The sequence below is a fragment of the Paenibacillus sp. WLX2291 genome (assembly GCF_046603665.1).
Classification (GTDB): domain Bacteria; phylum Bacillota; class Bacilli; order Paenibacillales; family Paenibacillaceae; genus Saccharibacillus.
Window position 1 is genome coordinate 1,082,843 of sequence record NZ_CP176755.1, and the last position, 57,671, is coordinate 1,140,513.

The 57,671-nt window shown below is 48.0% G+C and carries 54 protein-coding genes and 1 riboswitch (2 of these 55 running past the window's edge); of the genes, 33 read left to right on the forward strand and 21 right to left on the reverse strand.

The features are described 5' to 3' along the window. From ACDE64_RS04725 to ACDE64_RS04750, 6 genes are all read right to left on the reverse strand, one after another. On the reverse strand, positions 1–184 hold the 5' end (the start) of the coding sequence (locus ACDE64_RS04725; protein ID WP_411349157.1) for a carbohydrate ABC transporter permease. Its footprint begins 722 nt before the window's first position; 184 of the gene's 906 nt are visible here — the first part of the coding sequence; it begins with the start codon at positions 182–184; its stop codon lies off the left edge, out of view. Positions 185–352: 168 nt separating this feature from the next. Continuing rightward, positions 353–2,077: an extracellular solute-binding protein gene (locus ACDE64_RS04730; protein WP_411349158.1), complete on the reverse strand. Its 1,725-nt coding sequence runs from the start codon at positions 2,075–2,077 to the stop codon at positions 353–355. Positions 2,078–2,124: 47 nt separating this feature from the next. Beyond that, positions 2,125–3,075 carry an ABC transporter permease gene (locus ACDE64_RS04735; protein WP_411346695.1) on the reverse strand — a complete coding sequence of 317 codons (951 nt, stop codon included), beginning with the start codon at positions 3,073–3,075 and terminating at the stop codon, positions 2,125–2,127. A gap of 145 nt (positions 3,076–3,220) precedes the next feature. Next, complete coding sequence (locus ACDE64_RS04740) at positions 3,221–3,985, reverse strand: sugar phosphate isomerase/epimerase family protein (RefSeq protein WP_411349159.1); 765 nt, start codon at positions 3,983–3,985, stop codon at positions 3,221–3,223. Then, entirely contained in the window at positions 3,982–4,908 is a 927-nt protein-coding gene (locus ACDE64_RS04745) for an aldo/keto reductase (protein WP_411349160.1), read from the reverse strand. Before ACDE64_RS04745 ends, ACDE64_RS04740 begins: the two co-directional genes overlap by 4 nt. Before the next feature lie 603 nt (positions 4,909–5,511). Next, positions 5,512–6,537, reverse strand: coding sequence for a LacI family DNA-binding transcriptional regulator (locus ACDE64_RS04750; protein WP_411349161.1), 1,026 nt, complete (start codon positions 6,535–6,537; stop codon positions 5,512–5,514). A 309-nt stretch (positions 6,538–6,846) separates the two neighbouring features. On the opposite strand from ACDE64_RS04750, the gene ACDE64_RS04755 reads away from it, so the two are divergent. After that, positions 6,847–7,764: a RecB family exonuclease gene (locus tag ACDE64_RS04755; RefSeq protein ID WP_411349162.1), complete on the forward strand. Its 918-nt coding sequence runs from the start codon at positions 6,847–6,849 to the stop codon at positions 7,762–7,764. Between the two features lie 92 nt (positions 7,765–7,856). Continuing rightward, positions 7,857–11,312 carry a PAS domain S-box protein gene (locus tag ACDE64_RS04760; RefSeq protein ID WP_411349163.1) on the forward strand — a complete coding sequence of 1,152 codons (3,456 nt, stop codon included), beginning with the start codon at positions 7,857–7,859 and terminating at the stop codon, positions 11,310–11,312. Between the two features lie 136 nt (positions 11,313–11,448). On the opposite strand, the gene infC is transcribed toward ACDE64_RS04760, so the two are convergent. After that, on the reverse strand, positions 11,449–11,928 hold the full coding sequence (infC, locus tag ACDE64_RS04765; protein WP_411345343.1) for a translation initiation factor IF-3: 480 nt from the start codon (positions 11,926–11,928) through the stop codon (positions 11,449–11,451). A gap of 317 nt (positions 11,929–12,245) precedes the next feature. Between infC and ACDE64_RS04770 the strand changes: the two genes are divergently transcribed. The 16 genes from ACDE64_RS04770 (at position 12,246) to ACDE64_RS04845 (ending at position 28,973) form a co-directional block, all read left to right on the forward strand. Next, positions 12,246–13,631: an FxLYD domain-containing protein gene (locus ACDE64_RS04770; RefSeq protein ID WP_411349164.1), complete on the forward strand. Its 1,386-nt coding sequence runs from the start codon at positions 12,246–12,248 to the stop codon at positions 13,629–13,631. 13 nt (positions 13,632–13,644) lie between these two features. After that, a complete protein-coding gene (locus ACDE64_RS04775; RefSeq protein ID WP_411349165.1) occupies positions 13,645–14,790 on the forward strand; it encodes a S1C family serine protease in 1,146 nt (381 codons plus the stop codon). A gap of 156 nt (positions 14,791–14,946) precedes the next feature. Further along, positions 14,947–16,455 carry a copper amine oxidase N-terminal domain-containing protein gene (locus tag ACDE64_RS04780; RefSeq protein WP_411349166.1) on the forward strand — a complete coding sequence of 503 codons (1,509 nt, stop codon included), beginning with the start codon at positions 14,947–14,949 and terminating at the stop codon, positions 16,453–16,455. Positions 16,456–17,142: 687 nt separating this feature from the next. Beyond that, the gene (locus ACDE64_RS04785) at positions 17,143–18,111 is read left to right on the forward strand and encodes a hypothetical protein (RefSeq protein ID WP_411349167.1); all 969 of its coding nucleotides are present in this window, start codon (positions 17,143–17,145) and stop codon (positions 18,109–18,111) included. A 321-nt stretch (positions 18,112–18,432) separates the two neighbouring features. Further along, positions 18,433–19,413: an aldo/keto reductase family oxidoreductase gene (locus ACDE64_RS04790; protein WP_411350230.1), complete on the forward strand. Its 981-nt coding sequence runs from the start codon at positions 18,433–18,435 to the stop codon at positions 19,411–19,413. 1,057 nt (positions 19,414–20,470) lie between these two features. Next, entirely contained in the window at positions 20,471–20,833 is a 363-nt protein-coding gene (locus ACDE64_RS04795; RefSeq protein WP_411345348.1) for a hypothetical protein, read from the forward strand. A gap of 139 nt (positions 20,834–20,972) precedes the next feature. Next, a complete protein-coding gene (locus tag ACDE64_RS04800; protein ID WP_411349168.1) occupies positions 20,973–22,922 on the forward strand; it encodes an asparagine synthase-related protein in 1,950 nt (649 codons plus the stop codon). A gap of 36 nt (positions 22,923–22,958) precedes the next feature. Beyond that, positions 22,959–23,087: a paeninodin family lasso peptide gene (locus ACDE64_RS04805; protein WP_411345350.1), complete on the forward strand. Its 129-nt coding sequence runs from the start codon at positions 22,959–22,961 to the stop codon at positions 23,085–23,087. A 64-nt stretch (positions 23,088–23,151) separates the two neighbouring features. Continuing rightward, positions 23,152–23,286, forward strand: a complete 135-nt coding sequence (locus tag ACDE64_RS04810) for a paeninodin family lasso peptide (RefSeq protein ID WP_411345351.1) — start codon at positions 23,152–23,154, stop codon at positions 23,284–23,286. A gap of 45 nt (positions 23,287–23,331) precedes the next feature. Further along, a complete protein-coding gene (locus ACDE64_RS04815) occupies positions 23,332–23,469 on the forward strand; it encodes a paeninodin family lasso peptide (RefSeq protein ID WP_411349169.1) in 138 nt (45 codons plus the stop codon). 60 nt (positions 23,470–23,529) lie between these two features. Beyond that, positions 23,530–23,658: a paeninodin family lasso peptide gene (locus tag ACDE64_RS04820; RefSeq protein WP_367054040.1), complete on the forward strand. Its 129-nt coding sequence runs from the start codon at positions 23,530–23,532 to the stop codon at positions 23,656–23,658. A 286-nt stretch (positions 23,659–23,944) separates the two neighbouring features. After that, positions 23,945–24,877, forward strand: a complete 933-nt coding sequence (locus ACDE64_RS04825) for an aldolase (RefSeq protein ID WP_411349170.1) — start codon at positions 23,945–23,947, stop codon at positions 24,875–24,877. Between the two features lie 290 nt (positions 24,878–25,167). Next, on the forward strand, positions 25,168–25,479 hold the full coding sequence (locus ACDE64_RS04830) for a lasso peptide biosynthesis PqqD family chaperone (RefSeq protein ID WP_411345354.1): 312 nt from the start codon (positions 25,168–25,170) through the stop codon (positions 25,477–25,479). Then, a complete protein-coding gene (locus tag ACDE64_RS04835) occupies positions 25,454–25,918 on the forward strand; it encodes a lasso peptide biosynthesis B2 protein (protein WP_411345355.1) in 465 nt (154 codons plus the stop codon). Before ACDE64_RS04830 ends, ACDE64_RS04835 begins: the two co-directional genes overlap by 26 nt. A 65-nt stretch (positions 25,919–25,983) precedes the next feature. Further along, positions 25,984–27,183, forward strand: coding sequence for a nucleotidyltransferase family protein (locus ACDE64_RS04840; protein ID WP_411349171.1), 1,200 nt, complete (start codon positions 25,984–25,986; stop codon positions 27,181–27,183). Then, positions 27,180–28,973 (forward strand): ABC transporter ATP-binding protein, encoded by a 1,794-nt coding sequence (locus ACDE64_RS04845; protein WP_411349172.1) that lies wholly within the window; start codon positions 27,180–27,182, stop codon positions 28,971–28,973. The genes ACDE64_RS04840 and ACDE64_RS04845 overlap by 4 nt, the downstream gene beginning before the upstream one ends. 165 nt (positions 28,974–29,138) lie before the next feature. On the opposite strand, the gene ACDE64_RS04850 is transcribed toward ACDE64_RS04845, so the two are convergent. The 4 genes from ACDE64_RS04850 to ACDE64_RS04865 form a co-directional block, all read right to left on the reverse strand. Further along, complete coding sequence (locus ACDE64_RS04850) at positions 29,139–29,633, reverse strand: type II toxin-antitoxin system PemK/MazF family toxin (protein ID WP_411349173.1); 495 nt, start codon at positions 29,631–29,633, stop codon at positions 29,139–29,141. A gap of 52 nt (positions 29,634–29,685) precedes the next feature. Further along, on the reverse strand, positions 29,686–29,886 hold the full coding sequence (locus ACDE64_RS04855) for a hypothetical protein (RefSeq protein WP_411349174.1): 201 nt from the start codon (positions 29,884–29,886) through the stop codon (positions 29,686–29,688). Between the two features lie 235 nt (positions 29,887–30,121). Continuing rightward, on the reverse strand, positions 30,122–31,054 hold the full coding sequence (locus ACDE64_RS04860) for an aldo/keto reductase (protein ID WP_411349175.1): 933 nt from the start codon (positions 31,052–31,054) through the stop codon (positions 30,122–30,124). Between the two features lie 104 nt (positions 31,055–31,158). After that, positions 31,159–32,163 (reverse strand): Gfo/Idh/MocA family protein, encoded by a 1,005-nt coding sequence (locus ACDE64_RS04865; RefSeq protein WP_411349176.1) that lies wholly within the window; start codon positions 32,161–32,163, stop codon positions 31,159–31,161. 126 nt (positions 32,164–32,289) lie between these two features. Here ACDE64_RS04865 and ACDE64_RS04870 point away from each other — a divergent pair, with 126 nt between their 5' ends. Next, positions 32,290–33,123: an AraC family transcriptional regulator gene (locus tag ACDE64_RS04870; RefSeq protein ID WP_411349177.1), complete on the forward strand. Its 834-nt coding sequence runs from the start codon at positions 32,290–32,292 to the stop codon at positions 33,121–33,123. Between the two features lie 159 nt (positions 33,124–33,282). Further along, on the forward strand, positions 33,283–33,927 hold the full coding sequence (locus ACDE64_RS04875) for a hypothetical protein (protein WP_411349178.1): 645 nt from the start codon (positions 33,283–33,285) through the stop codon (positions 33,925–33,927). 191 nt (positions 33,928–34,118) lie between these two features. On the opposite strand, the gene cysC is transcribed toward ACDE64_RS04875, so the two are convergent. Next, a complete protein-coding gene (gene cysC / locus ACDE64_RS04880) occupies positions 34,119–34,739 on the reverse strand; it encodes an adenylyl-sulfate kinase (RefSeq protein WP_411349179.1) in 621 nt (206 codons plus the stop codon). Positions 34,740–34,895: 156 nt separating this feature from the next. Between cysC and ACDE64_RS04885 the strand changes: the two genes are divergently transcribed. Continuing rightward, positions 34,896–35,204, forward strand: a complete 309-nt coding sequence (locus ACDE64_RS04885; RefSeq protein ID WP_411349180.1) for a hypothetical protein — start codon at positions 34,896–34,898, stop codon at positions 35,202–35,204. A gap of 219 nt (positions 35,205–35,423) precedes the next feature. Here the strand turns inward: ACDE64_RS04885 and ACDE64_RS04890 are convergent, their stop codons facing one another. From ACDE64_RS04890 to ACDE64_RS04910, 5 genes are all read right to left on the reverse strand, one after another. Then, the gene (locus tag ACDE64_RS04890) at positions 35,424–36,338 is read right to left on the reverse strand and encodes an EamA family transporter (RefSeq protein WP_411345366.1); all 915 of its coding nucleotides are present in this window, start codon (positions 36,336–36,338) and stop codon (positions 35,424–35,426) included. 265 nt (positions 36,339–36,603) lie between these two features. Beyond that, positions 36,604–37,341: a polysaccharide deacetylase family protein gene (locus ACDE64_RS04895; protein WP_411345367.1), complete on the reverse strand. Its 738-nt coding sequence runs from the start codon at positions 37,339–37,341 to the stop codon at positions 36,604–36,606. A gap of 343 nt (positions 37,342–37,684) precedes the next feature. Then, the gene (locus ACDE64_RS04900; RefSeq protein ID WP_411349181.1) at positions 37,685–38,578 is read right to left on the reverse strand and encodes a hypothetical protein; all 894 of its coding nucleotides are present in this window, start codon (positions 38,576–38,578) and stop codon (positions 37,685–37,687) included. Positions 38,579–38,619: 41 nt separating this feature from the next. Next, positions 38,620–38,714: riboswitch (cyclic di-GMP riboswitch) on the reverse strand. Positions 38,715–39,111: 397 nt separating this feature from the next. Then, the gene (locus tag ACDE64_RS04905; protein WP_411345369.1) at positions 39,112–39,867 is read right to left on the reverse strand and encodes a peptidylprolyl isomerase; all 756 of its coding nucleotides are present in this window, start codon (positions 39,865–39,867) and stop codon (positions 39,112–39,114) included. Between the two features lie 161 nt (positions 39,868–40,028). Further along, positions 40,029–40,952 carry an AEC family transporter gene (locus ACDE64_RS04910; RefSeq protein ID WP_411349182.1) on the reverse strand — a complete coding sequence of 308 codons (924 nt, stop codon included), beginning with the start codon at positions 40,950–40,952 and terminating at the stop codon, positions 40,029–40,031. A gap of 442 nt (positions 40,953–41,394) precedes the next feature. Here ACDE64_RS04910 and ACDE64_RS04915 point away from each other — a divergent pair, with 442 nt between their 5' ends. The 5 genes from ACDE64_RS04915 to ACDE64_RS04935 all read left to right on the forward strand — a co-directional run bounded on the left by ACDE64_RS04915 (position 41,395) and on the right by ACDE64_RS04935 (position 47,507). Continuing rightward, the gene (locus ACDE64_RS04915; RefSeq protein ID WP_411345371.1) at positions 41,395–42,105 is read left to right on the forward strand and encodes a M50 family metallopeptidase; all 711 of its coding nucleotides are present in this window, start codon (positions 41,395–41,397) and stop codon (positions 42,103–42,105) included. After that, on the forward strand, positions 42,102–43,472 hold the full coding sequence (locus tag ACDE64_RS04920; protein WP_411349183.1) for an N-acyl-D-glucosamine 2-epimerase: 1,371 nt from the start codon (positions 42,102–42,104) through the stop codon (positions 43,470–43,472). The genes ACDE64_RS04915 and ACDE64_RS04920 overlap by 4 nt, the downstream gene beginning before the upstream one ends. A gap of 56 nt (positions 43,473–43,528) precedes the next feature. Further along, the gene (locus ACDE64_RS04925) at positions 43,529–44,698 is read left to right on the forward strand and encodes a pectin acetylesterase-family hydrolase (RefSeq protein ID WP_411345373.1); all 1,170 of its coding nucleotides are present in this window, start codon (positions 43,529–43,531) and stop codon (positions 44,696–44,698) included. 61 nt (positions 44,699–44,759) lie between these two features. After that, on the forward strand, positions 44,760–46,829 hold the full coding sequence (locus tag ACDE64_RS04930; protein ID WP_411349184.1) for a class I SAM-dependent methyltransferase: 2,070 nt from the start codon (positions 44,760–44,762) through the stop codon (positions 46,827–46,829). A gap of 120 nt (positions 46,830–46,949) precedes the next feature. Next, on the forward strand, positions 46,950–47,507 hold the full coding sequence (locus ACDE64_RS04935) for a hypothetical protein (RefSeq protein ID WP_411349185.1): 558 nt from the start codon (positions 46,950–46,952) through the stop codon (positions 47,505–47,507). Positions 47,508–47,800: 293 nt separating this feature from the next. Here the strand turns inward: ACDE64_RS04935 and ACDE64_RS04940 are convergent, their stop codons facing one another. Both ACDE64_RS04940 and ACDE64_RS04945 read right to left on the reverse strand, forming a co-directional pair. Beyond that, positions 47,801–48,013, reverse strand: coding sequence for a hypothetical protein (locus ACDE64_RS04940; RefSeq protein WP_411349186.1), 213 nt, complete (start codon positions 48,011–48,013; stop codon positions 47,801–47,803). Between the two features lie 108 nt (positions 48,014–48,121). After that, positions 48,122–48,646, reverse strand: a complete 525-nt coding sequence (locus ACDE64_RS04945) for a hypothetical protein (RefSeq protein WP_411349187.1) — start codon at positions 48,644–48,646, stop codon at positions 48,122–48,124. A gap of 341 nt (positions 48,647–48,987) precedes the next feature. Here ACDE64_RS04945 and ACDE64_RS04950 point away from each other — a divergent pair, with 341 nt between their 5' ends. Together ACDE64_RS04950 and rnhA are read left to right on the forward strand one after the other, a co-directional pair. Beyond that, on the forward strand, positions 48,988–50,217 hold the full coding sequence (locus tag ACDE64_RS04950; RefSeq protein WP_411345377.1) for an MFS transporter: 1,230 nt from the start codon (positions 48,988–48,990) through the stop codon (positions 50,215–50,217). A gap of 33 nt (positions 50,218–50,250) precedes the next feature. Then, positions 50,251–50,931 carry a ribonuclease H gene (gene rnhA, locus ACDE64_RS04955; protein ID WP_411349188.1) on the forward strand — a complete coding sequence of 227 codons (681 nt, stop codon included), beginning with the start codon at positions 50,251–50,253 and terminating at the stop codon, positions 50,929–50,931. Between the two features lie 62 nt (positions 50,932–50,993). On the opposite strand, the gene ACDE64_RS04960 is transcribed toward rnhA, so the two are convergent. Next, complete coding sequence (locus ACDE64_RS04960) at positions 50,994–51,266, reverse strand: hypothetical protein (RefSeq protein ID WP_411345379.1); 273 nt, start codon at positions 51,264–51,266, stop codon at positions 50,994–50,996. A 63-nt stretch (positions 51,267–51,329) separates the two neighbouring features. Between ACDE64_RS04960 and ACDE64_RS04965 the strand changes: the two genes are divergently transcribed. The 5 genes from ACDE64_RS04965 to ACDE64_RS04985 all read left to right on the forward strand — a co-directional run bounded on the left by ACDE64_RS04965 (position 51,330) and on the right by ACDE64_RS04985 (position 57,192). Continuing rightward, positions 51,330–51,455, forward strand: coding sequence for a hypothetical protein (locus ACDE64_RS04965; protein ID WP_411349189.1), 126 nt, complete (start codon positions 51,330–51,332; stop codon positions 51,453–51,455). Positions 51,456–51,567: 112 nt separating this feature from the next. Continuing rightward, positions 51,568–53,451, forward strand: coding sequence for an ATP-binding protein (locus ACDE64_RS04970; RefSeq protein WP_411349190.1), 1,884 nt, complete (start codon positions 51,568–51,570; stop codon positions 53,449–53,451). Positions 53,452–53,752: 301 nt separating this feature from the next. After that, positions 53,753–54,622: an ABC transporter permease gene (locus ACDE64_RS04975; RefSeq protein ID WP_411346699.1), complete on the forward strand. Its 870-nt coding sequence runs from the start codon at positions 53,753–53,755 to the stop codon at positions 54,620–54,622. 81 nt (positions 54,623–54,703) lie between these two features. After that, entirely contained in the window at positions 54,704–55,576 is an 873-nt protein-coding gene (locus tag ACDE64_RS04980; protein ID WP_411346700.1) for a carbohydrate ABC transporter permease, read from the forward strand. Between the two features lie 65 nt (positions 55,577–55,641). After that, the gene (locus ACDE64_RS04985; RefSeq protein ID WP_411349191.1) at positions 55,642–57,192 is read left to right on the forward strand and encodes an ABC transporter substrate-binding protein; all 1,551 of its coding nucleotides are present in this window, start codon (positions 55,642–55,644) and stop codon (positions 57,190–57,192) included. A 247-nt stretch (positions 57,193–57,439) separates the two neighbouring features. Here ACDE64_RS04985 and ACDE64_RS04990 read toward each other — a convergent pair whose 3' ends face one another. Beyond that, a protein-coding gene (locus tag ACDE64_RS04990; RefSeq protein ID WP_411349192.1) for a LacI family DNA-binding transcriptional regulator crosses the window boundary here: on the reverse strand, positions 57,440–57,671 show its 3' end. It continues 833 nt past the right edge of the window; 232 of the gene's 1,065 nt are visible here — the last part of the coding sequence; its start codon lies off the right edge, out of view; it ends in the stop codon at positions 57,440–57,442.

Below are 57,671 nucleotides of genomic sequence, written 5' to 3' on the forward strand. Positions count from 1 at the left end.
CGCGTGGCCAAAAAGCGATCCCGCCGAGCGAAGCATCCTTGCCGTCATTGAGCGACAACGCCAGAATGTTAACCAGCGGCAGCAGAATGATCAGCGACAGCAGGGCAAGCAGCATATAGTTGACGATATTGGCAATGCGCTCGTTGATGGGCGTTTTGCCGACAGCGTGAGCCTGTTGATCCATATTCAATACCTCCGCTTCAAAATAAGGATGGGGGATGGTATGCATCCCCCGATGATTGCCTGTCAAAGGTACATGTTGCACACATGGGTTCATTCCATCAAGTAAACGATAGATGATCGAGCCTTGTATCCGAAACGTACTGGATACCAGAATGCTGAGCAATGTCGATTAGAAGAATGCGTCGATATAGAACACAACAGATGATGGGTCCTGATCGTATTTTTGCTGCAAATATTGCTCGAATTGGTCGACACCGGCGGCTTTGAGCTGGGCGCGGTAATCGTCGAGAATCTTCTGCGCTTCGGTCATATCGCTGGCGAAGAAAGCTTGAACGAGCACGTCTTTGTACGAATCAAGAACCGGCTTCAGCGATGCTTCGATATCCGGCACTTCAGACAGATACGAAGCGGCGGTGTAGCCATCCCAATATTTGTACTTCGGATTGCCATCATTCATCAATTCAAAATACAGTTTGTAACGATCTGGTTGGGAATTGGCACCACGGATCAATTCGCCAAAGTCTTTGTTGTTATTCACATCCGTTTTGCCGAGCAGTCCGCCCCAGAAGTAAGGGATCGTATTGCGCTCATCCTGCGGGCTATTGTCGAGGATCGATTTTACTTTGTCAGTGTAAATATATTGACCTTTGTCATTGATCGTATAGTCGTCGCCTTCGATACCGTAGTTCCACAGTGCTTTGCCTTCTTTGCTGGCAAGGTAGTCAGCGAATTGTACGATTTGCTCTGGATTCTCGGTCGTGGATGGAATTGCCCATACTTGGTTACCGTATTTGCCTTTTTCGTAAATCTCGTCTTCGCCTTTGTAGTTGTACATTTGATCCATTGGCAAGTACTTCGTTTTCTCGAACATGGTCAATGCGTCTGGGGCGATATTCATGTAGGAGGAGATGGCGTAGGAACCGTTATTGTAGGCTTCTTCCGCACGCACGCCGTCCATATTGAATGCTTCTTTGTCGAGCAAACCAGCTTTCAGCAGCTTTTGGACAAATTCGATACTTTTCAGTGCATAGTCAGTTTCGGCAACGTGTTTGACTTTGCCATCCAGCACGTCGAATTGGGTGCCGTTACCGAAGTCGTAGTTTTTGAACAGGGTGCTGGTTACTTGACCGCCCCATTTACGTGGACCGATAACGGTGATTGGCTTGCCATTGTTGTCTTTGAAATTACCAGCTTTGATCTTGAGCGCCAGATTGTACAGATCGTCCTCGGTTTTGATAGAGGAAGGATCAACGTTCAGCGCTTTGGCAATATCAGCTCTGATCCACAGACCAGCACGGTAATGCAGACGATCCTGATCAGTTGTATCTTTGGATGGGATATTCATATGGATAAAGTACACTTTGCCGTCAAAGTCCGGGCGGAACATAATGTTCTCACGCGTATCGCGTGGCAGGAAGTCGGGATCGAGATAGTTTTTGAGTACTTTGGTATTTTTTAGATAAGGGCTGAGATCGGTGAACATGCCTTCGCGTGCAGCCTTGAGCAGGACTGGCATTTCCGGGCGTCCGCCGTGATCCAGATACGCTTCGATCACATCGGGCAAGTCGCCAGTAGCGAGCGCTACGGTCAGTTCTTGCAAGCCATCGGCAGCGCCACTGGATTGCCAGTTGATCGTCATACCGGTTTTTTCTTTGATTTTCTGAGCGACCGGGTTGTTCACCTGATCATCCGGCAATTGCGCACCGTCACCTTCTAGGAAAATTCGACCGGTCAGATCGCGGTTGGCGATAAAGCCGCCTTCACCCGCTTTGCGACCATCAGCGGCAACCGTACTGGCACCATCATTACTGTCGGACGAACAGGCGGACAGCACAACAACCATCATCAGCAGCAGGGACAACGTAAGGGACAAGCGACGCGTAATCTTTTTCAATGAAATCACCCCAATGAATTATTGAAATTGCAGGTGTGCAGAGAATCCTACCAGAGGCTGGATTCGTTTTTGCTGAAACGCTTGACCAGATAGTTGGTCACGATAACGAGGATCAATCCAACCAGACCTTGCAGCAGTCCGACAGCGGCACCATAGCCGTATTGTCCCTGCATCATACCGACACGCAGTACATACGTATCCAGAATATCGGAGAAATCGGAGTTGCCTGCTGTCCGCAGCAGCCAGTTCTGTTCATACCCCGTTGTCAGCAGACTACCAATATCAAGAATAAACAAGATGGCGATAGTCGGACGAATCGAAGGAAGCGTAATATGCCAGATTTTGCGCCATTTGCTGGCGCCGTCCATCTCGGCAGCTTCGTACAGCGTCGGATCAATACTTGCCATAGACGCGAGGTAGATAATCGAGCCCCAGCCGATATTTTTCCATACATACGTCACGAACATGATCAGATAGAAATAATGACCGTCCATCATATAAAAGGTACTGCTATCTCCGCCAAGCGCCGCCATAAACTGGTTGAAGATACCGTCATCCGGTGCCAGTACTTTGGTCGTGAACGCTGCGACTACGACCCATGAGAGGAAGTAAGGCAGATAGGAGATCGTCTGGGTTAACGATTTGAACCATTTGGTGCGTAGCTCGTTCAGCATAAGCGCCAGCAGAATCGGGAATGGGAAGTAGACGATGATTTTCAAAAAGCCGACGATAAAGGTGTTCAAAATGAGCTGTGTAGCGTCCGGGTAAGAGAAGAACAGTTTGAAATAACGCAATCCCACCCACGGGCCGCCGAACATGCCGCCGTTAAAGCGGAATTCCTTGAACGCCATCACGAGTCCCGCCATTGGCAGGTAAGCGAAGATGGCAAAGAAGATCAGACACGGCAGCAACATGATGTACAGATAGCGGTTGGCGACGATGATTTTCCATAGACCTGCCGAGGAGGCTTTTTTCGCCTTGGTCTTTTTTTTCGACATCGAATCCAGTTCGGCTTGCATGACATGTCTCCTTTCAAACGTGCATCATACGTGGAGTTGGTTACATACCTCAGTTCGTTGTTACATGATTTAAAGTGATCATATGCTAACTATCGAGTTATTGCGCTTGCAGGTCATTACGATGTTAGCGCAGCGGCATAATCAGCTGTTCCAAATATCGTAGACTCTGCTCCAGACTGTCTAGCGGTGAGCCGGGACAATAATCTTGTTCGACGGCGTAGAACTGAACGCCATTCTGTTCGCCCCATTGCAGCACAGGCACGAAGTCGATCATTCCACTGCCAATCTCAGCAAAATATTCCTGTCCGTCAGATGTCATATCCTTCAGATGTAGAATTGGCATGCGTCCACTATACTGACTAATGACGCTCAGCGGATCACGTCCTGCCTTCTGCACCCAGTAGGTGTCGATCTCGGCGTACACCGGAGCATGTGGATCATAATCCAGCAAATATTGCAGGGCGTACTGTTCACCTATCATCGTATGGAATTCCCAATCATGATTGTGAAAGCCGGCCCGATAACCGCGCGGCGAGACGAGGGAGGATACATTACGTAGCTCGCGTCGTACAAATTCGTATCCGGCAGCGTTCTTATGTTCATCCGGCAGTGAGTGGCAAATAATATCCGGCGTCTCAAACAGATCGGCTTCGCGCAGCACATTGTCCAGATCGTTGCGCATGCGTTCTAGCCCGACGTGCATACCCGCCGTTTTCAATCCAAGTTCCTTGACAGCGGCAGCAATCTCCACCGGATCATTGCCATGCAGACCGTCGATCTGAACTGCTTTCCAGCCCATCTCTGACAGTAGCTTCAATGTGCCGATATAATCCTGTTTTAATTCATTGCGTACGGTAAATAATTGCGCCGCCAGTTTGTCCTGAATCATGCTCGTTCCTCCTTCTCCAGATTGATCCATTGCAGCTCGTCATCAGAAATGTTCAACTTCAGCACATCTAGCGATTGAGCCAGCTCGTTGCTACTGCGAGGCCCGATAATGGCAGCAGTAGGGAAGGGACGATGCAGGACAAAGTAGAGCGCGATCTGCGTCGGTGTTACATTATGCTCCTCTGCCAGCTGTACCGTGCGGCGATACCGTTCCCAGTTGGATTCACTGTAATACACGCGTACCATTTCTTCATTGGAGCGATCCTCTGGCGAGAACGCACCGGAGAAAAATCCGCCCGCCTGCGCCGACCAGGATAGTAACGGTAACTGTGTGCGTGTATGCCATTGAACAGTATCATCATCTGCGGATACACATCCGGGCCAGCGTGCTTCCAGCGCGACCGCGAGCGACAGGTTTGGGCTGTTGAAGCGAAAGCCTTGCAATCCGTTAGCAGCAGCATACTCGTTCGCTTCTTGAATTCGTTGCCAGCTCCAGTTGGATGTGCCAAGTGCGCGAATCCGTCCGGCTTGCAGATGTTCATTCAGGGTATCGATGATTGGCTCCACTGGTACATCGGCATTGTCGCGATGCAGAGCGTACAGATCAATGTGATCGGTACGTAGTCGTTCCAGACTGATGAGCAGATCGTGTGTAATGTTATCTGGTGTGACACGCGGCGTTGGATCGCCTTTGAGTGGATGACAACATTTACTAAGCAGTACAAGCTGCTGACGATTCCCCTGTTCATTCATCCAGCGCCCGATGATCTCCTCGCTGCCGGTATACTGATACGCCATATCAATGGTCGTACCACCAGCGGCAACAAATTCATCCAATGCCCAGGTGCCGTCCATTCTGGATAGATCGCCTGTGCCGATAATGAGCGGCGATATCGGGATTCCAGCTACAGTTACATTGGTCAAGTGAACATTCCCCCTGTTTTCTGGTATCGATACCAGATGTAATTTCATAGCCTTGCGCCAAGTTGTGCAATCAGGATGATACTCTTGCTAATGATGTTCTGGTATCGATTCCAGAAAGTCGAGTTATTTGTAAATGACTAACCATCTGAAATCGATACCAGATACGTACAAAAGCTGTAAACCTAAAAAGTGGATGAAGGATGTGTATACGATATAAACCGGGTGAATGATCATGCGCAATGGATGATGGGGTCGTGGAGGAAAGAACATTCATACGGGTATAACCAGAATACGTAATGAATGAGAGCGATAAGAGCATAATCTGACATGAAATGATGATTATAACGAGTGCGTAGAGAGTGAGGTAGGTTTTAAAGGTATTAATGTAAACTTGTCTTACATAAATGACCCTAAACATAAGATTTAGATTCGACAAATTCTGTTGATATGAGACATTATATTACGCATGATTTCAAATTGACAAGTAAAATTTTAAATTTGTTCTCTGTCTGGTAACGATACCATATTTTTTTGTAAGCGTAAACATTTATCTTGCATAGCCCTGCGGCAAAAAGGGGCATGCCCATGGCACGAACCCTTCTTTTACACGGAAGCAGAGGACGGGATGATTTTGCAGCTTTCACGCACGACCAATTGATGTTGTAGCATGATGTCGGCGCGGGGTTTGTTTTTGGCATGAATAATGAGTCGGTGCAGATTTTCCAGTGATACCTGACCCATCTCATAGATTGGCTGTTGCATTGAAGTGATAGATGGACGCACAATATCGGTAATATTGCTGCCGTCAAAGCCCATAATTGAGATGTCCTGTGGCACACGCAACCCGCGATCCAGTGCGCAGTTCAGTGCACCAACTGCCATATCGTCACTGGCGGCAAACACTACGGTCGGTCGCTTGCTCAGACGTAGCAGCTCATCCATCAGCGCATGTCCGCTCGGCAGCTTGTAATCGCCAAATTTAATATATTCATCAGGAACATGAATACCGTGTTTGTTCAGTGCATCGCGGAATCCGTTGTAGCGATTTTGCCCGGACGTTACATCTTCCAGATCGCCGCCGAGATACGAGATGTCTGTATGCCCGGACTGAATCAGATATTCGGTTGCATCGAAGGCAGCCTTATAGTCGTCGATCAATACGGAGACAAATGCCGGATCAGGCGATTGCACACTGGAAAATAGCACAGGCATCGTCGCATTGCGGATAAACTGAACGATCTCATCATTCGTTTTCTCGTGCATAATAATAATGCCTTCCACACGCATCTCCTGAAAAATATGCAAGTACTTCAATTCCTTGCCCAGATTCTCGGCGATATTGCAGACGATCAGGTTATAGCCGTATTTGCTTGCCGTCTCCTCAATGCTGCTCAGAATGGTGGAGTAGAAGTTGGAAGTCAGATCCGGTACGATCACGCCAATCGTGTTCGTTTTTTGCTTTTTGAGGCTGCGAGCGATGTGGCTAGGGGAGTATTTTAGCTCCTCGATTGCCTCATTCACACGTTGCAGAATGTCTTCACTGACATACTTTTCTCCGTTCAGCACCCGGGAGACACTGGTTACGGATACGCCTGCGCGCTGGGCGACGTCTTTGATTTTCACGGTCAAATGGTTCAGCTCCCTTCATGGAACAAATGGAAATAGGGTGCATAATGTATGCGATTGGGTCTTAGTATCATATTTTGACGATTGCATTCCTTTTCGTCAATCCACAAACCCCATAATCTGCAAAATTTAGCATTGTATGCAGCATCAGGGAAAATTGCAGAATGCATAGGGAGTTCTGCCGCGTGGTCTGGTATAATTTAAAAGCCGTAAGATATTTTACAACTATAAGTAACTTCTTTTCACGATACCGAGCGTTTCAAAATGCTAAGCACGGTATATGTTGAATTTTATACAGAAAGGCTGTCTGGAATGGCACAATACCCACAATGGTCCTACTCACAATCCAGGGCTAATATGTTTGATGAATGTTTGCGTAAGTATTATTTTCACTATTACGCCGCTCATAACGGTTGGAATGATCGACTTGGTTCACCGGAGCAGGTACATGCGTATCGGTTGAAGCAGCTGCGTAACTTTTACCTGCTGTTCGGTGATCTGGCGCATCGGATGTGTGAATCGGCACTCCGCCAGCTGAATGATGGCAAGCAGGCACCGCGTCCTGAATTTTTGTCGCAAACGATGCGGCAGCTGCTTAACGATGCGTATGTGCAATCCAAGGATCGCGACGCATGGCTGCGCAATCCGAAACAGCATATGATGCTGTCCGAAGTGTATTACGGCGATGATACGTTATCTAGTCGCATCTCCACGATTCGCGAGCGACAGCAGGAATGTGTGCGTCATTTATATGCTACTCGTACTTGGCAGGAAGTGAGCCAACCGGGCATGAATATACTGGAAATTGAGAAATGGGATCATCTGATTCTGTTTGATACCAAAGTCTATGTCAAAATGGACTTACTATACCGTCGACCAGATCACAACGTGGTCATTGTGGATTGGAAAACCGGACGCGAAGATGACTTTTCCGATCAGCTGTATCTGTACGCTTCTTATGTGCAGGAGAAATACAATTTGCCGCTGGATCAGATCGTCATTCGAGTGGAATATCTGGTCACTGGTGATCATCAGGAATATAGCGTCACCCGCGAGGATATTGACCGGGTGGAGCGTAATATTGGCAGCTATATTCAAGAAATGAAGTCCTGTCTGGACGACGATTATTACAATCGCCCCAAGCCGGAAACGTTTTTTACCCCAATGCCTTCGGCACGCAAATGTAGGGATTGTAATTTCCGTGAGATGTGCAGCGCCAGTGTAGTCTGAGCGCGATTGTACTGGAAAAGAAATCCATTGCCAGCGTGCAAACGAATCTATTGATATCAAATCAGCCGTAAAGGAATAAGGAGGTTGGACTAGTGGATACAGGTTGTGCACCAGACATGTCCCTGTTAATGCATATATACCGGCATATCCCAACTGGAATCGCCGTCTTTTCACCGCAAGGCGACTGCTTGTATGTGAATCCAGCATTATGCGCATTGCTGGATGAAGAGGAGGGACGACTGCGTACCCGGCTGAATGAGCAGCAACTTGCTCCGATCTGGCTGAATAACCGCCAAGAAGAAGTCGTGGAGCGGCGCATGCTTCGTGGGGATCGGCAACCGATCTGGCTGTCGCTGCATGCTTCCTTTTATCCAGAGCAGTCGGATGTACCGCTGCAATATATGATTCTATATGCGGAGGAAATCACCGAACAGCCAGAACCGATTTCGCAAAATCTATACTCGCTGGTCACGCAACATGGTGCTGGTATTGTAGCCGTCAGCTCACCGGATGGTGAAGTGCTGTATGCTTCGTCGTCCATTCGTAATGTACTCGGCTATGAACCGGAAGAAGTCGTCGGTACGAGCTATACGTTGTACTGTCATCTGGATGAACAGGCACCTGAACAGGAGCGTTTGCAGCAAGTGGAACGGACATTCATTCGCCGCATTCGGCATAAGGACGGGCATGACGTCTGGCTGGAAGGGTTTGTCCAGCGGCTGGATGAGGAGAAAGGAAAGCAATCGCGTATTTTGTGTATTTTACAGGACGTAACATTGCGCAAAACGCAGGAGGATATCGTCTCGCGCGCACACCGCATGGCACGAATCGGAGCATGGGACTGGGATATGACAGCAGGCAAAATCCACTTCTCCGAAGACGTACTGCGTATCTTCGGTCATGTGATGAAGCCGGTAGAATATACAGCAGATGCGTATCTGTCTACTATCCATCCTGACGATCTGGAGTATGTGAGCGAATGCTTGAATCGAGCGCTGGCGCTGGGCGAAAGTGGAGCGAACACGTATCGCATCGTATTGCCAGATGATGTACAAAAGACAGTACAAACGCGCTGGGAAGTCATTACTGACAAGCAAACCGGCAAGCCCCTGCAAATCATCGGTATCGCGCAGGATGTGACCGAACAATACATGATGAGTGAACAATTGCGCATTAGCGAGCACAATTATCGTATGATTACCGACCATTCGCTTGACCTGATCTCGCGTCATCTGGACGATGAAGCATGTACGTTTCTGTACGCTTCGCCTGCCAGCTTGACCTTGCTTGGTTACCAGCCGGAAGAGATGGTGGGCGAAGCTTGCTTTGATCATGTGCATCCTGACGATATTAACAAGCTGCGTGCTTATGTGGAGCATATTCGTACGCTAGACAGCCATCACAGCGATACACTTGTCTTTCGTTATCGTCATAAAAATGGCAATTACGTCTGGTTTGAAACGTTAAGTCGGTACATGTACAACGAGCAGGAGAAGCGGTACACCTACACCGCCGTTTCTCGTGATATTACCGAGCGCAAATATTTGGAGATGGTACTGCGTGACAGTGAACACCGCTACCGCTCTCTGTTTGAAAATAATCCGTCCGGCGTATGTGCCGTTGATCTGGATGGTCATTTCCTGTCGGTGAATAGCAGTCTGGAAGAATTGACCGGCTATTCGCGTCATGAACTGATCGGTATGCGCGTCTTTTCCTTTTTCAGCAAATCGGATACTCGTAAAATTCGCTACCATGCCGATCTAGCTCGTCAAGGCGTACCGCAGATGTACGAAGTGAGCATTCTGCGCAAGGACGGTTCCCTCTTCTCGGCGGATGTAGTGAATGTGCCGATTATGTCCGAAACAAAAGTAATCGGTCTGTACGGCATCGTGACAGAGACGACCGAATTGAAACGATATATTCATATGATCGAGAAGCTTGGTAACGAGCGTGCACTTATTCTGGATTCCGTGTCTGAAGGTATCTTCAGCGTGGATGCTGATGGCAAAGGTATCTTCATCAATCGTACGGGTGCCGAGATGTTAGGACTGAATATGTACCAGCTGGATGAGCAGGATCAAGCAGGTCAGCCAGAATGGCATAAAGGCTATTATAATTTCGACGTGCTGAACGAGCAATCCCCGATCATTCAGGCGATTCGTCAAAGCAAACCGCATCTGGAGCAGGAGACGGTATTTTGGAAAAGCGACGGTTCTAGCTTCCTCGCTGCCTATCGGGTAAACCCGGTATATGAGCAGGGCGAGCAGCGTGGAGCGGTTATCGTCTTCCGCGATATTACCGATCAGAAGGAAATTTTGCGTGCCAAAGAATCGGCAGAGCGTGCCGACCGTGCCAAGTCGGAATTCTTATCGGTAATGAGTCATGAATTACGTACGCCGATGAACGGCATTATCGGTATGACCGGGCTGTTGGCGGATACTGAGCTGGATGAGCAGCAACATAGTTATCTGGATATTGTAATCAATAGCAGTGAGACATTATTGCAGCTGCTCAACGAAATTCTTGATTTTAGCAAAGTGGAAGCTGGCATGTTAACACTGGAAGCAGAGCCATTCCAGATGGCAGTGATGCTGGATCATGTTGCTGAGCTATTCCTGCTACGGGCAACCGAAAAGCAAAATGTATTAACGCTCAATATCGATCCCGATCTACCGGAATTGCTGCTTGGCGACGAGGGGCGGATTCGTCAGATTCTGGTAAATCTGGTCGGCAATGCGGTTAAGTTTACCGAGCAGGGGCAGATTATGGTTAGTGTTCGTCCACTAAGCCGAGAAGAAGGGCAAACGTCGTGTCAGAAAGATATCTGGTTGGAATTTGCTGTGAGCGATACGGGCATCGGCATCGCGACAGAGCAGCAGCATCTGCTGTTCCAACCGTTCTCGCAGCTGCATCCAGTCTGGAACCGCAAGTATGGAGGCACCGGGCTTGGTTTATCCATTTGCCGCAAGCTAGTAGAGCTAATGGGCGGTACGATTGATGTGATCAGTCAGGAGAATCAAGGCTCTACCTTCCGCTTCGTATTGAAGCTGGAAACACTCCAACCTGTCATTCCTGATTTGCCGGATATCGTCAATCGTTTGGCGGAGCAGGAATCGTCTATACTGGTAGCAGAAGATTCCTTTTCCGAATTGCGCATTCTGATTGCCGAAGATCATCCATCCAACCAGCGTGTGCTCACGTCCATGCTGCAACGACTTGGCTGCACTGCTGATATGGTGGTGAATGGACTGGAAGCGGTGCGACTTGCGACCGAGCAGCCGTATGATCTGATTCTGATGGATGTGCAGATGCCGGAAATGAACGGAATCGAAGCAACGCAGCGTATTTTGCAGCACTATGCACAGACGCTGGATGCCGAGCCTCGCATCGTCGGAATTACCGCTTTTGCACGGCTGGAAGATCGGCAGCGTTGTCTGGAAGCGGGCATGCACGATTTTGTCAGCAAACCGATTATGAATGCGGAATTGCGTCGTGTGCTGGAGGAATGCAGTCGATTGGTAGCAAGCCGTCATGCCGAACAGCAATAGAGAGCCAGTCAGATCAATACGGGCATGTTTATACAAACAGCCTTATCCTTTTCCATTCACATCATGAATGGGCAGGATAAGGCTATTTATGTTGCAGATGAAACGAAAGGAATCGCGATGATACGCTACTGGCTGACTACTTGCTAGAATCGAGCTGTACCATCGCTTGCTTGCCACTCACCTGAATACCAGTAGCTGGTTTGCCATAAGGCTTCAATTCGCTGATCAGTTCTTCCAGCAGTTTGCGTGCTGTTGCCGATTCCTTGCTGTTCTTAGTCTTCACGACCAGTTGCACAGCATTGCCGGATTGCAGCAGACGCTCCGCCTGATTCTTTTTCGTATCGAGATCGTGATCTTCAATCTGAGCGGTCAGCCGGATTTCTTTCACTTTGACAGGGCGATCTTTGCGTGCTTCTTGTTGCTTTTGTTGTTTGGCAGCGCCAGCACCGATCAGCTGACATGGTGGCGGGCTGCTGAATAACGATGTGCAGACGAGATCGACTTTCGATTTGCGTGCCAATTGCAAAGCTTCCACTGTTGGCATAACGCCCAGATCTTCACCGTTTATGCCGGTTACATGTACCTCGGATGCTTTGATTTTCTCATTTTTGATCATATAAATATCCTCCACACCGCATTGTTGACAGGGGCAATGCGGGATTTAATAAAATAGTTTGCTTCTCGTTCTATAGTTGGCGATGATAAGCATGCACATAGTACTGCAATGCAACCTATTCCATCTTAAAGACAATCCTTTGCAAATACAAATCATTCCTGCGTCCATAACAGGAAATAATAACCTGAAATTCAATGAAATATGATATATTTTAATCAAAATAAAGATTACATTCCAAGACAGCATCAGGCGTACAGTATCGAAGCATCGCTATCAACGATGCGGTCAAAAGACAAGCCTGTATGCAACAGGGGGTTATGATGTACTGCAATCAATGTGGTTCCAAACAACCGGATGACGCAGTGTTTTGCAATCAATGTGGTGCTCGGATGCAGCCGGATACCGGAAGTACACCGTCAGTTGATCCATTCGTGGATTCGCCTAACGCGGAAGCAGTAGACTCACCTTCATCAGCAGCCGATGAATCGCCATTGTCACCGGAAGCACGCAACGATCTCTACCCTTCAAGAGCAGAGCAGGAAGATAGCGAGCATACAGCTACTCTTGTGCCATTGTATGACGCTGGGCATCGACCAGATCGTACGTCCGAATTGTCGGACAGTCTAAGTCGTAATGATCGCCAACCACGATTTCTTCGATTGCGAAAAGCATTGCCGTGGATCGTACCGATCATTGTACTAATTGTCGCCATCATATGCGTGAACGCGCGGTACGAACATGAACAGCAGGTGAACCGCCAAGTGTCAGCATTTCACCAGCAGGCGCAGCAGCTTGCTTTGCAGGGCAAGTATGACGATTCGGAGCAGCAGTTGCAATCCGCACTGAATCTGCGCCCTGCGCACAAGGCGTTATCATCCGATCTGACCATCGTGCAGACTGCACATCGTATTCACGACAAGCTGCAAGCCGTATCCTCTCGCTTAAAGCAAAATCAGCTCGCTCCTGCGGAAAAGTCGCTGACTACCTTGCAGCAGACGCTGGATAAGCGTCAAGAATCCATTTTTGCCCGCGAGAAAAAGCTGGCTGCTCGCAATCAGGATCTGCTGGCAGTGCTCAAGGTCAAGCAGGAGGTGGATGGGCTTGATACGGTAGAAGCACTAGCGTACAAGCTGGATGAAGTGGAGCGCCTCGACAGCAGCGAAGCCGATGAAGTGAAGACGCTCATCGTAGATAAAATCGTCAATCTGAGTCTGAAAAACGCTGAAAATCTGCTACAAAAAAACGACTTTACCGCAGCTACCGATACCGTTAAGCTGGGACTGCAATACGACGAAAACAACGACAAGCTAACATCGTTACAGAAGCGTATTGCATCCCAGCAACAAGCATTTGAGCAGGCAGAGCAGCAGCGGATTGAACGCGCTGTGCAGCAGGCAGAACAAGAAGACCTCAATAATCGTACTGCCGCTGTAGAGCCGTCTGATGTCAGCGCTGTGTTGAACGAATATGGAGATATCGAGATTTCCGGCAGTGTAGAGAATGTTGCTACACGTTCGATCTATTCGGTCGATGTGGAATATTCCGCTTATGATGCCAATGGTAACTATCTGTTCTCTTCATCAGCTGTCGTTGAGCCGTATTATTTACAGCCAGGTGAGAGTGGATATTATAGCTCTTACGAATATGGCTGGTACGAGCAAGTGACGATTCAGGTAGATCATATTACCTGGTATCTAGATTGAGGGGGCGGAGCAGATGAGCAAATCATGGATCATTAGCAGTATTGTCAGCGTGTTAATCGTTGCTGCGAGCATCGGCTCGATTCTGTATATCAATCGTGCTGTACCACAGCAGTTGTCTTCCAAGGTGCTGCTTGCCGACGCTACAGCGAGCAAAGCCTCAGCAACAGCAAGTGGAAGTCAGAAGCTCAAAGATGTCATTTTCACCACGCAAAAAAAAGTCGTTATGCTGGAAACGGAAGCAGGTTCGCTCGGTTCAGGCTTCCTGTATAACAAGCAAGGCGATGTCATTACCAATGCTCATGTCGTGTCCGGCGTGAAGCAGGTCAAGGTAAAAACGGCAGATGCGCGCATCCTGACTGGTACGGTGATTGGCATTGGTACGAAGACTGATATCGCATTGGTGCGTGTACCGGAGCTGGCGGGAACAGAGCCATTGCAGCTATCGTCACAAAAAACGGCGGAGGTCGGCGACGAGGTGCTGGCACTCGGCAGCCCGCTCGGTCTGCAAAATACGATCACAACTGGCATCATTAGCGGCGTAGGACGTGACTTTACAATCGATCCCTACGTATACCGCAATCTGTACCAAATATCCGCGCCGATCGCGCCGGGCAATAGCGGCGGACCGCTTGTTCAGGCGGATACTGGCGAAGTGCTAGGCATCAATTCTGCGATGGCGAGTGAATCGAATACGATTGGATTCAGCATCCCGGTATCTGAGATTCAAGATACGGTGCAGCAATGGTCTGCCAAGCCGATGAGCGAATTGCCGGAAGCAATAGAGTCTGCTGACGAAGACATTGAACCATCAGAAGAGATGTCTGAGGAAGAGTATGGAGAATATATCGTCAGTTACTTTTATGAGAATCTGAATATGCAGGATTATGTGACTGCCTATTCGCTGCTCGGCAGTAACTGGCAAGGGCATACCGATTATGCAGAATTTCGGCAAGGCTATATGAATACTGGTTATGTGAGCATCGATTCTATCACGTCCACCACTTCCGGTGATCAGGTGAGCGTCACCGTACAGATTACCGCCGACGAGCGCAAGGACAATACCAATGTGACCAGTATGTACAAGCTGACGTATGTAGTCGGCTACGAGAATGATATATTGAAAATCATCAGCGGCAAAGGCGAAAAGGTGCAGAACTGATCTGCCCTTTCGCCGGAATCCAAGCGGTTATATTGCAAAGTATCCAATCGCCTGCATGACGATAAATTACAATAGATATTGCTGTCCCATTCGTTTTACAAAACCTGTGTAAACTGGGATAATGAAAGCGAAGTCAACTATAGAAAGGGGAACATTATGCGAAAAAAAAGAACGACCTTGTGGACAGTCCTTCCGCTCGTATTGCTGCTTATTGTGCTGTCTGGTTGTCAATCCGTAGGTAGTCTGGATATCCAAAAAGCGATGGTCAGCAACTTGGATGTACAGTCGATTGAATCCAATCAAACCTTGTCGGTGCATCTGACACCTGCATCTTCCGCCAGTGCACAAAATGTGATGATTGCGGAGGTACTGAACAACAGCAAGCTGATTATCGATCATGCCAAAATGGAAAGTCCAAGCGAAATGTCTCTAACCGGAGCAGTCGAATATGTTGGACAACGTCTTCCGTTCCATCTGTATATGAATAATGATGGAGTTACGATTGATCTGGAAGGAGCCAAGCAGCCCATATACATATCTTATTCACTCTACGAGCAGGCTACAGGGCTGAGTGGTGTAGGCTTTAACTTTGCGGCAGTGCAGGAACAACAACGTGAATTTACAAAAGTTGTGGCTTCGTTCCTGTTCAAACATCTGCCGAACCCATCCAATATTGCGGTCGATTCCGTGAGTACAGACGTATACGGAGAAACACTGGATCTGACTCGTCTGCATACAGAACTAGATGGCAAAGAAGTATTGGAACTGGTGAAGCCATTCCTGACCAGCATGACGGCGGATGAGCAAGGAATCAAGGATCTGATTGGTGCATTCTATGATTATTATGCGCCTATTATTGCTCAAAGCAGTGCAGACAGCGAATCTTCAGCCGCATCTATGTTTGGGGATCGGGATACCTTTGTTCAAGACGGATACACTTCCGTGAAAGAAACGCTGGATGAAGTATTAAAAGAGTATGATCAGAACATCGCCGATCTGAAACAAGACGAGAGCTTCAACACCGTCTTCGGACCGGAGACACGCGTAACAGCAGATGTATACTTTGACAGCGATCTGCATGCACGCAAGCAGAATTTGGATGTGACGATTGCATTACCAGCGGATGGATCGCTGGATTACACCTCCATTAATATTCATACCGAAAGTGATGCATGGAATATTAACGGTAGCGTCACTGCCGAGCCAGTCGATGTGAGCGGCGGCACGCTGAATATTAGCGAAAATACAACGCCGGGAACGATTCTGCGCAATTTTGATTCGTCATCCCCAATCTTCAAATTGCTCAACTTAGCAGACATTAGCCGCAAAACAGTCTATATCGGAGACTACTCCGACTACGATGATATTATCGTGCGTAACAAAATTTCCTATATCCCTGCCAAAGATCTTGCTGAAGCATTGGATGCCAAAATGCAATGGAATGCGTCTACCAAACAATTGTCCTTCACCGACGATATCACTGGTGCAGTAACAGTGCTGAAGGTCAATTCCAAACAGGCAACGGTAGATGGTCAGGCAAAAACATTGCCAGCGAACGTTATTCAAGTCAAAGGCAAAACGTATGTACCAGTGCGTGCGGTTGCGGGATTCCTTGGGGCTACAGTAACATCCAGCTATGGGGACATCGTGATCGAACGGAAATGATCATACTCGTATAATCAACCATATCAGAATAACGAAAAGGGCAATTCCAAAAGACGGAATTGCTCTTTTTTTGACGATTTCTTTTTACATCATTGCGAAAAAGGGTATATATATACTTCAATCGTTGTCGCATAAAATCGAAATACGCTGATATACGCCCTATTACTTATTTATCAATTGCAGGATTTTTACAAAAAACAGAGATATTAGGAGCAATTAACAAAATAATAATAAATAAGCATTTTGCATCATTTCAACCCGGATGGTAAGGGCTAAAATTTAGGCATACATACAATAGATCGTTGTTATATCTATCATTTTACACTGAAATGAACAGACAGCAGATGCGACAGTATAACATTACGGTACAGAAGGGAGAAATGAGACTTCAGCAAACAATTAATAAATTACACAAAATAATATTTATGTAATAAAGTGAGTCAATTATGAAAAAAATGGTTATTAAACCGTCATGGTAAATGTATTCATTCGTACGTTCGCAATGAGCTGGACAGGCTGAGTGCAATTAGGGGACGCAATACATTGTCTCATCCGTCCAAAACATATGGGGGAACGCAGTAGCGGAATCATCATGATTTCTGACATGCTACATAGGCAATCCTAATCCGGCGATGAATGGACATCACACATGGCGGCAATCAAGCCAAATCAAAGGAGATAGACATCATGGGATTGTTAAATAAACAAAATGGGTTATTGTTGGCTGGAACATTGCTGGTAGGAACATGGTTTTCAGGTGGAACGGCATCTGCGCTATCGTATAGTAGCGATGTCGTTCCAACATTGACATCCAATACTGGTAGCAATGGTGCAGCGAGCGCAAGTGTAGAGGAAAGTGGTCATGAAGCATGGCGTGCCTTTGACGATACGGTTACAGCAGATAGTTACTGGCGTGCTCCGGCGGGAGATACATCCCGCATTTCATACCAGTTTAACGATAAACGTACGATTACCAAATATACAGTGCAAGCAGCTACGTACGATACAGATACTGCACCAAAAGATTGGGTATTTGCAGGCAAAATCGGTAACAACTGGTTGGAGATCGATCAGCAGTCCGGCGAGAAGAACTGGAAACCCGGTGAACGCAGAACATTTGAAGTAGATAACGATGTTGCTTATAGCGGTTATGCTCTGTTCATTTCGAACAACAATGGCGGCGATTGGGTTGCTGTCGATGATCTGGAACTGACGCAGTTTGAGAATAATTACAATCTCGTACCGCCTACACCTGCTCCAGCAACTGGCAAGGCAAGTGCTTCGGTAAATGCTGAGAACGCCTGGAAAGCATTTGACCATTCGACTGCTGGAGATAGCAGCTGGGTATCCGATTCGCAGCGGTATGTCGATGCCTCGCTGTCGTATACATTTGATCGTCCAACTGTGGTCAAAGGATATTCGTTAACTGTAAACACGAAGTCCAATGCACCTACATCGTGGATTTTGGTTGGTTCTAACGATGGCGAACAGTGGGAAGAAGCAGTTCATGAAGTGCCTTCCGCTATGCGCTGGGAAGCTGGCGTTGCCAAAGCCTATGCAGTTGATAACACCAAAGCCTACAAAACATACAAACTGATCATTAGTCGTAACAGTGGTCCTGCACAGGTCAGCATCTCTGAGCTGGAACTGTATTAAGCCCAAATGTAAGATGAATATCAAGTGTATGAATGAACAAATGATTCATACAAACGCATCGTTATAGATGCAATATGCAAACCCTGCTATCAATCACAATATAGACTTCAAGCCTGTCGGTTCGCAGACCGCACAGGCTTTTTGTTTTATACCTATTTGATTTCATGTTGTTTCATTCTCTACTATATAACATACACAAGCTACGAAATGACATACGCAGATATGAATAAGAACGTTCTATTGTAATATAGTCTTCATTTGTGCGAACATGGTAACGTATGAACAGCAACGCAAGAGACAACAGAATGGGAGGAACGAATGATGAACAAAGTAATGCCACTCGTTCGACGTGGTGTAAATGCAAGCCGTCTGGCGCTAGGCTGTATGCCGTTTGGCGGTAGCTGGGATAGCGAGCCATTTACTGAGCAGCATGTAAAAGAAGCAGAAGCGGCGGTGGAAGCAGCGCTAGAGATCGGAATCACGATGTTTGACCATGCGGATATTTATACGCGCGGCAAGGCGGAGCAAGTATTCGGTCGTATTTTGCAAGCCAAGCCGGAATTGCGCGAACAGATCATTATTCAATCCAAATGCGGCATTCAGCTGTCGGATGATCAATTACCGGGACGGTTTAACTTCTCGTATGATCATATTGTGCAATCGGTGGATGATAGTCTGGAGCGTCTGGGAATTGACTATCTGGATGTATTGCTGCTGCATCGTCCCGATCCGTTAGTAGAACCGGATGAAGTAGCGGAAGCATTGGCTGTACTGAAAGCAGCCGGGAAAGTTCGCTATTTTGGCGTTTCCAATATGAGTGCACCGCAGATTGAATTTTTGCAGCAGGCGATACCGGATTCGTTTGCCGTGAATCAGCTGGAGATGAGTCTGGGACATCTACATTTTGTCGATCAGGACATTCATGTCAACCAGCAGGCAGGTACCAATGTTCATTTTGGCTCTGGACTAATGGAATATTGTCGTAGTCGTCATATCCAGCTACAAGCATGGGGACCTCTGGCTCAGGGGAAATTCTCCGGTCGCAATGTGGACGATCAACCGGAACATATTCGCCAAACGGCTGCCCTTGTACAACAGCTGGCAGATCAAAAGGACACAACCCCGGAAGCGATTGTACTCGGCTGGTTAATGCGTCATCCAGCGATGATTCAGCCTATTGTCGGCACGACCAATCCAGAACGGATCAAAGCTTGTCAGGATGCAGAACATCAGGCAGAACAGATGAGCCGGGACGAATGGTATCAACTGTACACAAGTGCACGCGGGCAAATGGTTCCTTAGTCGAGTGGAGAACATAAGGTCATAACTGGTATAATAGATAAAATAAGCATACGAATCTTCACTATCTTTAGATAAGTTAAAAGCCGTTTTCTCGCCAGCCCGGTGTGGATGGAGGAAGGCGGCTTTTTGCTTACAAATTTACAAAGTGATCAAGTCACAAAGTCGCACCTTGATATAGTTACAGAGTAATAGATCTACAGATCTATCGTATGTACATACCATTGCTATAGTTGCCCTAGCTGGACTCTGGAGCATCTCCATTATGAGAAAAGCGAAATCAATACTGCTGCTAGTCACCTAGCTATTTACGTAAAAACGTATCTGTAACTTTTGGAGAATAAGGAGATATTACAAGTAATAAAGGATAAACCTCACATCGAAGTGGAGAAAATCAGCCCTATTGCAAGTTTTAAATATGAAAATAACGGATTAATAATTTACAATTTTATGGATTAAATAGGAACATGTGTTTTTTAATTGGAATATTTATCTTAATAAATGACAGTCAGAACGCTTTTGTAACCAAATTGTAATAATTTAAATCGCTTACGTAGCAAGGAAATCACAGCAAAAATTTTTACTGAACTATGTAAAATGGCGATTTGCGTATCACTTGTTAAAAACCTTATTATACCAGGGGTTAAAACACTTTATACACTTATAACATCACAAAAATGAGATAAGAATCCCAACGATTCCTTATATACCAAGGAATCATGCATTTCAAAAAAAAATCAATCAATCGCATAAAATGGAAAAATTATCATGTAAATTATTCTTTTTGCGTATATAATATGTTCAAACGAAGCAAAGTTATTCAAAACGAATAACATTTGGGTAAAGGTAACAATGGGATTGCGTCGTGAGTTATTTCATTGATTAAACTGTCGTTTATTCGAAAATCCGTCGTCAGGGTAGCTTTACTGCCAGCGTACAAACTGGAACTGCCTTAATTACTGAATTTATTCTCGCAAAACCGTAATTTCCAAATTTGAATATACGGGTGATAAAAATGATCAACCGATCTCTTCCCGTCTTTATAACGGGAGGTACAGTGGTGAAGCATTATGAAAAAAAGGCTAAGACACTTACTGAATTTGATAATGAACTGAATCAGCAACGTGCACAGGACATTTATATAGAAGGAGAACCGAAGCAAGTCATCCCTTCGGTGTATAACAATCCTATTACAATGGTAGATCAGCTGCCGATCGTAACACCTTCCGAATCGGAAACAATCAGTATTGCGGAATTGCAAATGTTTACTCGTCAATATGGTCAACGTGCCCAGCAGTATGAGACGCAAGCGCAAGTGCTGAAAAAGCAAAGTGAACAGCTGCGCAATGAATCTCTCTCTTTGCTTAGTCGCAAAGACTGGCTGGCTGAAGATTGCCGACGTGCCAATATGAAGGTTCATTAAAAGCATTGCTTTGTATGAACGATGAACAATGATGTGTACAAATCTGTAAATACACACGATACATACAGAAGATGACGCAATGCTAATGATGACACCATGCTACTAATGAATAAATATAGGACTGAAAGGAGTGCAGACGATGAGCGCAATCGCCGGAATATGGGATCGTAGCAAACAGCAAAGCCCGGAGCAATGGACAGCGTATGGGCAGCAAATGATGGACAGCATGAGCAAATATCCGAAGGATCGCTCAGCCATCTGGCAAGATGGACACGTCTGGCTCGGCTGTCATGACCAGTGGATCACTCCAGAGTCGGAAGGACAACAAGTCCCGTATGATGATGCATTACGTAGATTGACGATTACCGGTGATGTCATTCTCGATAACCGCGAAGAATTGATGTCACGACTTGGACTGCAACATGAACATGATATGCCTGATTTGCATGTATTGTTGCGTGCGTATGAGCAATGGGGCGAGCAGATGGCAGATAAGCTGAATGGTGATTTTGCCTTTATGATCTGGGATGACGCACGTCAGCAGTTATTCGGTGCACGAGACTGGTCAGGCAACCGAACATTGTATTATGCCGAGCAGCAAGGAGCATTTCTGTTTGCAAGTACGATGGAGGCATTGTTGCATACGGGTATCGTTGGAAGAACGTTGTCCACACCATGGATGGCGGAGTTTCTAACCACAGTGGCAATGGAAGAGTCAACCGATATTCAGGCAACGGTGTATGAGCAGATTAAGCAATTGCCGCCTGCCCATGCTATCGTATTGAACGAATCTCATGTGCGTATGTACCAGTATGGTAATCTATTGCCGGATGCACCGCTGCATTTACGTTCGGATGGAGAATACGAAGAAGCATTCCGCGAGCTATTTGCCCGTGTTGTACGTGCCAAAGTGCGTACTCGTCATGGTGTAGCTGCAACGTTGAGTGGTGGATTGGATTCAGGCAGTGTAGTCAGTTATGCTGCACCGATCTTGTCGGCGCAAAACAAGCCGATTCACACGTATAGCTTCGTTCCGATTCCAGGCTTCAAAGATTGGACGTCATCGCGCATTATGGCGAATGAACGTCCCTATATTGAAGAAACGGTCAAGCATGTGCGCCGTGTGAACGATGTGCATGATCATTATATGGACTTTGCCGATCGCAGTCCGCTGAGTGAAGTGGAGCACTGGCTTGGTCTGATGGAGATGCCTTACAAGTATTTTGAGAATTCGTTCTGGATTCGAGGAATCTTCGAGCGTGCTCAGCAGAATGGAGCAGGGGTATTGCTAACCGGGGCGAGAGGGAACTTTACTATCTCTTGGGGACCTGCGATCGAATACTATGCCGTGATGCTGAAGAAATTCCGCTGGCTGCGATTGTATCAGGAATTGAAATTGTACAGTCGAAACGCCGGTATTCGTCGCAAAAAGATCATTCAGCAGATTAGTGAAACGGCATTTCCGGGATTATCGCGCAGTGCGCCTGATCTCGGTCGCCCAGATGCACTGAAATGGATCAATCCTGAGCTGGCACAGCGAACCGGTATGGTAGAGCGTGTGCGTCAAGCAGAGCTAGATCTGATCGGTAGCGATACGATGAGCGATATGGAAGTTCGGCATAGCAAATTTGCCAATTTGGCGGTAGCGAACAAGGATGGCGCGGTCACATCGAAGATCTCGATGGGCTACGGTGTCTGGGAACGCGATCCGACGAATGATCCGCGTATTATCAAATTTTGCCTGTCACTTCCATTTGACCAATATGTACAAAATGGGATGGATCGCGCTCTGATCCGCCGTGCTACCGCTGGGAATTTGCCAGATAAGATCCGATTGAACCAGAAGGTACGCGGGCTGCAACCGGCGGACTGGGTACTACGGATGCGTCCGCAATGGGGCGCTTTTACAAGTGAAATTCGTGATCTTTGCCAGGATTCTGCGGTAGCGGAATGGGTAAACACGGATAACATTATGCACGCACTGCATGAGGTGGGAGAATCGCCTGATGCGGAGGCAGCATTCAATCCGGCTACACGCCTGCTGATGCGCAGTCTGATTATCGGACGCTTCATCCGCGGCTTAGCATAATGTTTGTATACTCTGTAAAGGAGGTGAAAAACAAGGATGAACAAAATGGAGTGGAATGCGCCGGAACTGGAAGTTCTGGACATCAACGAAACGATGGCCGGCAAAGGCTGGAAAGTCATCGACTGGGTTACCTACGATGATGCCGACCTGTACAATCCAAGCTGATCCAACTAAGGGGTAGTCAGTCGCTATTCAGTTTTATATCCAAACATTATGGGAGGCACGTGCAATGACAAACGAAAAAATGCAATGGCAAGCTCCACAGCTTGAAGTGTTGGATGTAAACGAAACACAAGCAGGTAAAGGCTGGAGAGTGATTGACTGGGTTACTTACGACGACGCGGACCTGTATAACCCGAGTTGATCGGCACATCCGCACCTTTCATATCCACGCACAAAGGAGGAATTAATGATGAATACTGATAAATTGCAATGGCAAGCACCAGCTATGGAAGTGCTGGATATGAGCCAGACAGCAGCCGGTAAAGGCTGGAAAGCTATCGACTGGGTCACTTATGACGATGCGGATCTGTACAACCCAAGCTGATTAAAGTCCTGGGTCATCGTTTCGACAGTTTCACCCCAACTATAGAAGGGAGGCTATGCGATGCAAAAAGAGCAATGGCAAGCACCGACGCTGGAAGTTCTGGATGTCAATGAAACAATGGCAGGTAAAGGCTGGAAAGTGATCGACTGGGTCACTTATGATGATGCGGATCTTTACAACCCGAGCTGATCGGTGTTCTGCCTGCACAGGATCATCATGGACCTGTTCGGGCCTCTGATGACGAAAGTGACCCTTATACCTTGTAACGTATAAGGGTCCATTTTCTTGACTTTACCCAAGACGAGTGAGTAGACAAGCTGTTTCACACATAGGTGACCTATCATAGCACAATTGCAGATCGAACAAGCAGGTCGTTGACCTGTAGCTTCATATTCCAACTGCGCACAACGCGTATTGCCGATGGATGTCCGGGATGCTGGCGCATCGCGCAGACCTACACTGGGAGGACCAGATTATGAACACGATCCAACAAACCGTATATCAGGCGTTTGGCCTGCGGATTCAAAGCGAAATTTCCTTGCCCGAGTTGCAGCAAGTTAACGATACAATAGATTCCATTGACGTGACCATCCGTTTTGGCGACTTGTCCAAATGGGAGCATGTGGTCAACGCACGCGAAACCAATTTCAGTATTCAGCTAGCGGGCTTTATGTTCCGTATGCCGGATACCGCCACTTTTTGCATTTCCGAAGGCGAACAGATTGTTGTTGATCCGTTGCCAGGTGTAAGTGAGGATAAGATCCGGCTGTTTGTACTTGGAACGTGCATGGGTGTACTGCTGATGCAGCGCAACCGATTCCCGCTGCATGGTAGCGCATTGCTGATTGAAGGCAAAGCATACGCGTTTGTCGGTCAATCCGGAGCAGGCAAATCGACACTGGCAGCTACTTTTGTCAAAGCAGGTTATCCACTGCTGAGCGATGATGTCATTCCGATTGCGTACAAAGATGGTATTCCGTTAGTGTACCCGACCTATCCGCAGCAAAAATTATGGCAAGAAAGTTTGGACCATTTTGGTATGTCGTCCAATAGTTATTCGGCGCTGCACGATGAATATGATAAATTTGCCATCCCGGTCGGGGATAAATTCCATAATGAGCCTGTACCGCTCGCTGGTGTATTCGAACTGGCGAAGACGGAAGATCCATACGCTTCGATCCGCAAATTGGAGCGTCTGGAGCGTGTGCATATTTTGCTGGCACATACGTACCGTAGCGCAGTTATTCCACGGCTGGATCTGAAACAGCAGCATTTCTCGATGGTAGCTGCTCTGGCGGGCGAGCTGGAAGCTTATCAGATTCATCGTTCGACCACGACATTTACAGCACCGGAGATTGTGGAAAAGGTACTGTCCTTGATTCGCTCCAATCGTTACAGCAATTCCTAAGCATGCTCGTTATGCTCGTTATGCTCCTGAGCGCGAGAATATCGCGATCATCGTAACGAATGTTTCCAATCCAACAGGTGTACCAGACAGGCAGCAGAGCGATGGCACTTCCATCGCTATCGCCTGTTTGTTGTATACCGGAACGTTTCAGATCATATGCGATGTTGTTATAACATAAGAACGTCATGGAGAAATACGGAAGGGGTGTTGTCTTTTTCATCGGTATCATGAATCGGTAGAACGGTTCATCACTGTAAGCTAATTTGCCCATACGGAAAGGGGAGTTCATAATGACCCAAACAGAATTGTTAAACAACCAGAAGATCACGCAAAACAAAAATTATATCGCCAGTGATATGAATGGCGAAAAAGTGATGCTGGATGTGCAATCCGGTAAATACTACAACCTCGGTGCAATCGGTGGACGGATCTGGGATTTGACATCACAGCCAACAACGGTGGATGGCATTGTAGATGTACTGGTACAGGAATATGATGTACCTCGCGATGTTTGTTCACAGCAAGTGCAAACATTTATCCAGCAAATGCTGAATGAAGGTCTAGTTGAGGTGCAGGATGGCGCGGACGATCGCAATCTCTAAGCTGAGCAAGCTGCGTCAATACCCTGCCGAGATGCGACGTCTGATGCTGGAGGCGTTCTGGTATCTGGCATGGGGACGCGTATTGAAGATGCTGCCTTTTGCCAAAGTGTCGCCTTCCCTTGGTGACCATATGCAGGAGACGACTTACGAAACGCAACGTGAGGCACACCGCCAATCGGTTCAAATCTCGAAGGCGTTGCATCTGGTCAGCCCGCATGTGTTCTGGGAAACGGAATGTCTCGTTATGGCATTTGCCGCTCAGAAAATGTTAAACCGTCGTCGTCTGCCCAGTACGTTGTATCTCGGAATGCGGCGGGATGAACGCGGACGTACTGCTGCCCATGCGTGGCTGCGCAGTGGACGCTTTTACCTGACCGGGGCGAAGGAGCTGGATCAGTATACCGTCGTCGGTATGTTTGCCAAACAATTTCAATCTTAACCGGAGATGACCCTGTGCATGAGGCAGCGGCAGACCCGGACGATTTTGCGATAAAGGAGTACGCCATGAACAAGCAATGGAGCCCTGAACTGCATGATTTCCCTGCTGAACTGCTGCTTTTGCTGGATATGGTTCAATCCGGGCGCAGTTCGTTTGCTGCCTTGAATGTGGCAGATCAATCACTGGACTGGCAGGCGTTTGGCTCGCTTGCCTTGCATCACCGCTTGTATCCAACCATTCACGCGGTCTGTAATGCACAGTCGCAGCAGTTGCCTAGTAACATGCTGCAATGGCTGAATCAAAAATACCAACGCAATGCGTTTACGATGCTGCAACTGAGCGGTCAGATGCAGCGCGTGACACAGGCGCTAACCGATCGTCAGATTCGTGCGCTGCAATTAAAAGGGCCAGTACTGGCGCAATCGCTATACGGCGATCTGTCCCGCCGCACGTCCAAAGATCTGGATGTGCTGGTGCCGATCGAACAGGCAGACGAAGCAGAGCAAGTATTGCTGAACCTCGGATTTGTGAAAACACAGGAAGTGCCGCGTACGACTGACAATTGGCGCTGGCGGTACAACCATGAATCGTATGTCGATGAACGCACGGGTGTAGAAATTGAACTGCACTGGCGGCTGAATGGCGATGCGGGCGCTGAACAAGGATTCGAGGAGTTATGGGAACGCCGTCAACAGCTGGAATTTGGCGGAACAGCAATTCAGATGCTGGGACAGGAAGACCTGCTGATCTATCTGTGTGTGCATGGCGCACGTCATGCGTGGTTCCGTCTACGCTGGCTCGTCGATATTGATCGACTGGTGCAAAGCCAGCTGGATTGGCAACTGCTGCGCCGCTTAACGCATCAATACAAATGCAACCATATCGTTGGTCAGGCATTTGTATTAACTCACTGGATGCTGCATACGCCGATTAGTGGCGAGATGGCACAATGGGCAGATGCTCCGCGTGCGCAGGATCTGGCGCGGCGCGTACTTGTCTTTATTCGGGAAAAGGTTAATCTATGCCCGGAGCCAGAAACGCAGGTGCTTGCCAAGCATTATCGGTCTTATCAATACGCGCTGAAAACGATCGGTCAGAAGGCGCTATTCTGGGTGCGCAAAATGGCACCGGATGATTGGGATATGCAAACATTGCCGCTGCCCAAAATGCTGTATTTTATGTATTATCCGTTGCATCCGTTTCTGCTGCTATATCGTCGTACTCAACGACGTGACGCGGTGCAAAGAGAGGTGGAGCAGCAATGAATGTAATTCGCAATTATGTGAATGAACTGCGCCAATATGCAGGCAAACGACTGTATCTATATGTCGCATTGATGCTGCTGATTAGCGTGCTTGATATGGTGACACTGTACATGCTGGTGCCATTGCTCAGTCTGATTGGCGTATTCGGCGGTAGTACCGGTTCGTTGCCGATGGCAGGGCTGTTCGATCCGCTCAAGCAGATGCCACTTGTAACTTCACTGGCGATCGTGCTGGGCGTATACAGCCTGCTGACGGTCATACAAGGATTCATGCAGCGCAAACAATCGATTATGGGCGCGGAGATTCAGCAGGGCTTTATCAAAACACTGCGGCTGCGCGTCTATCGTCATATTATGCGCTCGAATTGGTCATTTTTCCTGCGTAAGCGCAAGTCCGATCTGAGCCATATGCTGACGACAGAGCTGGCGCGTGTCAGTCAAGGCACCAATCTGGTGCTGATGCTGGCGACGTCGATTTTGTTTACCGTGCTGCAAATTGGATTTGCGATGGTACTGTCGGTAAAAATGACGCTGCTCGTGCTGATCGGCGGTGGACTGCTGGCACTGTATGCCCGCCGGTTTGTGCGTCGCTCCAAAGCGTACGGCGACAAAATGACACAGTTGTCTCAAGATTATTTTTCCGGTATTCAGGAAAATCTGAACGGGATCAAAGATATTAAAAGCAATATGCTGGAAGCATCGCATTTTGACTGGTTCCGCAATATGGCGAACAAGCTGGAATATAATCTGATCCAGCAAGTACGACTAAATTCAGCAACTCAACTTATGTACAAGCTGGTTTCGGTTGTATTCATTATCGGATTCATCCTATTGTCGGCACAGGTGTTCCAGTTACAACCGGAACGTTCGGTGCTGATCATCCTGATCTTCGCCCGCCTGTGGCCTCGCTTTAGCGGCATTCAGTCGTATTTGGAATACATCAGCGCGCTCGTACCTGCCTTCCATGCTCTGTCCAAGTTGCAGGAGGAATGCAAACAGTCCGAAGAAAGCTATAGCCCGGTTGCGCATGGCGAAGGCCCTGTGCAAAGTATGCAGGATGGTATCCGCTGTGAAGAGGTATCGTTCCGTTATACGACCGAGCATGAAGATGCCCTCAAGCAGGTCAATCTGTACATCCCAGCAGGCAAGATGACGGCGATTGCCGGACGGTCTGGTGCCGGGAAAAGTACGTTGATCGATCTGTTGATGGGTCTGATGGAGCCGCAGCAGGGTACAGTGAAGGTGGATGGTGCTTCGCTAACTGGCGAACGTCTGCTATCATGGCGCAATTCGATCGGATACGTCTCGCAGGAGCCGTTTCTATTCCATACGAGCATCCGTGACAATCTGCTGCTGGTGAAGCCGGAAGCGACTGAGGATGAATTGTGGGAAGCATTGGCATTTGCCGCGTGTGACGAATTTATCCGCAAGCTGCCGCAAGGACTCGATACGATTATCGGTGATCGCGGGGTGCGACTGTCTGGCGGAGAACGTCAGCGTGTCGTGCTAGCACGAGCTATTTTGCGTAAACCGGAAGTGCTTATTCTGGATGAAGCAACCAGCTCACTGGACACGGAGAATGAAGCCAAAGTGCAGGCTGCGCTGGAGAAGCTAAAAGGCAAAATTACACTCATCGTCATCGCTCACCGCTTGTCCACGATCCGCAATGCCGATCAGGTGGTCGTGGTGGACGATGGTCGTATCGTGCAGCAGGGAGAATTTAGCCAGTTGTCACGCGAAACGAAAGGCACATTCCATCAACTGCTCGGCTACCAGAACGCCGCGCAGTGAAGAAGCTGCAATCATGGATGTTGCAAGCCGATTGGTTAATTATTGAGCATATAGGATGCGGTATCAAGATCGAAGCTTGCTGCGAATCAACGCCAAGCTTCGGTTTTTTATTATAATAAATGAGATGATTGTTGTGTCTAGAAAGCTGGATTTGCTTTCACTTACTTATGTATTGCTGGAACCGTCTTGTAGCTCTTGTTGCTGCTCAAGGGCTTTTAGAGCTATTAATGTTTCTACTGCTTCGTACAGATTCAGAGTTTGAATTAGCTGTAAATCGACTTGCAACATTGTATCTGGATCCATCTCTCCTTTATACGAATCAAGCCATTCACGATTAAGAGTCACAACCTGCCCAGTACTCACATAGGAATCATGATCCAAAAATGGATGCTTCTCTTGTGTAATTCTTACTAGCGAACTCATAACACTACGATTTTCTTTCTGCGCTCGATTGGCTTCTGCTTTTGCCGTTGTAATCGGTACGACCAATACTGATCTGGAATCAACATCTTCAAAATCATGATCGTGCAGTACAATTGCAAAATGCAATCCCTTCATAATAAAGCTTGGCTTTGGTGTATCGATAGACTCTTTTGTTTCTGGAAAATGAGCTTTTATTACCCAGCCCCGTTGAAAATTGTTTGCCCCTTCTAGTAGCACGTATGTTCCCCCTAATGAACAAAATAAAATCCACCGTGTAATAGTGGATTTGTTAATTATGTTTTGATGCGTAAAACAGCGTCTCTTTTTGCAGCGCACGATCAATTTTCTTTTGAACTTCAGGTGTACGATTGTGGCTGTAATACTCAGCCGCACTTACACCAAAGCGTTCTTTGGTAATTGCATCGATTCGTTTGGCACGCTCAATAGCAGATGGTTCTTTGTGTGTAGATGGAAATGGAAGGATATCCATTACAATTACCTCCTAATTTGAGGTTGGTATTGAAGAAAAGTAACGTTACTTTTCTTCAATTGTATCACCAACAGAAGCTCTTCACAAACACTTCCTTAGCTTGTAAATAGAGAGCACTCGGATCATCTTTCCTTGCTCATCCGGGTGCTTGTTAAGTTTTCTTCGACTAATAAAATATATAGGTTCTTCGTTTGGCTCATTCGGGCGCCTAAACTTTGAGCAGACACAACACGACTTAATCCTGACGCAAATCGAGCCATTCCACTTCGTCGCGGGTCAATACAATGCCAGCGCCTTCATCACAAGACAGCAATTCCTCACGATTTTGCGCACCGATCAATGCGCATGTCGGAAACGGTTGATTCAGCACATATGCTAGCGCGATCTGAATCGTGGTGGTGTCTTTTTGTTGCGCCAATTCCCCAGCACGGCGCAGGCGTTCCCAGTTGCCATCACTGTAAAATACGCGTACTAGATCGGCGTTGTCACGCACTTCGGGTGTAAAGCGTCCGGTGAAAAAGCCGCGTGCTTGCGACGACCATGACAGCAGCGGTAGCCGAGTTTGTTCATGCCAATCCAGCGTCTGCTGATCGGCGGATACACAGCCTGCCCAGAACGGCTCGTTTGCTTTGGCAAGACTGAGGTTGGGGCTACTAAACGTAAAGCCGACCAGCCCATGAGCAGCTGCATAATCATTCGCTTCTTGCAGACGTTGCCATGTCCAGTTGGACGCTCCAAGTGCACCGATCCGACCTGCTTCCCGATGTTCGTTAAGCGCTTCCAGAATGACGCCGACAGGTACGGATTCATCATCCCGATGCAGAGCGTACAATTCGATAAAATCGGTTTGCAACCGTTCGAGACTAGTCAGCAGATCGCTGCGAATATCCTGCGCATTCACACGCGGACCGTTCTGGTCATGATGCGCACCTTTGGTCAGAATAACGATGGAGTCGCGATTGTTATGCTCCTGCATATATTGACCGAGCACCACTTCACTTTCGCCACCGCAGTAAATATGAGCAGTATCGACGGTAGTACCACCGATTTCGAGAAATGCGTTCAGATTAGCAGATGCCTTCTCATATGTGTCATGTTTAAAATAATCTGTGCCTTTGATCAGTCGTGAAACAGGTTTACCTGCACCTTCAATATGGATATAGTCCATTTCGATTCAATCCTTTCCTATGGGTAATCGATGTTCATAACTAATTTTAATAAATGATTTCGATAGCACGTTTCGGTAGCTGATTTCCGTAAAGGCATATCGTATTACAATCCAATACGCTGTTGTTCATCTGCCGAGCGCAGACAGGCTTCCAGCACTCGCATATTTTGCACAGCATCCTCTGCTCCGTAGCGTGGCGCTATACCATCCAGCACCGTACGGGCAAAGTCATCTGCTTGCGCCGCATACTGATTGATCACAGGCACTTCCACTTCGCGCCGCTCATCACAGATAGTGACGAAGAAGTTGGAGCGATTGTCCTCGTGACTCACAAAGGCGGACGGCACTTCGATAATGCCTTTTGTCCCTAGCACTTCCAACGTATTGCGAAACGCCGCCCACATGCCGCTGTCGAACGTGACGCCGATCCGGTCACCAAATTCCAACAAACCACTTGCCATCATATCCACGTTATCATGCTCTGGTGAAAAGAAGCCTTTGACTGTCGCCGCAGATGGTTCCGCACGCAGCAGCATACGCGCCGCACTGATCGAATAACAGCCGATATCGTACAATGCACCGCCACCCCAATCACGCCGAAAGCGTACATTGCCGTCGGCACTGCTGTTGTTAAATGTAAACGTACTATGAATGCCGCGAATGTCACCAATCTCACCGCTGTCGATTATGTTGGCAATCTGCTCATAGCGTGGATGATGACGATACATAAATGCTTCTGCCAGATGCACCCCGGCAGTCTGTGCTGCATCTGCCATTTGCTGTGCTTGATCGGCGTTCAGCGCAAGCGGCTTTTCACATAAAATATGCTTGCCCGCCTGTGCCGCACGGATCGCCCATTCGCAGTGCAAATGGTTAGGTAGCGGAATGTACACCGCGTCGATCTGCTCGTCTGCCAGCAGTTCCTCATAGCTGCCATACGCGGTAGGGATGCCGAGCTGCTGCGCTGTTTCGCTCGCCTTGTCGAGATTGCGACTGGCGATGGCGGTCACTTCATTTCGCTGTGATTGTTGAATACCGGGGATTACGGAGCGGATAGCAATACTGGCACTGCCGAGAATACCCCAGCGCAATTTGGTGTTGGTGGTCATCTTGTATTTCCTCCTATGGATAGGTTAACTTTGTTCTATGTTGTGATTATAATGAATAATAAAGACCTTGAAAATGATAATATATTGAATCAAATTAACACAAAATTGTGGTTAGGAGAATGGAGTATGATTAGGCAGAGCATGCTGCTGACATTGCAGGAACAGCCTTATTTTTGCCTGCCGGAATCGGTAGGATTGTACAGTGAGCATCCGAATCATTCGGTGCTGCGAGAAGAAGGAGCGCTGAACAATTTTAATATTCATTATGTCGCTTCTGGGAAAGGATATGTGGAAGTAGACGGGACAGTGCATGAAGTGCGCGGCGGGCAGGCGGTGTTATATTTTCCATTGCAGCGACAGCGGTATTACAGTAGCCAGGATGATCCATGGGATATTCGGTGGGTGCACTTTTATGGAGAGCGGCTGCACGATTATATGATTGAGCGCGGATTTCATCGGCATCCGCTATGGACGCTGCGACAGCGGGAATCGTGGGAGCAGGCGCATCTGCATCTGCTGGATGAGGCAGAGCATAATCGCATGCTGCATCCGTCCCGATTGTCGACGCTGACGTATGCAGTACTGGCGGAATTTGTACATCAGGCGGTGCCACTCAAGAAGACGCGGGCAGGCAAGGCGGAGAATCGCATTTTGGCGCTGCTGCCACAGATGCAGCAGGAAGCATGCGAGCCATTTCTGTTGCAGGATTGGGCGGAACGGGCAGGCGTGAGTGAGTATTATTTTTGTAAGTTGTTCAAAACGCTGACCGAGATGACACCACTGGAATTCATCACCCGCTCACGCCTGCAAATGGCAAAGCAATGGCTATTGGAGCGCCCAGATCGCAATATCGGTCAGATTGCGGCAGATGCCGGGTATCCGAGTGTGAGTTATTTTAACCGTCAATTTATGGCGCGCGAGAGCATGACGCCGAGTGAGTATCGTAAATTGTACTGGTGAGGGATGGATCGTAACCAGATAGCTGCTTCTAGCATTCCATCCGGTTACAACATAATCGGGATGTTACAAAAATGGAAAAAGAAACCGATTCTCTATATAGATCGTATGAGGTACAAGAATAAGCGATAATTGTATAGAGAAAAAGGGGATATGAATGTCATGAACAAATGGATCACAATAGGTACACTGACTGTAATGATGCTTGTAGCTACAGGCTGCAACTCGTCCGGCAATACGCAGATTGCTTCGGACACAAACACTTCTACCGCAAGTGCGGAAGCGAACAATCAAACTACACATAGCGACACTAGCATTGCCAAGGATCATGTCACTGCATCAGACTCAAAAGAGCTGTCCGATCATGATTACAATCTTATGGGCGAATATATGGATAAAACCGATAAGCTGATGCAACGATGGGATACGGAATTGTTTGCTATGCAGGCGACCATTGATGCACTGACGAACTATGAACTAGGAGAAGTAGAGACGGAAGCCAAATTTAGACAGCATCAACAAGCATTTCACGGGTTGAATAGCGAACTAAAACTGATTTCCGCTCCTGATATGGAATCGGGATATTGGGGAAGTGTATTCAATAACTTTCATACTAATTTTGTTGGGGCGCCTGCCGCTGCTGAGGATGCTGCGCAGTACTTTGTCGAAGCATTCGAATATCAGGACGAGTCCAAAGCAAAGCGGGGGAGTGAGTCGTGGGAACGGGCATGGGCGTATTATGATCAAACGAACGATAGTTTGGATGAGATGACAAAGCAAATGCGTCTACTCAAAGCCCAACAATAACAGATCGCAAAAGAATCGCCCTGCCGCATTGTCCAGTCATGACGAACAATGCAGCAGGGTGAGCACAATGAACAGTTATAATGCATTTGATGTTGTACATATAAACGTCTAAAAGTAGGAAAGTCTAAAAGTATCCAACCGAGCGCGCCCAATCATCATTCTGATGGCAATCATTCATCACAAATATGCAATCAAAGCAACGTTGCCTCTTCTGGCGCAGCACCTAATTCTAACGTTTCAACCATAAGCATCACAGCTTCCTGCACAGATAAAATCTCTGTATTGATTACTAGCTCTGGCGATTGTGGCTGTTCATACGGTGCATCTACACCTGTAAAGTGTGCAATTTCACCAGCACGGGCGCGTGCGTACATGCCTTTTGGATCGCGCAGCTCACACACTTCCAGTGGACGCGCTACATGAATCTCGGCAAAGTCTTCCGCTGCGAACAGCTGGCGCACACGATCCCGATCTTGCGCATACGGCGATACAAACGCGGCAATCACGATATGCCCGGCATCCAGAAACAGTTTGCACACTTCGCCAATTCGCCGCAGATTCTCGCGTCGATCTTGCTGGGAAAAGCCTAGATCGGCATTCAAGCCATGCCGAATATTATCGCCATCCAGCACATAACACATCCGTCCCTGACGGAACAATTCCTGTTCCAAAGCAAATGCCAGCGTTGTCTTACCCGCAGCAGGCAGACCGGTCAGCCACAGTACGCGCCCTCGTTGTGCATACCGTTGTTCTCGCTGCTGACGGCTTACCGTCGAAGTCTGCCATACGACCTCATTGGTCGATTTCATCATTCACTCGCTCCTTTGACAATATGTATGTGCTTATCATATCAGGTTGGGAACGCGTGATGCCAATCTTGGCGTGAAATTTGCACAAAAGCGAAAGCAAGACATACTACGCAGAAGAAGTATACAACAGACATACATAAGAGAAGGGCGGAATATACTATGGCAAAATGGTTCAAAGCGGTTTGGATCATGGTGGTGATTGCTCATGTGTTATGTATCATCAACTGGTTTGTGATGACAACCCATGTTTTCCAGCAGCGATTACATCCGTTGGACATCATATATTTCATACTTGCAGGCTTTTTCTCTTTTCCATTATTAGCGATGTCCATTGCGGCAATCTGGTTTCCGCGCACGAGAGCAAACCCGACATTGAATTATGTAATCGGTACACTGATTATGATCTGTTTGGTCTACGTTATGCGTTGGTACTTGGAATACAATGGATATTCTCATCCTAAGTCGTAAAGTAGGATGTCAGCACAGTGATTAGTATGATCAAAAAAAACCGGGTATGCAGCAGAATTGTGCATACCCGGTTTCTATCAATAGCTGCTATTTCAAACTACTTGAAAGCTAGCTCATTTTCAAAATGGGATTCGTTATTCCATACGTCAATTGCTACTCCATTCTCATCGCAGATCATCGTTCCAATGCTTGTCCCTTGTTCTTTGCTCAAGAGCGTATTCAAAGATGACCAACCTCAGGTGAAATGACAACTGTCTGGCGCTTGCGAGTTCGTGCTTTCCTGTTGCCCAGCGCAATCCCGATCAGAATGATCAGCACACCTGTCCATTGCAGCACGCTCACCTGCTCGTGCAGGGCAAAGTAGGACATCGTTACCGCCATAGGCAATTCCGACGCGGTCATGATCGTCCCTAGACCAGCCCCCAGATGTGGCAATCCGATCGAGAATAGCAGCGGCGGCAATACCACGCCGAAGATACCAAGCACCAATCCGTATGGCAGAATGCCCATCAACATATCGCTGTGGAAAATAAACGTAGGCGGATAAATGAACAATACGAGCAAAAATGCGCCAGTAGACATCAGCGAGCTTTTTAGCATCGGTTGTGTACCTTTGCCGACAAAGCTACCGAGGAAAATAAAAAGCGCGAACGACACGGCTGCCAGCAGCCCCCAGAAGATGCCGACCCATGAGAGCGAAGCGCTTTGCTGGGACAACACATTTGCCGCCAAAAATGAGCCAATCAGCAGGATGACGATTGCGAATAGTTTCTCGCGTGTCGGTTTCCTTTTCTGGAACAGCCATTCATACAGCGTGCCAATCCAGACGAATTGGAACAACAAAATAATTGCAAACGAAGCGTTCAGTGATTGCAGCGACTGATAGTAGAACAATCCTGCCAACCCGAAGGGCAAGCCAGCCAATACAATTTTGAGCGCGGTTGTGGTTTGTATTTTCTGTTTTTTGGTACATAGATACACGATCCATGTGAAAATCACACCGAAAAAGTATTGCGCTGCGGTTACTTGTCCGCTAGTGAATCCGGCTACATATGCCGTTTTCACAAACGTGGACAGAATACCATAGCTGCATCCTCCCAAAAATACAATCAGTGCGTACTGCCATAACTTCATAATTCCATTCTCCTTTATGCGTAACCAAGATGAAATAATGTTCAAATCTCCAAAACAACCAAATAAAAAAGCCACACACGATGTCGGAATGACATCGTGTGTGGCGAAAATAGAGTATGCCTCTACAAAAATCCACAATCATGAACAGAATGCACATTGGTTCATGGTATTTGAACATTATTTCAAATTAGTATAAAATGAAAATCTTTTTCTGTCAACGATGTGACATGATTCTCTTGTGTATCTACAGCATATACGTTCGCTATTAACGTTCGTCATTCCAGAAGTTCACTGGTTTGATCGACTTATCAAGCGTTTTGAACGTGTAGCCTTCTGCCTTCAGTTCCTTCATCAGGATCGGTAGTACTTTTAGCGTTCCCGGTTGATCATGCATCAGCACGACTGGAGTTTGACCACGGCGCTCTACGGAATGAATCTGACTCATGATGTTGTTGTAGACGCGCTGATGATCTTTTTTGTACTTCCAATCCAGTGAATCGACATTCCAATCCCACAGATGGAATCCGCCGACTGGCAGCAGCACATCGCGGAAGTTCTTTTTCAGATATGGTTTGCTGCCGTAAGGCGTACGTACAAGGCTGGTGTATTTGCCAGTTACTTTGTACAGACTCTTGTTGGCGCCAACCATCTCGTTGTAGGCACTGTACGGTGAAGCGTAGAATTTGCCCGGTACATGGGTCACGCCATGCAGTCCGAGTCCATTGCCTTCTGCCACGATGCGTTTGGTTGCTGACGCGTAACGCTCCATATGTGGACCGAGCATGAAGAAGGTCGCTTTGGCATCATATTGCTTCAGAATGTCCAGCAGCTGCATCGTATGTGCAGTCGGACCGTCATCGAAGGTGAGATAGATGGTCTTGCCAGCGGTCGCCTGATTCTGTTTGTCTGTCGTTCCGGAAGATTTGGCGGCGGCAAAGACGGATTGCGGAATGAGTAATGCCATGATGAGTGTAACGATTATCCATTTTTTCTTGTGCAGCATACGATTGAACGCTCCTTACTTGATTGATTTCGTTTTCCATGATTCCCGTCATTCATCATAACAGGATTGGAGAAACGTAATCTTGCGTCAAACAATACTATTGCATAACATTTTTGTCATTTAACGACGTCGAAATAAACAAAAAGTTTAAATTGTGAAGATTGAAATTTTCATATGTAGGCACATAGTCATCAACCAGGAAAAAGGAAACCATTTTGAAGCGAGCGCTCCAATGCTCTGTTAGCAGGAATAGGATGTAACATAACAGAAGCGCATATCGGTGTCGCTCCGGTATGCGCTTGCTGATCGTACTTGTAACCAAGTTATACATAGCTTGTCCAAATCAATCCGTACCTTGTTGCACCTTCGCCGACCAGCCAGCATAATCGTGTACAGCGATGCCAGCAAACGAAGAATAGACCGAAGCGGTCACAGTGACTTGAGCCAATTGCTGGTTCATGTAAGCTGCGCTCTCTTCGTAAAAGCTAATGTTGTTGCCTTCTTCACTTTGATTCGTTTCTACACCGATATACACGCGGGCGCCGTTGTCGGAGCCTTCCGTCAATTCAGCGTAGGAAACATCCAAAATGGAATCCGCATGATCGCGATACGCCATAATTGTTACGGAATCATACTGTTTCATCATCCAGCTACTGAGTGTGGAACCGTCCGCAGTATTCAGTGTGTACAGCCAGAACGGAATATCGGCGGACGCTTCCACTCCGAGTTGACGTGCAGTTTGAGCTACGTCCAATACGCTTTGCTGCCATCCAGCGATGACGGAGGCTTGGTCGGTGTTCCATTCCGGCAACAGATACGGTTCAATGTCGATATGAATACCGCTGAAGCGTTGTTCTGCCGAGGCGCCGGTCTGATACGAGGAGATCCAATCGAGGGAGGATTGAAGTTGTGGACGCTGGGAATCCAGCGCCCAGGAAGGCGCACCATCCAGTGCTTCCACGGCAATGCCTTGTGCGGAAGCGGCGGCGATAAAGCTGTGGTATACGCTGGCATCCAGGTCGGCGTTGATCTGCAGGTAGATCAGATTGACCTGTTGCGATGCAGCGAATTGCAACACTTCGTCAGGCGAGCTGGCGATGAGTTGCGTGTTCCACAGCCAGGTAGCTTTCTGAGCCGATTGTGCATGAGCGGGTTTCATCGGGAAACCTCCCAGCAGGATCAGGATTGCAAGAAAAGTGATACCTGTCGTTTTGACCATCTGTTGTTTCATACTCATGTTGAATCGGACTCCTTCGATTCATACCGCATCAGGTATTCCTCGGCAACCGGCTGTCATAGCGAAACCCTGCATGTTCCACGTTAGACCCTTGGCTTTGCGTCTTCATCTTTCGATGAATTTGCCCTGACTAAATATGATATGCTATTTAGTTCGGCAGAGCATACCCCGCCGAGTACAATCTAAGGAAAGATTGTACACAATATACATCGTCTTAGTTGCTAAGTTTATAAAGGGCTTTTCGCCAAATTTCGTCAAAATTTTATACTTGGTTGTGAAATGTGTAGTGATAAGGAAGATAACAAGCGGCAGACAACGAAATTTCTCCAAAATAAAAATACACCAATCTATAACAAAAGCCCCGATCCTATTGATGATTAACTGTCAATAGGATCGGGGCTGATTCAATAAGGTGAATACAATCATCGTTCGGTATGGAAAACAGTATCACGATACGAACTGAACTGTACGAGAAGTTGATATACGGACGATATGTGTGATTTACATAGCGACTGTATGAACGCTATAAGAGATCAGTTGCTTTTTTCCGGTTCGGGATACGTTACGCCTTTGGTATCGACAGTAACTTTTTTCATGACCGGCGGTGTATTCGGTTTATCCTGATCACCGCGTGGCAGATTAACGATAGTATCGACTTCGTCCATGCCGCTGATGACTTTACCAAATGGTGCATATTCGCCGTCCAATTGAGCTGCGTCTGCGACCATGATGAAAAATTGGGAGCCGCCGCTGTTCGGATCGGTAGCGCGTGCCATCGAGATAATGCCGCGAGTATGCTTGAGGTCATTTTGCACATTGTTGGACTGGAATTCGCCCTTAATGCTATAGCCCGGTCCGCCGCTGCCGTTACCGTTCGGGTCGCCACCTTGAATCATAAAGCCGGGGATAACGCGATGGAAGGTCAGACCGTCATAGAAGCCTTTGTTCACGAGTGAGATAAAGTTGTTGACGGTGTTGGGTGCTGCTTTTGGATACAGCTCGATTTCGATGGTTTTGCCATTGTCCATTTCGATCGTAACGATTGGATCGTTGTCTTGCTTGAAGCTGGCGGAATTATCGGACGCCGATGGTGTATCGGTCGTTTCGCCTGTTGTACCGCTCTGGCTGCCGGAATCACTGCCGGTGGAACCGGAATTGGTGCTTTCCGAGCTGGAATTGCTGCCGGTCTGTCCGGTGGTGGGTGCGCTGTTGCCGCAACCTGCCAGAATCAGAAAAACGGCGGTGAATAGAAGAATGAGTACAGCATGTTTACGCGGTTGGCGTAGCATAGGAATGTTCACTCCTTTGGATGATAGAATCCGTCCGGCAATGGACGAATGGCACGACAGACTCCCCGCATACTGTCATGCACGGACTGTCAGAGCATCTTTCAGTATAAAATGCCGGGCGACTGAACACAAGTTTATGGATATTTGCATCGCTTCTCGGATCAGGCAACATAGCTGGACAATGCAATCACAATCGTAATTGTAAACACATTGACCGTAGTCGATAATAGCACAGTCTGAGCGGCAAAATCCGGTTCATTGCGGTATTCTTCTGCCAGAATCGAGGTGTTCACACCCGTTGGCATCGCCGAAGCAATCAGCAGTGCCTGTGCGGGAATGCCGTGCAAGCCGAGCAGCTCGATCAGCAGCAGCCCGATCAGCGGACCGCCGAACAACCGCAGCACCATACTGAGATAAATGTCTGAGCGGTACAAACGCAGCGGATACTTCACAATCTGTGCGCCAAGGGTGATGAGCGCGATAGCGACCATAGACTGCTGCGCATATGTCAGCGGCTGCGATAATACCGCAGGCAGCGGTACAGCGAGTACGTGCAGCACCAGACCGAGCACGAGCGCATAGGGCACTGGCATTTTCAAAAAGCCGATAATGACGCTGCGATAATTCCCTTGCAGACGCGAGCCTTGAATCGAAATGACGCCGTACGTGAACGTCAGCAGACTTTGCAGCGACATGATCAGCGCCTGCATGGAGGCTGCCAGCGGTTCCCCGCTGAAGACGAGCTGATTGACGGGCAGACCGTAGTTGCCGGAGTTGTCGAGCATGATGCTGTTGTTGAACGCAGCCTTTTTCCCGCCTTTGTAGCCCATGACTAGAGAAGTCAGTGAACCGGCGATATAGAGTAGCAGGACGTACAGGCTGTAAAATAGCACCACATTGCCGAGCAGCTCCGGGTTCATATTGGAATGGTACATACTCATAAACACCGTTGCTGGCGTAATACAGTAAAAGTTAATTTTGGACAGTGTATACAGATCAAGCTGAAATACCCGTTCCAGAACGGAACCGGCGACAATCAGTACAATGATCGGCAACACGACACTGAATAAAATGACAAAAAACAAATGCTCCACTTCTTTCTATAGTCTGAATAAGTATCCCAGCTGTGCATAGGTGGAAGATGAAGATGCAGCATTCTAACACGCGTGCATCATAGATCGTACTAGAGAGAATCCGTTAAAAGTATACCATAGTCTCTCCTGGCAAAAGACCTCTGCGTGCAGGTATGGGCAAATCCGGTTATATAACTGTATATATATCAATAGATAGATACGAAATGGAAAGTGTCTATTCGCGAGCACTGCACAACAGTCCGACTTCGGTAGTGATTCATTGTGTTCATTTTCGCCAGACGGTAAAATACAGGAAAGACGTACAGTTTGCGGTCGGTGCATCCTACTGCATCGTTTGGTACGTCGATCTGTATACTATGTGTCGCTATGGTCATGAATACAATCCTGTGTTGCTGATCAATCACAGGATATTTTCCGATAAGGATGTGTAGCTTTGAATAAATGGCTCAAATTGATTCTGCTGCTAGTCGGTTCAGCAGTGCTGACAAGGCTGATTCCGTTCTCGTCATTATTTCGCAATCTGGATACGATGATCCATGAATTCAGCCATGCGATGATCACACTGTTGACATCGGGCAGGGTCAACCGGATTGAATTGAATGCGGATCACAGCGGTGTCACCTATTCGATGATTACGTCAGCCTGGAGTGGTCTGCCAATCGGGCTGGCTGGATATATGGGTTCATCGCTCTTTGTTGTGTGGATGTTCTATCTGTATCACAAACGGCAGCAGCGTGTCGGTATTATCGTTACTGCCATCATTGCGCTAATTATGCTGGTATTGTATGTGCATCAGGGCTTTGGTGTAGTGTGGCTGATCGGGTTTGTCATTGTCAGTATTCTGATGCTGATTAGCCCAGAATGGCTGCGCAATGGGTATTTTCTGTTGATTATGTTTTTGACGTTGGAGGAGTCGGTTGTATCAGCGCTGACGATTCTGTTGTTGTCGGTGACAAGCCCGTCGTCGGCAGGCGATGCGGCAGGGCTGGCACAGCAATTCTGGCTGCCTGCTGTCGTGTGGGGTGTCTGGTTCACTGTCTTCTCGCTGTGGTGTGCCAAATTGTCCGCCCAGCTGTTTGTTCGTAAACGCAAACCGCCGGTATCTACCGGTTCATCTTATGCACGGGGAGGACGTTCCCGATGAATTCATCGCCGCATCCCGGCCGCCCGTGGGCGCTGCGCGGAGCCAGTATTCAGATTGATCCTTTATTTCCGTATTATGCGGATCGTTCGCCAGACAGCATTGCCGATGAATTGGTGCTTGCTGGTTATCGGAATGTGCACTATTTTATCGTCAATGAGCAGCGGGTGGATGCTCGTCTGGTCGAAGCATTACAAAAGCGTGAAATCGCCGTCTGGGCACTTGTGCTTGGTAACGGCACATTCAGTGTAGAACATGCGCCACCGGAATGGGCGTCATGGCGGATGGAGCTGCTGCGTCCGATCAATGATGGATTTGAACGGTTTTCCCATTTTTCACAAGATTATATTGCCTGGAAAAAAGAAGTGCTGTCTGTCGTGTTGGACAATGTGCCGTTTGACGGGATCGAGATAGCAGAGCCATATTTTCCAGAATGGAACGGCTTGGAGCGCGGTGTGTATGGCGATATTGGTCCGCTGGCGGCGCAGTCGTTTCGCGAGCGATATGGCGAAGACATGCCAGAGTTCAGAGATGCTGATTCGGCGCGTTATTATACCAAAGTACCGAAGCTATACGAGGCGTGGGTTGATCTGCGCGTAGATGCAGTCAATCATCTGGTGCATGAACTGATCAACGGCGAGCAGGGTGCGCGTGCGATACGACCGGATATTAAAGTGGCAACTTGGTCACTGGCAGTACGCGATGAACTGGCGGCACAGCGATTGCGTGAATGGCAGGGGCTAGACCCGATATCGATGATCGGACTGGTACAGCCGGATCTGCACATGCTGCAAACGCATTGGCCGGACTGGATGAAGCGTGGCTTGCCTGCTGATTATATTCGGGATTACGAGCCACTCGCGGCGCCGATTCGCGAGCAATACCCGGATTTGCCGCTTGGTATTCAGGCGGATATCGGTTCTCGTGCGAGCATGATCAAGGGGCGGCGCTGGCTGGATGAATTTGCCCATCAGGCGAATACGCTGGGCTACCGCACATGGACGGCGTACGAATATCATATTGGCGGGTATATGTATGCTGAGCCGCCACTGCCATCGTCCGGGTTGCGATTGAGCGATCATGAGGTGATGATCACTTACAACAAGCGCGTCGATCCTGAATCGGTAGGCGGGGTGCTGCTCTATCATCTGACTGGCTTGAGCAAGCCGCAGGAGTGGAAAGTAGCGCAATCTGCGGTGGATGGTAATCGATTATTCCTGCGATTCAACAAAGCGTTACCACAAACTCCATTTCAATTGGAAATTCGCGAAATTCGCGATACGCCCAATCTATGGCTGCTCAAAGGACGCAAAGCGAACAAAACGCCGCGCAAAACAAGAGTATCGATTATCCGCCCAGCACAATCATGACAGTATAATCATGACGTGTATCTGCATAATGCGCATTTTAGAAAAGAGGAACCTATATGATCATCTCCACTATCGAATGGCTTATTCTTGCGCTGCTTGCTATTGCGATCATCGTCTTCGTCATCAAGCGTCCATCGCGTGTGGAGCGTTTCGATCAATCGCCGCTATATAAATGGAGTCGTATCAATCTGAGCGGACAGGCGATGTCCGGCGATGGCTCGGACTATTATTTGCTCACCCGGCGCGGTCGCAGCAATAATCTGGTTGTGTATTTTTCGGGCGGCGGGATTAGCTGGAATCGACATACGGCGACGAAGCCGTTCGGTTTGCGCACGCTGCTGCATAACCGCGAGCTGGGTTATTATTTTGCCAATATTCCGTTTTATAAGCCGGATCTGCTGCGTGGAATGTTGGAAAATCAGCGCAAGGATAATCCTTTTTACGATTGGAATATCGTGTATATTCCGTATGCGACTGGGGATTTCCATATCGGGGATAACGAGGTGAAATATCGCGGACGAGGCAAGCTACCTTTTACCGCGCATTATAGTGGACGCGCGAATACACTGCGTGGGCTAGACTGGATGTTTGAGCATCTGCCGCAGCCGGACAAGCTGTTCATCGCTGGTGCAAGTGCGGGTGGATTCGGTTCGGCATTTTGGGCGCCGCATATTGCCAACCAGTATCCACAGGCGAAAGTGTACCATTATGCCGACGGTGCGTATCTGCACAGTCAGCAGTGGCCGGACATTATCGAAAAGGTATGGAAAGCCGACTTCCGCAATCGGTACGGGTATGCGATCGAACCTGATCTGATTGGCGCCGCCTTTCGCGCGAATGCGCAATTGTTACCGCCAAACACGGTGATGCTACAATCGAATACGGTATATGATAAGGTGCTTCCTTCGTACGAAGCCGTGCTAAATGGACGCACCAAGGGGCTGGTGAGCGACGATCTGGAAATTACCAATGATTGGTCGCTCGGTATGCTGTCGTCGGCTCGCCAGCTGCAACAGGAGCTGCCAGACTATCACTTTTTCATTACGGATTACGGTGTTGGCAATCGCAAAAAGCGTCGTGGTACTCCGCACACGCTGTCGCCATACAAGGTCTTTTATACGGCGCAGGAGAGTGGTGTGAAGCTGAGCCGCTGGCTGGACGATATCGTCAACAAGGACAAAACGTATTCGGTCGGCAAGGAGTTTATGGAATTTCCAGAACGTTGAGCATTCCAATCGACGATTTTGAAATAGTAACACCAGCAACATCATCAAGGGAGGAATAGGCATGCTGCATTCATTGTCCGCCATTCAGCAGTACCGTCAGGCTGAGGTGCCGTATACGGTATCTCAGCGCTGGCTGAATATTCTCGTCTCCGCCGAGGAACGAATCGTCAATCTGGAACGAGTTCAGACGCTTCAGGAGTTGAACGATGCCAATCCGGTACTGGATTATGTCGAACGCACATTACGTATTTTGGATCAGTTGCGTGTGTCGTTCTGGTTGCGCGATATTGTGGAGGAGACGCTCTGCTGGGCAGAGACTGCCAAGGGCGGCAGCACACGCGAGCGCATGAGATGGCAGCAGCAGGGGATCAATCTGTTTGTACATAACGAAGGGTCAGCGCTGTTGTATGAGCGCGATGCTGCCGAACCGGACGATGCGCGTACGATTCTAGTAGCGACCTTGATCCGTACACACGGGTTACTGGGACAATTTCTGCGTGGGGAAGTGCCGTTTCGCGACAATTTGCCATTGGCAGAGATTGTGGCGCAGGGCATCCTGTCACCGGAAGAGTTGAAAAGTACATTACTCGTGCTGAACCGCTGTATTATTGAAGCGGTATCGCCAGAGCTGTGGCAGCGAGTACGAGATGAGATGTCTACGCTCATTCATGCGGTTACGTATGGCGAGCAGCCACAAGGGATGGGCATCGAAGACCGGATTATGCGACTGCGTACTGGCAGTGAGGCGCGCGGCGAGAATACGCTCGAACTTCTGCAACAGCTGCGTCAGCCTGCACGCTTGGATCAGGTGTTCATGATGCTGGACAATCGCACCTTCTGGTATGTGGAGGCGGCGTTGCAGGACTTTTCCCTAGAGGAATTTTGCAAAATATTCGGACTGCTGGCGGCGGCCGTACCAGAGCAGGTGCGCCATATTAGCTTTGAGCGGCTAATGAACGATCTGTATTACGATTATCGGGGTATTAAAAAGATCAATCTGTACAAAAAGCGAATTATCGAAAAGTATCTATCCGAGTGGAGCTGGGATGATGTACACGCTGGACAGCGCCAGCAGCGCAATCCGCATCTTGAATACGGATTGCTGATCGATGGGCAGCTGCAAGATACCGCCTTCTTCACGTTCCAATTCTCACCAGCAGCGGAGAAGCTGATCGACTTTTGCGTAGAGGCAGAGAAATCGCCGCTGTATGAAAAGGCAGTGCTGATGCTGTTTGACCTGTTCGATCTGCGCCGGGATGCGTATGACCGTTTTCATAATGAAGACAGCTATTTGCAGACGATGAACGAAACAGTAGATTACAAACGCTTGCTGCTGCGTTATGTGACCGGACAGACCGTGCTGGATATCGGTCCCGGTGGTGGCGTGATGCTGGATTTGTTAGAGCAGGAGATGCCAGATAAACGAGCGATCGGTATTGATATTTCTGAAAATGTGATCGAAGCGTTACGTCGCAAAAAGCGGCTAGAGCATCATAGCTGGGAAGTGATGAAGGGGGATGCGCTGGCGCTCAAGGAGATTATGGAGCTGGGTAGCGTGGACAGCATTCTCTTTTCATCGATCTTGCATGAGCTGTATTCCTACATTCCGTTCAATGGACAAAAGTTCAATCTGGATACCGTTGCCGCAGCGCTGACCAGCGCCTACGACGTACTCGCACCGGGCGGACGTATCATTATCCGTGACGGAATTATGACCGAGCCGACAGTGCAGCAGCGCAAAATCACTTTTTTGGAAGAGGGTGGACTGGCGGCGCTCGAACGGTATGCTCGTGATTTCCGTGGACGGGAGATTGCGTATGAGGTGCTGGACGAGCAGACCGTTCTATTGCCTGTCAACGATGCGATGGAGTTTCTATACACATACACATGGGGCGAAGAAGCATATGTGCATGAGGTGCAGGAGCAGTTTGGCTATATGACGCCGAGTAGGTACAAGGAGTTTATTGTCCAGACGCTAGGCGATGGCATAGAGATTGAGCATGTGGAGTCCTTTTTGCAGCAGGGGTATACCGAAGCGTTACAGCCGCGCGTGAAGATCACGGATGAGTGGGATACACCAGTGCCGCTGCCGGATAGTACGTGTATTATTGTGATTCGCAAGAAGGGGTAGCAGACGATCTCTCATTTTGCTCATGTATACATTTTCTTGAGGAAATGTTCCAAATGTTCTTTATGTTCCTTATGTTCTCGGTTATAGTAAAGATATATCGACATAAAGGAGTGAAACATTATGGGCAAAATCAAAGAAAATCAGTACGAATATCCATCACTACAACAAAAAATCGCCAGCGAAATTGGCATAGCTGAGAGTACGGCACGCGATCTGGTTCATCTGTACATGATCCGCCAAAAGGGAAAAGAACTGGAACAGCGTTTGAAGCTTCAAGTGTCGGAGCAGATCATGAATGACTTTGATCAGCAAATGGGACGCAGCGATATCCAGCAGGATGTACAACGTTTTATCGTTATGGAGCAAGAGGAGAAGGTGAATTCACCACTGTCCTATCCCAAATATTTTAATGTACGTGAAGTCGCTTCCTACAAAGGCATCACACCGCAACAAGTACGTCGCAACTGCATTAGCGGTAAATTCAAGGCTGAACAGGTAGCTGGTGAACATTCGTCATGGCGTATTCTGGCAGAACAATTTAAAGATGAATCGGGATTTGCCGATTTTATCGCTGAACGCAATGGCAAATTTCAAGCCCAATCTGCTGCCGCACAGACAGCTGTAGAACTATGGGAATCATCTATAGTTGAATCAGATCAAGGTCAGACTTATGAGTAATAGTACAAGTGACTACTATTCATCCACATATGTACTGGATACGAATCTATTCCGTTATTATGCCGAAAAGGGCAATGATGTATTAGTAAAGCAACATCGTCAGGCTGCTATTGAGTTCTGGAATGAGATTACTGACTGCTTCAACAGAGGAAGAGAAGAATCGAAGCGTTATTTTTACTGTAGTTGTATAAGTCTCAACAATACAAACATTAAAAAATCCCCTGTAGATGATCGTATGCGCTCCAAAACAAATGGAGTTCTATCACTCATCAGCAGGGGATTTTTATTTTAAACTATTCCTTGTCCTCGTCACGTAACTTATTATCGCGTGGCAGCTCGTTATCGATCACACGCTTTTGCACCTCGTCTTCGCCGGAATCGGGAAACGAATCTTCGCGGAACAGACCGAATTGCTCGTCGTTGTCGCGTTCGGTGACCAGATTGTCTTGCTCGTCAGGATGTTTGTCATCTTGATTACTATGGTCTTCATGTTGACTCATCATCATAACCTCCTATACCGAATAATTGCTGTGATCGACAGTTCCCTATCCTATTTCTAACAAAATGATTTTGTTCAAAGGAAGCTGTCAATCCGCCTAAAAGGAGTCCGCTGATCAGCGGCGGTCACGTTCCGGTACATCGGGATCATCATGACCTACCGAGCCGTTACGCAGATCCGTTCCGTGTGCATCCTGATCAAATGATGAAGGCACTGATGGATCTTCCGGTGTTTCTCCGTTCAGTTCGTCCGCATCGGGAATATCCGGCAGTGGACCGTCTTCGAGCGAATCATCCACTACCGTATCGCCAGTCACTTCGTTGTCGACATATTCGCCGCCTAGTGGATTGTTTACGGGATCTAGCGGTTGCCCTGTTGCATTCACACCAGTATCCAGATCAATCGTATGGCGATCACCTGACAGGCGTTCTTCACGGCTTAGCTCGTTTACTGATTGCTCTTCACTAACGACAGGTTGAATGCCTTCGTCATCGCGCACAGTTGGTTCTACAATATCCAGATCGGATTCGGGAATGCTAGACAGTTCTTTTTCATCACGAGCAGTTACCGAATCCAGTGTTTGGTAACGGTTATATTCCTGTGCAGCGGCATCACGATTATTATCAAATGGTTTATTCATGCTGATCATCTCCTTGAGTATGCTTCATGTATGGTCATTCAGTTGTAAATAGTTTTAAGAAAATGAATACCTCGCGCTGAAACGCTTACTTGTTCTTACCCCAATCTTCGATAATTGACATCTTAATTTTAAAGTGACGATATCCATACGCTCTACACCTAGCTTATACAACCATTCCAAGCCGCTCCTTCCCGTTATGGTGGTGCAGATAAATGTCGCGACAATAATATGAATAGAAATGAAGTCAATGCTAGAGATAGCGGAAATGCGTGTGGAACGATTTGGAATTTGTGATCGTCAGGAGTAGAATGGACGATAACGAAAGGATGTGTTGGGACCGGATGGAATTTTCTTGGAAGCGAAATCTTGTCGTCATCTGGCTTGGAGTGTTTTTTTGTAGTATGGCATATTCAATCTCGATTCCGTTTTTGCCGATCTTTTTGGAAACGGAACTGGGTGTGCATAACCATCTAGCCGTATGGTCTGGTGTGTCATTTGGTATTACGTTTCTAGCGAGCGCGCTCATCTCGCCATTCTGGGGTTCGCTGGCAGATAAATACGGTCGCAAGCCGATGCTGATCCGCTCCGGTTTCAGTTTAGCGGCGCTGTATTTGCTCAGTTATTTTGTAACCGATCCCTACATATTTCTAGTCGTACGGCTGTTTCAGGGCTTGCTGGCAGGCTTCGTACCTGCCTCGATTGCGCTGGTCGGTACGAATACGCCAGAGGATAAAACGGGCTATGCCCTCGGTGTGATGGCAACATCTGGTGCAACGGGTACTATCATCGGTCCGCTAATTGGCGGGGTGGTCAGCTACTACGTTGGTAATCGCAATGCCTTTCTCTTTTCCGCATTGATCGTGCTGATCGCGGCGTTGATTGCGACGATCTGGGCGAAGGAGCATAACTTCAACCGCTCTGCCAAGCGCTCGCGTGTGCGCGATGATATTCGGCAGGCAGCAGGCAATCCGATATTCATTTCGCTGCTTATTTTGACGGCGGTGGCGAACTTCTCGGTTATGATTCTGGAGCCGCTCATTACGATTTATGTGAAAAGTATGGGCGTGGAAGCGGGCAGCGCTTCGCTCAGTGCGGGGATCGTATTCTCGGCAGTCGGCGTAGCGACGCTAATTATGGCACCGCGCTGGGGACGCATTGGCAGCAAGGTTGGATTTGGCAAGGTGCTGTTGATCGGTCTGATCGGCAGTGGCATCGGCAATATGCTGCAATTTTTCTTTACGAACATCTGGGGCTTTGGTACGCTGCGGTTTGGGTACGGCTTGTTCTTTGCAGCGGTACTGCCGTCGATCAACGCCATGATCGTCCGGGTTACGCCGCCGGAATTTCGCGGACGTGCATTCGGCTTGAATCAGTCAGCATCTCAGATTGCGACGATGGCAGGACCGATTATCGGTGGTCTGCTCGGTTCGTTTCTCGATATCCGGTTTGTGTTCATTATCAACGGCTTGCTGTTGTTACTGTGCGCGTTCATGGTGGCGCGTCGCCGCTGGGATATCCCACCTCAGCCGTCAGGTGAACCGGTTGCCAAAGTACGCACCAACCATTCATAATGAGGACAGAGTACAGTAAGGAAAGGAAGTATCATGGCAAAATCGAAATTTTATGTCGTATGGGAAGGGCATCGTCCGGGCATCTACAGCTCGTGGCCAGAATGCCAGCAGCAGACGAACGGATACAAGCAAGCCAAATACAAAGCGTATGAATCACGTGCCGAAGCGGAACGTGCATATACCGAAGGCTGGAAAAAGCATTGGGGACAAGCCGCAGGCAGTTCATCCGCCAAATCGTCATCCAGCAGTGGCAAATCATCCGTTTACGGAAAACGCCAAACCTCGGCATCCAATATTCCGATGGATCAGATTGATTATGACAGCATCTCCGTCGATGTCGGTACACGCGGCAACCCGGGACCGGTAGAATACCGCGGAGTAGATACACGCACTGGACAGGATATTTTTAGCAAAGGTCCTATTGCCAAAGGAACGAACAATATGGGCGAGTTTCTGGCGATTGTCCATGCGCTCGCGTATTTGAACAAGCAGGGCAGCAACAAAACCGTATACAGCGACTCGGCAACCGCCATCAAATGGGTCAAGCAGAAGCAGGCAGCGTCCACACTTGTGCGCGACGCATCGACCGCCGAGATCTGGGATCTGGTCGACCGTGCCGAGCATTGGTTGCGCACGAACAGCTACAGCAACAAGCTATTAAAATGGGAAACCCGCAGCTGGGGCGAAGTGAAAGCCGATTACGGACGGAAGTAACAGCGTATCAAAATGACAAAAAAAGCCGGAAGTCAGGGAATATTCTCCTGCTTCCGGCTTATTTAATCATTCTGATCTTCATCTTCATGTCGTGCTAGCGAAGTATCTGAATCTTGGTCTTCCGGGTCTGCCTGTGGATGCGGACCAGAATCCTCTTCGTCCGCTACGTCTTGATGCAGCGGCTGATCCAGCCGTTCGGGATGAATGACGGCTAGCTCCGCATCACGCGGCAGTTCGGGTTCCAATTCTTCAGACACCGACTGGGCATCCTCATCATCCAGAAGCGTGCCCTTCGTTTTCCAGAACACATCGTCATAATGCTGTTTGTCTGCCATGCTGCTCAGCTCCTTACCTGCAATTTGGGAAATGGATATCGTTCCCCTTACAGGAGGTTACCCTTGACGGCTGTCTGCCAAACACCATATATCGCTGCTCATGCGCTGACGGGATGTGAACAGCAGTGTGTGATTGGGACGGCTGCTGCGTTTGGCGAAAAAGGTAAATTACCAGAGACAGGAATTTAATGGTGTTACTGCAAGGTAGGAAGAAGTATAATAGAATTTGTGGATTCAGCATGAATTTCCCAATTATGTAGTACATATGTGTCACTATCGATTGAGGTGCTCTATGAAGATTATGCCCAAAGCTTTCGTTATATTCCTGCTCTTTGTCATCGTCGTATTGTTGGCATTCTCCTTATCTGCCAATATGCGTGAAGACAAGCGTTTCCAGCAGATCGATTACTGGCAAGTACGCTGGCAGGCGCAAAATACATTTACATCCAAGCCGTGGAACGATGATCAGAACAGCTACTGGACTTCATCGCAGTTAATGAAGGATGGCAAGCCAGTCAACAGCTCGTCCGCTTGGATTCGGATTCCGCTGCCGGAGCTGAACTGGAATACGTCCGGTCTGCTCATTCGCGAATTGCAAGGCAAGCATGTGATCGTCTACTTGGATGACAACAAAATCTACGAATCCCGGCGCGGCTATGCTTATGAGCAGAACCAATTGCTGCTGCCGCTTACCCGTGATGATTCGTTCAAAATGGTCTATATCTGGGTCGAGTCGGCGCGTGAGAAGATCGGTCTGACCAATGGCATTCTAATTGGCGATTATCAGGACATCCTGACCACTTACGTTAGCTCCGATCTGATGGATGTGGTAATTGGGTTCTCATTTGTACTAGTAGCGCTCATTATGGCGTTCTGCTCCTTTTTCCTAGAAGGGCAAGCGCGGCGAATGTGGCTTAGTCTCTGTATCGTGATTCTAGCGCTCGGTGTGCTCGTAGTGACGTATTCGCCGTTTCTATTTACCTTTTATCCACTGGGTGACCGAGTGTATGCGCTTCTGTTCGATATTAGTCTGTTTGTGCTCGTGCCGGCATTTTATGAGTTTTTTGAAAATGTATTTGGCAAAGGGTACAACAATCTTATTCATCGTATGAAAAAGGTGCAGTACATCTATTCGATTCTCTGTCTGCTGGCGCTGATCGGCAATGCGCTTACCCATGATCGGTATTTTAAAGTGTATTATGTGATGACCGTGCTGATCTTTGGCGTGTTTATTCTGGTCGGACTGATTACGTTCCTGATTATGACGTTACGATATGCGCGACAGCAAAATCGGGCGGCGCAGATTTTTGCGGCAGGCTTCTCGACGTTTGCGCTTATTACCGGGTTTGAGCTGATCTGGTACTATGTGCAGGATGGTGATTACAAGCTCGTATTGTGGAAATGGGGCGTGATCTTCTTTGTCATTTCGCTCATTGCCATTATGGGACGTGTCTTCGCTGAAAATCGGCGGCAGGCGATTGAATATTCACGCCAGCTGGAGCTGTTCAACAATGAATTGCAGCGCTCGGAGAAGATGGACATCATTAGCGAACTGGCGGCTTCGGTCGCCCATGAAGTGCGTAATCCGCTTCAGGTGACGCGCGGATTCCTGCAATTGACGCAGATGAACACTGATGATAAGGGACGCGAGCATCTGAAAATGGCACTGGATGAGCTGGATCGTGCAGCTGGGATCATTACCGATTTCCTGACCTTTGCCAAGCCGCAATTTGATCAGGAGGATATGCTGGATCTGAGTCAGGAGTTCTCGAATATTGAGAATATTATGCAGCCGCTCGCCAGCTTACAAGGGGGAACCTTGCTGATCGACGTGCCAGAGCAGCTATACATTCGCGGCAACTCGTCCAAATTCAAGCAAGCGTGCATTAATATTATTAAGAACGGGATTGAGGCGCTGCGCAAGGATGGCAATGTGACGATTCAGGCGCGGCGCTGGGACGATAGCATCTGTATCTATATTCGCGATAACGGCTCCGGGATGGATGAACAGGAGCTGGCGCGACTGGGAGAGCCGTACTTTTCCAACAAAACAAAGGGCACCGGGCTAGGTCTGATGGTAACGTTCCGCATCATTGAAGCGATGGGTGGTCAACTGGAATTTCATAGCAAAAAAGGGGAAGGAACAGAAGCTGTGCTTACTTTTCCGCTAATCACGCCCGTGTAAAACGGGTGGCTGGCGGCGGGGGAGCGCGGCTTTTTTATATGCGATTTAACAATAACGTACAAATATAGCAGAATCGTAAAAGGGAATAGCAGAATAGTGAAATACCAATCATTTAGAAAACGCTTACAATAAAAGGGTAAAGGTTACGTTGCCCGCCGGACGATATGTAGACCGATTCCGGCACCCGTATCAACGAAGCACAAAGGAGGAATGTTCATTGGATACCGCCAAGTCGATCCCTGCTGTACGTGTCAAAAGCTCTCGGCGCAAAACGTTTAAAAATAGCCGCGTACTCCTAATCATGTGCTTGCCGGCCATTGTGTTTTTCTGCATTTTTGCGTATTTGCCAATGCCCGGTCTGTATCTGGCGTTCGTCAAGTACAACTACACCGATGGTATTTTCGGAAGTCCGTTTGTCGGCTGGGACAATTTCAAATTTCTAGTTATGACCGGCGATCTGTGGAGACTAACGTTTAATACAGTGGCGTATAATATCGCCTTTATTCTGATCGGCAATGTGGCACAGATTACCGTTGCCATCCTGCTGAATGAAATCCGCAAAAAGTGGTTTAAAAAAGTCACGCAGACGCTCATGTTTCTGCCATACTTTATCTCGGCAGTACTGGTCGGTCTGCTTGCTTACAACATTTTGAGCTATGATTACGGTCTGCTCAATCATGTGCTGGCAGGACTCGGATTGAATCCGGTCAAAGCGTATTCCGAACCGGGACTGTGGCCGTTTATTATCGTCATTACGTATTTGTGGCAGACGACGGGCTACGGCTCGATTGTATATTTTGCCGCCATTATGGGATTGGACAGCGAAATTGTGGAAGCGTCGGAGATCGATGGTGCCAATGCGTTTCAGCGCATTATCCATATTGTGATTCCGTGGCTGAAACCGACATTTATTATTTTGCTGCTGTTCTCACTCGGTGGCATTCTCAAAGGAAACTTCGGTTTATTTTATAACTTGGTCGGTGCGAATAACACGGCGTTGTACGCCAGCACTGATATTATCGAAACGTATGTATTCCGCTCGCTGATGACGAATTTTAACTTCTCAATGGGTAGTGCGGTCAGCCTGTATCAATCTATCTTCGGCTTTGTCGTTGTATTAACAGCCAACTGGGTGATCAAGAAAGTCTCGCCTGAAAACTCACTGTTCTAGGAGGTCGCCGATATGGACATCAATCCCAAAGTTAACGTTATTGGAGGTAATGCTCCACGTCCGGCGCGTATCCGCCGGGACATGAGTGAGACGATTGTCAGCTGGGTCGGTTATGTTGTCATTGCGCTATTCGCGGTTGCCTGTTTGCTGCCATTTCTGCTCATTCTGGGCACTTCGTTTACGAGTGAAGCAGCGGTCAAGCAATATGGCTTCAACATCTGGCCGCATGAATTCAGCACGTTTGCGTACCGGATCGTATTCGAGAATCCGAAGCTGATTATCGGCTCGTATCTGGTCACAATGGGCATCACGATTGTCGGTACGGCAGTCGGTCTGTTTATCGTAGCGATGACGGGATATGCGTTACAGCGCCCGGATTTTCAGTATCGGAATAAGATTTCGTTCTTTATCTACTTTACGACGCTGTTCTCCGGTGGTCTAGTGCCATTTTATCTGCTGATTACGCAGTATTTGGAGCTAAAGGATAACTATCTGGCGGTGCTGCTGCCGGGTCTGCTCAGTCCCTTTTTGATCATTATGATGAAAAGCTTCGTTCGCTCCATTCCGCATGCGATTACTGAGTCTGCCAAGATTGACGGTGCAGGTGACTTTACGATTTTCCTGCGTCTGATTTTGCCGATGTCAACGCCGGCGCTGGCGACGATTGGACTGTTTATCGCTCTTGGGTATTGGAATGAGTGGTACAATGCGATGCTGTTCCTGTCGCCGGATATGGATTATCGTCCGCTCCAGTTATTTTTGTACAACGTGGTAACGAGTGCCGACTTTATCCGCAACTCGGCGGCATCGTCCAATGTATCGATGAGCGATGTGCCACTCGAAACGATGAAGATGGCGACCGCTGTTGTAGCGACCGGACCGGTCATTCTGTTCTACCCGTTCGTGCAGCGTTATTTTATTAAAGGAATCACGGTTGGCGCGGTCAAAGGCTGAAGCTGGTTACGGCAGGCTCCGACAGATTCATAGGGTGCTATCTATTCTCAAAAGGGGGAACGTATATGTGGAAATTCCGTAAGCTGATCTCGGCAGTATTGATCACAGTGATCGTATTATCGCTTGCTGCCTGTGGTGGCGGCAGCAAATCAGGCGCAGGAGATGACAAATCGCAGTTTGTAACCGTCACTTTCGTAGCGCTGGGTGACAAGCCAAAGAACGGACAATTTGAGAAGGTAATGGAAAAAGTCAATACGATCATGAAGCAGAAGATCAATGCCGAAGTGAAATGGAAATGGGTCGAATGGGCAGACTGGCAAACAAAATACAATCTGCTGCTGGCATCTGGCGAACCAGTCGATCTGATCACAATCGGTACGGACTGGCTGGATACATGGTCTAATGCGCAGCGTGGCGCCTTTATGCCACTGGATGATCTGCTGCCAAAATACGCACCAGAAACATGGAAATCAATCCCGGCAGAAGATTGGGATCAAAGTAAATATAACGGTAAAATTGTTCTGATTCCTGAAAACGATTACACACAATGGATCAACCATGGATTCTTCTATCGTGGCGACTGGGCAAAACAAGCAGGCATCACCGAGCCGATCAAAGATTGGGATACGATCGGCAAATATCTGCAATGGATCAAAGACAACAAACCTGGCGTCATTCCGTGGGATGCACAGTCCAGCACTAGTACATTTGGCGGCTGGGTTCAATCGCATACCAGCTATCTGGAATTGCCGATCTCGACCGGATATCTACCGGTATTCAATACCAAATCGTACGATGACCGTTATACTGTGGTCAGTCCGGTATTCGAAGATACGTTCCTTGATTTTGCCAAAACGATGAAAGATTGGGCAGATAAAGGCTACTGGCGTGAAGATGTATTGAACAACAAAAACGATACTCGCATTGCACTGCAAGCTGGACAAACTGGTATGGATCAGCATCATACCCAAACGTTCTCCGGTCTGCGTGTACAGATGGATGAGAAACAACCCGGCTCTGAGCTGCAAATGTTCCCATTCTCCCGTACAAGCAATAACCTGCTGGAAATGCCAATCTCACATGGCGGCGTATCGATCGGCGCACATAGTAAAAACCCGGAACGTGCCCTGATGGCGTACGATCTGATGCGCAACGACAAAGAAATTTATCAGCTGATCAACTATGGTATGGAAGGTACACAATACGAGATCAAAGATGGCAAACGCACACTGCCTGCGGGCTACAATGAAACGAATGATGCATTCTATTCCGACTTCTGGGCAGGTCGTGTCGACAAAAACGAAATTCCAAGCGATACAACATGGGACAAAATCGATACCCTGTACAGCGAATACGACAAAATCAAAAAGCCGTATCCATATGGACAATTCGTATTTGACAAAACAGCTGTCGAATCCGAGCTGACCGCTATTTCACAAGTAACGGCAGAGATGGGACCAGCGATCACCTACGGTAAAGCCGGTGATCCGACACAAGCAGTACAGGACTTCCGCGACAAATTGAAAGTAGCGGGCTACGATAAAGTGATGGCTGAATTACAACGCCAACTGGATGCGTACAAAACCCAGCAAGATCAAGCTGCGGCTGTCAAGTAAAATTCTCAAATAGACAGTTCCACACAATAACGAACTGTCATGCAATCCCTATCACAAGAATAAGCCAAACGCCTTGCATTCCGGCTTACGGATGAGATCCGTATCGGAGTAGCAAGGCGTTTGGCTTTTCGACGTGCATATCTATAGGTTTGCGTGTGCAGTGATCAACTCGCCTTATTTCGATGACAAGTTGGCATGACAGATGTATCTGACCTTTTGCCATATAGATAGATGTGACCCATCACGTTCAAGACGAAGATAGTCCTGCCGACTGGTTCAGTGCCGGAGCGGAGTCGCGAATACGTACATTCGTCTGTACATGCGCGGTGTAATATGGCTGCTGGGGATGACGGATGCGGGAGAGCAGCATGTCTGCTGCACGAACACCCATATCGCTGCTAAAAATATGCACGGTCGTCAGGTGTGGTTCTACAATGCGTGATTCGGTCGCATCATCAAATCCAGTCACACCAACATCT

Excerpts from the sequence above, each read along its gene's own strand:
- ACDE64_RS04735 (WP_411346695.1), bottom strand. The coding sequence starts at position 3,075 with ATGTCGAAAAAAAAGACCAAGGCGAAAAAAGCCTCCTCGGCAGGTCTA.
- ACDE64_RS04740 (WP_411349159.1), bottom strand. The coding sequence starts at position 3,985 with ATGATTCAGGACAAACTGGCGGCGCAATTATTTACCGTACGCAATGAA.
- ACDE64_RS04755 (WP_411349162.1), top strand. The coding sequence starts at position 6,847 with ATGGCACAATACCCACAATGGTCCTACTCACAATCCAGGGCTAATATG.
- infC (WP_411345343.1), bottom strand. The coding sequence starts at position 11,928 with ATGATCAAAAATGAGAAAATCAAAGCATCCGAGGTACATGTAACCGGC.
- ACDE64_RS04770 (WP_411349164.1), top strand. The coding sequence starts at position 12,246 with ATGATGTACTGCAATCAATGTGGTTCCAAACAACCGGATGACGCAGTG.
- ACDE64_RS04775 (WP_411349165.1), top strand. The coding sequence starts at position 13,645 with ATGAGCAAATCATGGATCATTAGCAGTATTGTCAGCGTGTTAATCGTT.
- ACDE64_RS04780 (WP_411349166.1), top strand. The coding sequence starts at position 14,947 with ATGCGAAAAAAAAGAACGACCTTGTGGACAGTCCTTCCGCTCGTATTG.
- ACDE64_RS04785 (WP_411349167.1), top strand. The coding sequence starts at position 17,143 with ATGGGATTGTTAAATAAACAAAATGGGTTATTGTTGGCTGGAACATTG.
- ACDE64_RS04790 (WP_411350230.1), top strand. The coding sequence starts at position 18,433 with ATGAACAAAGTAATGCCACTCGTTCGACGTGGTGTAAATGCAAGCCGT.
- ACDE64_RS04800 (WP_411349168.1), top strand. The coding sequence starts at position 20,973 with ATGAGCGCAATCGCCGGAATATGGGATCGTAGCAAACAGCAAAGCCCG.
- ACDE64_RS04805 (WP_411345350.1), top strand. The coding sequence starts at position 22,959 with ATGAACAAAATGGAGTGGAATGCGCCGGAACTGGAAGTTCTGGACATC.
- ACDE64_RS04810 (WP_411345351.1), top strand. The coding sequence starts at position 23,152 with ATGACAAACGAAAAAATGCAATGGCAAGCTCCACAGCTTGAAGTGTTG.
- ACDE64_RS04815 (WP_411349169.1), top strand. The coding sequence starts at position 23,332 with ATGATGAATACTGATAAATTGCAATGGCAAGCACCAGCTATGGAAGTG.
- ACDE64_RS04820 (WP_367054040.1), top strand. The coding sequence starts at position 23,530 with ATGCAAAAAGAGCAATGGCAAGCACCGACGCTGGAAGTTCTGGATGTC.
- ACDE64_RS04825 (WP_411349170.1), top strand. The coding sequence starts at position 23,945 with ATGAACACGATCCAACAAACCGTATATCAGGCGTTTGGCCTGCGGATT.
- ACDE64_RS04830 (WP_411345354.1), top strand. The coding sequence starts at position 25,168 with ATGACCCAAACAGAATTGTTAAACAACCAGAAGATCACGCAAAACAAA.
- ACDE64_RS04835 (WP_411345355.1), top strand. The coding sequence starts at position 25,454 with ATGGCGCGGACGATCGCAATCTCTAAGCTGAGCAAGCTGCGTCAATAC.
- ACDE64_RS04840 (WP_411349171.1), top strand. The coding sequence starts at position 25,984 with ATGAACAAGCAATGGAGCCCTGAACTGCATGATTTCCCTGCTGAACTG.
- ACDE64_RS04845 (WP_411349172.1), top strand. The coding sequence starts at position 27,180 with ATGAATGTAATTCGCAATTATGTGAATGAACTGCGCCAATATGCAGGC.
- ACDE64_RS04855 (WP_411349174.1), bottom strand. The coding sequence starts at position 29,886 with ATGGATATCCTTCCATTTCCATCTACACACAAAGAACCATCTGCTATT.
- ACDE64_RS04860 (WP_411349175.1), bottom strand. The coding sequence starts at position 31,054 with ATGGACTATATCCATATTGAAGGTGCAGGTAAACCTGTTTCACGACTG.
- ACDE64_RS04865 (WP_411349176.1), bottom strand. The coding sequence starts at position 32,163 with ATGACCACCAACACCAAATTGCGCTGGGGTATTCTCGGCAGTGCCAGT.
- ACDE64_RS04870 (WP_411349177.1), top strand. The coding sequence starts at position 32,290 with ATGATTAGGCAGAGCATGCTGCTGACATTGCAGGAACAGCCTTATTTT.
- ACDE64_RS04875 (WP_411349178.1), top strand. The coding sequence starts at position 33,283 with ATGAACAAATGGATCACAATAGGTACACTGACTGTAATGATGCTTGTA.
- cysC (WP_411349179.1), bottom strand. The coding sequence starts at position 34,739 with ATGATGAAATCGACCAATGAGGTCGTATGGCAGACTTCGACGGTAAGC.
- ACDE64_RS04885 (WP_411349180.1), top strand. The coding sequence starts at position 34,896 with ATGGCAAAATGGTTCAAAGCGGTTTGGATCATGGTGGTGATTGCTCAT.
- ACDE64_RS04890 (WP_411345366.1), bottom strand. The coding sequence starts at position 36,338 with ATGAAGTTATGGCAGTACGCACTGATTGTATTTTTGGGAGGATGCAGC.
- ACDE64_RS04895 (WP_411345367.1), bottom strand. The coding sequence starts at position 37,341 with ATGCTGCACAAGAAAAAATGGATAATCGTTACACTCATCATGGCATTA.
- ACDE64_RS04900 (WP_411349181.1), bottom strand. The coding sequence starts at position 38,578 with ATGAGTATGAAACAACAGATGGTCAAAACGACAGGTATCACTTTTCTT.
- ACDE64_RS04905 (WP_411345369.1), bottom strand. The coding sequence starts at position 39,867 with ATGCTACGCCAACCGCGTAAACATGCTGTACTCATTCTTCTATTCACC.
- ACDE64_RS04920 (WP_411349183.1), top strand. The coding sequence starts at position 42,102 with ATGAATTCATCGCCGCATCCCGGCCGCCCGTGGGCGCTGCGCGGAGCC.
- ACDE64_RS04925 (WP_411345373.1), top strand. The coding sequence starts at position 43,529 with ATGATCATCTCCACTATCGAATGGCTTATTCTTGCGCTGCTTGCTATT.
- ACDE64_RS04930 (WP_411349184.1), top strand. The coding sequence starts at position 44,760 with ATGCTGCATTCATTGTCCGCCATTCAGCAGTACCGTCAGGCTGAGGTG.
- ACDE64_RS04935 (WP_411349185.1), top strand. The coding sequence starts at position 46,950 with ATGGGCAAAATCAAAGAAAATCAGTACGAATATCCATCACTACAACAA.
- ACDE64_RS04940 (WP_411349186.1), bottom strand. The coding sequence starts at position 48,013 with ATGATGATGAGTCAACATGAAGACCATAGTAATCAAGATGACAAACAT.
- ACDE64_RS04945 (WP_411349187.1), bottom strand. The coding sequence starts at position 48,646 with ATGAATAAACCATTTGATAATAATCGTGATGCCGCTGCACAGGAATAT.
- ACDE64_RS04950 (WP_411345377.1), top strand. The coding sequence starts at position 48,988 with ATGGAATTTTCTTGGAAGCGAAATCTTGTCGTCATCTGGCTTGGAGTG.
- rnhA (WP_411349188.1), top strand. The coding sequence starts at position 50,251 with ATGGCAAAATCGAAATTTTATGTCGTATGGGAAGGGCATCGTCCGGGC.
- ACDE64_RS04960 (WP_411345379.1), bottom strand. The coding sequence starts at position 51,266 with ATGGCAGACAAACAGCATTATGACGATGTGTTCTGGAAAACGAAGGGC.
- ACDE64_RS04970 (WP_411349190.1), top strand. The coding sequence starts at position 51,568 with ATGCCCAAAGCTTTCGTTATATTCCTGCTCTTTGTCATCGTCGTATTG.
- ACDE64_RS04975 (WP_411346699.1), top strand. The coding sequence starts at position 53,753 with ATGTGCTTGCCGGCCATTGTGTTTTTCTGCATTTTTGCGTATTTGCCA.
- ACDE64_RS04980 (WP_411346700.1), top strand. The coding sequence starts at position 54,704 with ATGAGTGAGACGATTGTCAGCTGGGTCGGTTATGTTGTCATTGCGCTA.
- ACDE64_RS04985 (WP_411349191.1), top strand. The coding sequence starts at position 55,642 with ATGTGGAAATTCCGTAAGCTGATCTCGGCAGTATTGATCACAGTGATC.